The organism is Streptomyces sp. SAI-127 (assembly GCF_029894425.1).
In the GTDB taxonomy this organism is placed as follows: Bacteria; Actinomycetota; Actinomycetes; order Streptomycetales; family Streptomycetaceae; genus Streptomyces.
This window is the reverse complement of the sequence record NZ_JARXYJ010000001.1, coordinates 2,736,838-2,794,508: the sequence shown is the minus strand read 5'-3', so window position 1 is coordinate 2,794,508 and position 57,671 is coordinate 2,736,838. Positions and strand designations below refer to the sequence as shown.

Below are 57,671 nucleotides of genomic sequence, written 5' to 3'. Positions count from 1 at the left end.
GACAGGCCCTCGTGGGTGTCGGTGCTGGTGTAGCCGAGGAAGGGGGAGGTCGCCATGCCCTTGCGGCCCACGCCGGACGACGGGGGCACGACGGTCGCGTTCTTCAGGGCCGCGTCGTACGCCGACCTCGCGTCGAAGTCGACGCCCTTGACGTACGCGTCCGAGAAGGCCACGTCCGACGAGGTGCCGGTCATCAGGTCCGCGTACCCGGGGGAGGACCAGCGCGAGGTCCAGCCGCCGTCCTTGTACTGCTGGACGAACCCGTCGACCATCTCACCAGCCTGAGAGGGCGTCAGCAGCGAGTACGCCGGCCAGGTCGTCCGATAGGTGTCCCAGAAGCCGTTGTTGACGTACACCTTGCCGTCCACGATCTTCGCCCCGGTGTGCGTCGGGGTGTCGGGGCCCGGCATCGGGGAGAAGGGCGAGGCGTACTGGAACTTCGAACCGACCTTCTCGAAACCCGAGTTGGGGTACAGGTACAGCCGGTACAGGCTGGAGTACAGCGTGGTCAGCTGGTCCTGCGTGGCGCCCTCCACCTCGACCTTGCCGAGCAGCCGGTCCCACTGCCGCTGGGCCCGGTCCCGGACCGTTTCGAAGGACGTGCCGTCCGGGATCTCCTGGCGCAGGTTGTCCTTCGCCTGGTCCAGGCTGATGAGCGAGGTCGCGAGCCGCAGCGTGACGGTCCGGTCCGCACCGGCGTCGAAGCGCAGATAGCCCTTGACCCCGGCGGAGGAGCCGTCCTTCACCGGCTTGTCGAAGACGCCGTACACGAAAAGCCGGGTCGCCCCGGTGGACAGGCCGGACTTCACGTCCGAGTACCCCGTGATCACCCCGGCGTCCTTGTCGAGCGTCAGCCCCGCCTGGTCCGTCACGTTGTCGAAGAGCACACTCGCGTCGTCGCCCGGGTAGGTGAAGCGCAGGGCCGCCGCATGGTCGGTCGGCGTCATCTCCGCCTTCAGCCCGTTCTCGAACCGCACCCCGTAGTAGTACGGCCGCGCCGTCTCGTTCTCGTGCCGGAACGCCAGCTCCCGCGCCTCACGGCCGGTGTCCGGGGTGCCCGGGGCGGCCGACGGCATCACCTGGAAGGTCTGCCGGTCGCCCATCCACGGACTCGGCTCGTGGCTCGCGCTGAACGCCTGGACCGTCGGCAGATTGTCCGCGTTGTTGGCGCGGGCGTAGTCGTAGAGCCAGCTCAGCGAGGACGCGTTGGTCACCGGCGTCCAGAAGTTGAAGCCGTGCGGCACGGCCGTCGCGGGGAAGTCGTTGCCGCGCGAGAAGCCGCCGCTGGAGTTGGTGCCGCGGGTGGTGAGCGCGTAGTCCGACAGATGCGCCTTCGGCTTCTCCGGAGCGGCCCGCTCCAGCGTCACGTCGTCCAGCCAGCCCCGGAACTTCGCCGGCCCGCTCGGGGAGTCGTACGCGACGAGGACCCGGTCGACGGTCTTCCCGGCCGCGACCGACCCGATCCGCGAGACCACGTTGTTCCACTGGTTGACGTAGAGCACCTTGGCGGCGCCCTGCCCCTTCGGCGACAGCGCGAATCCGTGCTGGTCACGCGCCCCGAGCTCGCTCAGGAAGGTGCCGTCGGTGAAGGCCAGGTCCACGGAGACGTTCGTCGCGTCGTAGTCCCGGTCGCCGTCCGCCATCGACGGGAAGATCCGGTACGACAGCCGGGTCAGCGGATCCACCGCCACGTCCACGTCGAAGACCTTGTTGGTCGAGTACGCCCGCCCGTCCGCGGTGTGCCGTCCGGCGTAACGCAGGGCTCTCTTTCCGGTGAATCCGGCGCCCGCCTTCGCGGTGGGCGATCCGCTCGGACCGCGGTCGACCAGCGAGAGCATGTCCGGCGGCACCGGCCCCTCGCCGCCGCCGGTGGACAGCTGCACATCGGCCAGCTGGAGGATGCCGTCGGCGCCGTTGTTCTTCGTGATCTCGAGCCGGAAGTGCTGGTATTCGGCCGGATCCGCGATGTCGTACGACTTTGTCCGGAACCGTTCGTCGAACGATTCGCCGGAGCGGGTGTCGAGGGTCTTCCAGTCCTTGCCGTCGGTCGAGCCCTTCAGCGTCCAGTCCCTGGGATCCCGCTCGGCGAAGTCATTGGCCGAGGTCAGCGCGTAGGTGACCACCTTGAGCGGCTTGGCCAGGTCGAACTCGGCCCAGCCGGTGGACTCGAAGGCCAGCCACTTGGTGCCGGGCTCGCCGTCGACGAGGTTCTCCTTCACCTCGCCGCCGCCGGTGTTCTCGGCGCTCGCCCGGACGTCCGTGACCTGGTCGGTGACATTGCCCGGGATGCCGGTGCTGTAGCCGCCGTCGACGCCGGAGGCCCGGTCGCCGTCGACGCTGCTGGTCCAGTCGGGTGCCGGTTCGCCGGCCTCGAAAGAGGAGGTGAACCCCCGGTCCGCCGGGGCCGAGGCCTCGGGCAGGGCGACCGCCGCGCCCTGTGAGCCCACGGTCACGCAAAAGGCGGCCGTGATCACGACCGCCGTACTCCGTCTGAGCCGAGTTCTGTACCGAGCCATCGGCGAGTACCCTCCCTGCACCAGGATGGACAACGTTGTCACACAATCCGTGCAAGGATCAGTAGTGGCCCAAGTGGACAGTGGTGTCAAGGGGGTTGGCTGTGGCATTCGGGGCGTATGTCGCGGATTTTTCCGGCAAGCTTCGCACAGGGCGCTCATATTTCCGCGAGGTCTCAACTAGAGAACACCCGAGGCCAACATTGCGTTCGATCTTGCTCCGCCGACCGGAAGTGGACTATACCTGTCGGCGATTCACCCCTCTTGTACGAACCTGCTTGACCTGACCGCGGTGCCGGGGAGGATCCGGTTCACCGCCTGAGTCCTGGAGAAGGCGAGGACTTGAGCATGGGATCCACTTCCGCCGAGAACAGCAACAACGGCAGCGCGGGTGTAGGCCGCCGCGATCTGATCAAGCGGTCGGCCGCACTCGGTCTGATCTCCGTCCCGACGATGAGTTTTCTGTCCGCGTGCGCCAGCAGCGGCGGCGACGACAGCGGCGACAAGGCCAAGGCGGGCAAGAAGACCGCGAAGAACCCGCTGGCCGTCAACGACACCGCGCAGATGGAGTTCGTCCTGTTCGACGGCGGCTTCGGCAAGGAGTACGCCGAGGACGCCGTGAAGATCTACGAGACGAACTTCCCCAAGGCCAAGGTGAAGTTCTCCGCCACCCAGAAGATCCAGTCCACGCTCCAGCCCCGCTTCAACCAGGGCACCCCGCCGGACCTCATCGACAACTCCGGCGCCGAGCAGATGGACATGGGCGTCCTGGTCGGCAAGAAGCAGCTCGCCGACCTCACCCCGCTCCTGGACGCCCCGTCCTACGACGACCCGAGCAAGAAGGTCCGCGACACCCTGCGCCCCGGCATCGTCGAGATGGGCCAGTTCGACGGCGACCCCGTGTGGATCATGTACTACGCCTACACGGTCTACGGCGTCTGGTATTCCCAGAAGGCCCTCGACTCGCTCGACGAGCAGTACCCGGAGACCTGGGACCAGATGCTCGCGGTGTGCGAGAAGGCCAAGAAGAAGGGCATGGCGGGCTGGACGTACGCGGGCAAGTACCCGTATTACCTTCCCTTCTCGCTCTACCCGATGATCGGCAAGGTCGGCGGTGTCGAGGTCCTCGACGCCATCGACAACCTGGAGCCGAACGCCTGGAAGAACCCGGCGGTCAAGGCGTGTTTCGACGCCTACTACGAGCTCTACAAGAAGGGCTACGTCCTCAAGGGCACCCCCGGCCTCGACCACATCCAGTCGCAGACCGCCTGGGCCCAGGGCAAGGCGCTGTTCATCCCGAACGGCTCCTGGGTGGAGAACGAGTCGGCCAACGTCATCCCCAAGGACTTCGACCTCGTGGTCTCCGCGCCCACCGGCATCGACTCCTCCGACAAGATGCCCTTCGGCACCATCTGGGCCTCCGGCGGTGAGCCGTTCATCGTCCCGGCCAAGGCGAAGAACACCGCGGGCGGCATGGAGCAGCTGCGCATCATGCTCAGCGAGGCGGCCTCGAAGAACTTCACGTCCAAGGTCAAGTCGCTGACCGCCTACAACGGCGGCACCGACGGCATCACCCTCACCCCGGGCCTCAAGTCCGGTGTGGCCGCGCTGGAGAAGGCCGGCGACAACGTGGTGAACCCGCGTCTGCAGGACTGGTACGTCCAGCTCCAGAAGGAGCAGATCGGTGTGGCCGGCCTCGGCGAGATGATGGCCGGGCGGCTCACCCCGGCGGAGGCCATCAAGAAGATCCAGGGCTACGCCGACGCGGCCGCGAAGGACTCGTCGATCAAGCACTACAAGCACCAGTAACGGCAACGGAGCGGCGATGCAGCACGGCAAGTACCGGTTCATCGTGGGGTTTCTGGCGCTGCCCCTGGGACTGTACGCGCTATTCGTGGTCTGGCCGTTCATCCAGTCCATCTACTACTCGTTCACGGACTGGACCGGCCTGAGCCCCGAATTCAAGATGGTCGGCCTGGACAATTACCGGAGGATGCTGGACGACGAGATCTTCTGGAAGTCCTTGCAGCACAGCTTGATCTTCGCGCTCGTGCTGCCGGTGGTGACGATCAGCCTGGCGCTGTTCTTCTCCTTCATGATCAATGTCGGCGGACGGAAGAGAAGGGGAGGCCCGGTCGTCACCGGTGTCCGGGGCTCCTCCTTCTACAAGATCGTGTATTTCTTCCCGCAGGTCCTCTCGATCGCGATCGTCGCCCTGTTGTTCGCCTTCGCGTACAACCCGGACAGCGGTGCCATCAACTCGATCCTGCGCGGAATCGGGCTCGGCAGCATCCAGCCTCTGTGGCTGGGCGACCCGAGCCTCGCCCTGTGGGCCGTGATGGCGGTCCTCGTGTGGTCCACGGTCGGTTTCTTCGTGGTCCTCTTCAGCGCCGGTATGGCCTCCATCCCGGCGGACCTGTACGAGGCCGCGCTGCTCGACGGGGCGGGGCGGGCCAGCACGTTCTTCCGGATCACCCTGCCGCTGCTGTGGGACACCGTGCAGTCCGGCTGGGTCTACATGGGCATCCTGGCCCTCGGCGCCGAGTCGTTCGCGGTCGTACAGATCATGACGACCGGACCCGGCGGCCCCGACTACTCGACCACCGTCATGGTCCTGTACGTGTACCAGAAGGCGTTCCGTGACGGGCAGGCCGCCTATGCCACCACCATCGGCGTCGCCCTGCTCGTCGTCACGCTGGCGTTCGCCGCCCTGGTGATGCGGCTGGGCCGGCGCGAGCGGCTGGAGTACTGATCCGATGAAGACGACCGACACCCCTGCCCCCGTACCGGCCGAGTCCGGTACTCCCGTCGCCAAGAGCGACACCCGAGGCGACCCGGCTCGGAAGGAGAAGAAGAAGAAGGAGGGCGGCGCCCTCAACGTCTTCTCGCACGGAATGCTCATCCTGTGGGCGTTCATGGTCGTGATGCCGTTGCTGTGGGCGGTGATGACGTCCTTCAAGGACGACAGCTCCATCTTCAACTCGCCCTGGGCGCTGCCGGACAAGCTGCACTTCGACAACTGGTCGCGGGCCTGGACCGACGCCAACATGAGCGACTACTTCCTCAACACCATTCTGGTGGTGGCGGGTTCGCTCATCGGCACCCTGGTGCTCGGCTCGATGGCGGCGTACGTGCTGGCCCGGTTCGACTTCCCGGGCAACCGTTTCATCTACTTCCTGTTCATCGGCGGCATGAGCTTCCCGATCATGCTGGCGCTGGTCCCGCTGTTCTACGTCGTGAACAACATGGGCCTGCTGAACACGATCCACGGGCTGATCCTGGTCTACATCGCCTACTCATTGCCGTTCACGGTCTTCTTCCTGACCGCGTTCTTCCGCACCCTGCCGACCTCGGTGGCGGAAGCGGCCTTCGTGGACGGGGCCTCGCACTCCAGGACGTTCTTCCAGATCATGCTGCCGATGGCCAAGCCGGGCCTGATCAGTGTGGGGATCTTCAACTTCCTGGGCCAGTGGAACCAGTACATGCTGCCGACGGTGCTCAACACCGACCCGGACAAACGGGTGCTGACCCAGGGGCTGGTCCAACTCGCGGCCAGCCAGGGCTACAAGGGCGACTGGTCGGGCCTGTTCGCCGGTCTGGTGATGGCGATGATCCCGGTCCTCGTGGCCTACATCATCTTCCAGCGACAGGTGGTGGCCGGGCTGACGGCGGGCGCCCTGAAGTAGACCTCGGCCGCCCGCACGGGCGTCACCCCTTCAAGATCCGGATCTTGAAAGGGCGGCGCCCCCTCGGCATGGGCAAGAACGCGGATACTGTTCAACCTCTTGACGGGAGGCGACCCTAACGGCTCAGCTTAGAGTTCACTAGTTGGACATAGACGGGGCCTCATCGCTGCGGTCCCGCGCGCAGGAGGTCGTCGTGGAGACTCCGGGGTCGCAGTCGTCGCTGCACCGAGCCAACCTGGAGCGGGTCGTACGTGCCGTCCGGCTGGCCGGGTCGCTCACGCAGGCGGAGATCGCCCGAACCACGGGACTGTCCGCCGCGACCGTCTCCAACATCGTCCGCGAGCTCAAGGACGGCGGAACCGTCGAGGTCACGCCCACATCGGCGGGTGGCAGGCGGGCCCGCGCGGTCTCCCTGAGCGGGGACGCCGGCATCGTCATAGGGGTGGACTTCGGGCACACCCATCTGCGCGTCGCGATCGGCAACCTCGCCCATCAGGTGCTGGCCGAGGAGTCCGAGCCGCTGGACGTGGACGCCTCCTCCGCCCAGGGCTTCGACCGGGCGGAACAGCTGGTCAACCGGCTGATCGAGGCGACCGGCGTGGACCGCTCGAAGATCGCCGGGGTGGGCCTCGGCGTGCCCGGCCCCATCGACCTGGAGTCCGGCTCCCTGGGCTCCTCCGCCATCCTGCCGGGGTGGATCGGCACCAAGCCCGCCGAGGAGCTCCAGGGGCGCCTGGGCGTGCCCGTGCACGTGGACAACGACGCCAACCTGGGCGCCCTGGGTGAGCTGGTCTGGGGCAGCGGCCGGGGAGTGCGGGACCTGGCGTACATCAAGGTCGCGAGCGGTGTGGGTGCCGGACTGGTCATCAGCGGCAAGATCTACCGGGGCCCGGGTGGCACAGCGGGAGAAATCGGGCATATTACTCTTGATGAGTCCGGCCCCGTCTGCCGCTGCGGCAACCGTGGCTGTCTGGAGACCTTCGCGGCCGCGCGCTATGTGCTCCCGCTGCTCCAGTCCAGCCACGGCACCGATCTCACCATGGAAGGCGTTGTTCGACTCGCACGGGACGGAGATCCAGGCTGTCGTCGGGTGATCGCCGACGTCGGCCGACACATCGGCAGTGGAGTCGCCAATCTCTGCAACTTGCTGAACCCGAGCCGAGTCGTCCTGGGCGGTGATCTCGCCGAGGCCGGTGAGCTGGTGCTCGGGCCGATCAGGGAGTCTGTCGGCCGCTATGCGATCCCCAGTGCGGCACGCCAACTGAGCGTGCTTCCCGGGGCACTTGGAGGTCGTGCGGAGGTGCTCGGAGCACTCGCTCTCGCCCTCAGCGAGATGGGTGATTCGACCCTTTTGGACAGCACGCTGCATGCAGCGACACCTGCCTTCACTTAGAGAACGCAGGACGCCGTTGCCATCTCGTTAAGTATTTACTTCTTGACGTCGCACGTGTGGCCGAGTTGACTTCCAGCCACCTCGGCCGCAACGACGCGGCCTCGTCAGGGAGGTTTCAAAAGTGAACACGCTCATGCGTCGTGTGGCCGTATCCGTCGCGATCTCGGCGCTGGCCGTCTCGGCCGCCGCCTGTGGCAAGGCCGGCGACGACGACAACGCCGGCGACAGCAGCAGCTCGGGCTCGGGCGGCAAGTCGATCGGCCTGCTCCTGCCCGACAACGTCACGGCGCGGTACGAGAAGTTCGACAAGCCGTACTTCGAGGCCAAGGTCAAGGAGCTGTGCAGCGACTGCACCGTCTCCTACGCCAACGCCGCGGCCGACCCGGCCAAGCAGGCCCAGCAGATGAGCAGCATGGTGACCAAGGGCGTCAAGGTCATCGTGGTCTCGGCGCAGGACTCCGCCGCCATCAAGTCCTCCATCGCCTCCGCGGTGAGCAAGGGCGTCAAGGTCGTCGCGTACGACCGTCTGGCCCAGGGCCCGGTCTCCGCGTACGTCTCCTTCGACAACGTCAAGGTCGGCGAGCTCCAGGGTCAGGCCCTGCTCGACGCCCTCGGCTCCAAGGCGACCCCGAAGTCCAAGGTCGTCATGATCAACGGTGACGACGCCGACCCGAACGCCGCGCAGTTCAAGGAAGGCGCGCACAAGGTCCTCGACGGCAAGGTCGACATCGCCTACGAGCAGTCCGGCCTGTGGAAGGACACCGTCGCCGCGCAGAAGGTGTCCGCGGCCATCACCCAGCTGGGCGCCAAGAACATCGCGGGCGTCTACGCCGCCAACGACGGCATGGCCGGTGGTATCGCCAACACCCTCAAGGGCGCGGGCATCAGCACCATCCCGCTGACCGGTCAGGACGCCGAGCTCGCGGCCATCCAGCGGATCGTCGCCGGCACCCAGTCCGCCACGGTCTACAAGGCCTACAAGCCGGAGGCCGACAACGCCGCCGAGCTCGCGGTCAACCTGCTGCAGGGCAAGGACATCAAGTCCCTGGCCGACACCGAGGTCACCAGCGGCTCCGGTGACAAGGTCCAGGCGAAGCTGCTGACCCCGGTCTCGGTGACCGTCAAGAACATCAAGGACACGGTCGTCAAGGACGGTCTGTACACCGTCGCCCAGATCTGCACCTCGGACTACGCCGCCGCGTGCAAGAAGGCCGGCCTTCAGTAAGAGCCGCTGAGCCCCGGGGCGAGTCCTTCGACGGACCCGCCCCGACAGGCAGGCACAGAGCCTGTCCGGCGCCCGCACCGCCTTCATACCCCGCTGCGGGGCGGGCGCCGGACGGAAGCATGGCGGACGCAGCCGTTGCCAAGAGGCATCGGCCGCGCGCATGTTCGACTTGTAAATCCGTGCTGACGGCACAACTCGTAAGTAATTGCCAAAAGCACAACCCCTCCGCGCCTACCCCAAGCGCGGCATCCCCGCCGGTCAGGCGGCGAAGGAGATGGTTAACGTGTCCGCTACGCCCGTGCTGGCGTTGCGCGGAGTCTCCAAGCGATTCGGTGCGGTGCAGGCCCTCACCGATGTCGAACTGGAGGTCCACGCCGGTGAAGTGGTCGCCCTCGTCGGCGACAACGGCGCTGGAAAGTCCACGCTGGTCAAGACGATCGCCGGTGTGCATCCCATCGATGAGGGCATCATCGAGTGGGACGGCAGCCCGGTCAGCATCAACAGGCCGCACGACGCCCAGGGACTCGGCGTCGCGACGGTCTACCAGGACCTCGCCCTGTGCGACAACCTCGACGTGGTCGGCAACCTCTACCTCGGACGCGAGCTGCTGCGCCGCGGCATCATCGACGAGGTCTCGATGGAGCAGAAGGCGCGCGAGCTGCTGAACACGCTCTCCATCCGCATCCCGAGTGTGCGCATCCCGATCGCGAGCCTCTCCGGTGGTCAGCGCCAGGTCGTCGCCATCGCGCGCGCCCTGATCGGCGACCCCAAGGTCGTGATCCTGGACGAGCCCACCGCCGCCCTCGGTGTCGAGCAGACCGCACAGGTCCTCGACCTCGTCGAGCGGCTGCGCGAGCGCAACCTCGGCGTCATCCTCATCAGCCACAACATGGCCGACGTGAAGGCCGTCGCCGACACCGTCGCCGTGCTGCGGCTGGGCAGGAACAACGGTTCCTTCTCGGTGAAGGACACCAGTCAGGAAGAGATCATCTCCGCGATCACGGGTGCCACGGACAACGCCGTGACCCGTCGTGCGGGGCGTCGCAGCACGGAGGCCGCGAAGTGAGCGACACATCCAAGGTTTCCAAGGCGGATGCCGGGACGAAGGGGCAGGCGCATCAGTCGACGGTCGCCCCCTCCGACGATCCCACCGCCGCGCCGGTCTCGGTGGTCGACCCCCGGCTGCTGATCCGCGAAGAGGGCCTCAAGGGCTACTGGACCGAGTTCACGCGCAAGGTCAAGGGTGGTGAGCTGGGCTCGCTGCCGGTCGTGGTCGGCCTGATCGTCATCTGGACGATCTTCCAGCTGCAGAACGACCGCTTCCTCAGCGCCGACAACGTCTCGAACATCAGTTACTACATGTCGGCCACCGGCATGCTCGCCATCGGCTTGGTTTTCGTCCTGCTGCTCGGTGAGATCGACCTGTCGGTCGGTTCGGTCAGCGGTCTGGCCTCCACCCTGTTCGCCGTGTTCTCGGTGGAACACGGCGTGGGCGTCTGGCTGTCGCTGGTCCTGGCGGTCCTCGTCGGTATCGGCATCGGCGCGCTGCAGGGCTGGTTCTTCGCGAAGATCGGCGTACCGGCGTTCGTCGTGACCCTGGCCGGCTTCCTCGGCTGGAACGGCCTGATGCTGTGGCTGCTGGGCTCCAGCGGCACCATCAACATCCCGTCCGACTCCGGTCCGATCCACCTGCTGGGCCAGAGCTCGTTCTTCATGGACCAGGCCATCATCGGCGCGTACCTGCTGGCGGGCCTCGGTGTCGTACTGAGCCTCGTCGGCAACCTCAATGACCAGCGGCGCCGCAAGGCCGCAAACGTGCCGTTCCGGCCGACCAGCGAGATCCTGCTGCGCGTCGGGGTGCTCGCGCTGGCGTCCTTCCTCGCCGCGTACGTGCTGAACGACGCCGCCGGTGTCTCCAACGCGCTGGTGATCTTCCTGGCGGCGCTGGTGATCGTGGACTTCGTGCTGCGTCGTACCACGTACGGCCGCAAGGTGTTCGCGGTCGGCGGCGGCATCGAGGCGGCCCGCCGTGCGGGTATCAACGTGCCGTTGATCCGTATCACCGTGTTCGCCATCTCGGGCGGGTTCGCGGCCATCGGCGGTATGTTCTTCGCCGGTCAGACCGCAAGCGCGACGCTGAGCGCCGGCGGCGGCAACACGCTGATGCTCGCCATCGCGGCGGCCGTCATCGGTGGTACGTCGCTGTTCGGTGGGCGTGGCTCGGTGTGGTCGGCGCTGCTCGGCATGCTGGTGATCCAGTCGATCCAGACGGGTCTGGACCTGCTGAACATGAACCAGTCGATCCAGTACATGATCACCGGTGGTGTTCTGCTGGGAGCGGTCGTCATCGACTCGGTGTCCCGTAAGTCCCAGAAGGCGGCCGGTCGCGGATAGAGACTGATCGCGCCCCTTCGGGTCGATCCTCTTGCCCGGCACCCACAAGGTGCCGGGCAGGATTGTTCTCGTAGAACATTAGACTCGACACTCCCGGCAAAGCTCGATCAGCTCTACTGCAAGGAGGCACGGGTGCCGCTGCTGACCCGCATCAGGGGACCGCGTGATCTGGACCGGCTCAGCCTTGAGGAGCTGGACCAGCTGGCGGAGGAGATCCGCAGCTTCCTCGTCGGCGCAGTCTCCAAGACCGGCGGCCACCTCGGCCCCAACCTCGGTGTGGTCGAGCTGACCATCGCCCTGCACCGGGTGTTCGACTCGCCCAAGGACCGGGTGCTCTTCGACACCGGCCACCAGGCGTATGTGCACAAGCTGCTCACCGGGCGGCAGGACTTCTCCAGGCTGCGCTCCAAGGGCGGGCTGTCCGGCTACCCCTCGCGCGCCGAGTCCGAGCACGACGTCATCGAGAACAGCCACGCCTCGACCGTCCTCGGATGGGCCGACGGGCTCGCGAAAGCCAACCAGGTGCTCAAACGGGACGACCACGTCGTCGCCGTGATCGGTGACGGTGCCCTGACCGGCGGCATGGCCTGGGAGGCGCTGAACAACATCGCCGACGCCAAGGACCGGCCGCTGGTCATCGTCGTCAACGACAACGAGCGGTCCTACGCCCCGACCATCGGCGGCCTCGCCAACCACCTGGCCACCCTGCGCACCACCGACGGCTACGAGCGCTTCCTCGCCCGCGGCAAGGACCTGCTGGAGCGCACCCCCGTCGTCGGCAGGCCGCTCTACGAGACCCTGCACGGGGCCAAGAAGGGCCTCAAGGACTTCATCGCGCCCCAGGGCATGTTCGAGGACCTCGGCCTGAAGTACGTCGGTCCCATCGACGGCCACGACCTCGAGGCGCTGGAGTCGGCGCTGGCCCGCGCCAAGCGCTTCGGCGGGCCGGTCATCGTGCACTGCCTCACCGAGAAGGGCCGCGGCTACGAGCCCGCCGAGCAGGACGAGGCCGACCGCTTCCACGGCATCGGCCCCATCCACCCGGACACCGGCCTGCCGATCAAGGCCTCCGCCGCCAGCTGGACCTCCGTCTTCGGCGACGAGATGGTCAAGCTGGGCCGGGAGCGCGAGGACATCGTCGCCATCACCGCGGCCATGCTCCAGCCGGTCGGCCTGAAGAAGTTCGCCGACACCTTCCCGGAGCGCATCTACGACGTCGGCATCGCCGAGCAGCACGCGGCCGTGTCGGCCGCGGGCCTCGCGACCGGCGGCCTGCACCCCGTCTTCGCCGTCTACGCCACCTTCCTCAACCGTGCCTTCGACCAGGTCCTCATGGACGTCGCCCTGCACAAGTGCGGTGTGACCTTCGTGCTCGACCGGGCCGGCGTCACCGGCGACGACGGCGCCTCGCACAACGGCATGTGGGACATGTCGATGCTCCAGGTCATCCCCACGCTCCGGCTCGCCGCCCCGCGCGACGCCGAGCAGCTGCGCGCCCAGCTGCGCGAGGCCGTCCAGGTCGACGACGCGCCGACCGTGCTGCGCTACTCCAAGGGCGTCGTGGGCCCCGCCGTACCCGCTGTGGGCACCGTCGGAGGCATGGACGTCCTGCGCGAGCCGGGGACCGACACGCCGGACGTACTCCTCGTCTCCGTCGGCGCTCTCGCCCCCATGTGCCTGGAGATCGCCACGCTCCTCGACAAGCAGGGCATCTCCACCACCGTCGTCGACCCGCGCTGGGTCAAGCCCGTCGACGAGGCCATGGCCCCGCTCGCCGAGCGGCACCGCGTGGTCGTCACCGTCGAGGACAACAGCCGCGTCGGCGGCGTCGGCTCGGCGGTCGCTCAGGCCCTGCGTGACGCGGGCGTCGACGTCCCGCTGCGCGACTTCGGCATCCCGCCGCGCTTCCTCGACCACGCCTCCCGCGCCGAGGTCATGGCGGAGATCGGCCTCACCGCCCCCGACATCGCCCGCCAGGTCACCGGCCTGGTCTCCAAGCTGGACGGGCGGTACAGCGACAGGGCGGCCGAGGCGGAGCCCGCCCGCGACTGACACGGCCGAATGGGCCGGCCGCACCACTCGTGACAGTGGTACGGCCGGCCCATTCGCGTGAATCCCCCCGCGCCGGGGCATACGACCTACGCCCCCTCTCGATCATGTCGAGGACGACACAGCGTGGGAGGTACCCGTGAGCAGCACCCTCTTCCGGACGAAGAAGGTCGAGCAGTCCATCCTCGACACCGAGGAGCCAGAGCACGCGCTCAAGAAGTCCTTGTCCGCGCTGGATCTGACCGTCTTCGGTGTCGGCGTCATCATCGGCACCGGCATCTTCGTCCTGACCGGCACCGTCGCCAAGAACAACGCCGGACCGGCGGTGGCCCTCGCCTTCGTCGTGGCCGGCGTCGTCTGCGCGCTCGCCGCGCTCTGCTACGCCGAGTTCGCCTCCACCGTCCCGGTGGCCGGATCGGCCTACACCTTCTCCTACGCCTCCCTCGGTGAACTGCCCGCCTGGATCATCGGCTGGGACCTGGTCCTGGAGTTCGCGCTGGGCACGGCGGTGGTGTCCGTCGGCTGGTCCGGCTACATCGCCTCACTGCTGGACAACGCGGGCTGGCATCTGCCGGAGGCGCTCGGCACCCGCGACGGGGCCGACGGCTTCGGCTTCGACATCCTCGCCGCCGCGCTCGTCCTGGTGCTGACCTGCATCCTCGTGCTCGGCACCAAGCTCTCCGCGCGCGTGACCTCGATCGTCGTCGCCATCAAGGTGACGGTCGTGCTGACCGTGATCATCGCGGGCGCCTTCTTCATCGAGGGCGACCACTACGACCCGTTCATCCCGAAGGCGCAGGAGGTGCCGGCCGGTGACAGTCTCCAGTCGCCGCTGATCCAGCTGATGTTCGGCTGGGCGCCCTCCAACTTCGGCGTGATGGGCATCTTCACCGCCGCCTCCGTCGTCTTCTTCGCCTTCATCGGCTTCGACGTCGTGGCCACGGCCGCCGAGGAGACCAGGAACCCGCAGCGCGACATGCCCCGCGGCATCCTCGGTTCCCTCCTCATCTGCACGACCCTCTACGTCGCCGTCTCGATCGTCGTGACGGGCATGCAGAAGTACACCGACCTGTCCGTCACGGCCCCGCTCGCCGACGCCTTCAAGGCCACCGGCCATCCCTGGTTCGCGGGCTTCATCAGCTTCGGCGCCGCCGTCGGCCTGACGACGGTCTGCATGATCCTGCTCCTGGGCCAGACCCGGGTCTTCTTCGCGATGAGCCGCGACGGACTGCTCCCGACGTTCTTCTCCCACGTCCACCCGAAGTTCAGGACCCCGCACCGGCCGACCATCCTGCTCGGCGTGATCATCGCGATCGTCGCCGGCTTCACACCCCTGAGCGAACTCGCCGAACTGGTCAACATCGGCACCCTGTTCGCGTTCGTGGTGGTCGCCATCGGTGTGGTCATCCTTCGCAAGTCCCGCCCCGACCTGCCCCGGGCCTTCCGCACCCCCTGGGTGCCGGTCATCCCGATCCTGTCGGTCCTGGCCTCCCTCTGGCTGATGCTCAACCTGCCGGCCGAGACCTGGCTGCGGTTCGCGATCTGGATGGTCATCGGCTTCGCCGTCTACTTCCTCTACGGCCGTAGCCACAGCCTTCTCGGACGGCGCGCGGCGACGACGGCCAGCAACACGGAGTAACACATACGTTCCACCTCCCCGGCCCCGTATGTCCTGTTCAGCCAGGATGTGCGGGGCCGGATAGCGTGCGGCTCATGCCCGCAGAGCTCCTGCTCCCGTCACCTTCCGTGTCCGATTCCCGTACGGCGTACTGGAGCCGACTGCTGCCCCCGCTCGCGGCCCTGGCCTGCGTGACGCGGGTCCCGTCCTTCACGCGCCCCCTCTGGAGCCCGGACGAGGGCTATCTCGCCGTACAGGCACGGCTGTTGGCGCAGGGCGGTCAGCTCTACGAGACGGTCGTCGACCGCAAGCCGCCGTTCGTGCCGTGGCTCTACGAGGCCGCCTTCGCGGTGACGGGCTCCGGCACGCTGGCCGGAGTGCGGGTCCTGGCGGTCCTGGCCCAGCTCCTCACCGCCGCGCTGCTGGCCTCCCTGGCCCGCCGCCGCTGGGGCGACACGTCCGGCCGTACCGCCGGAGTGCTGTATCTGCTGATCTCCGTCGGCCTGAACCCGCAGGACGCACAGGCCGCGACCTTCGAGGTGTTCCTCCTGCCCTGCACGGCGGCCGCGATGTGGTGCGCGGACCGGCGGCGCTGGGGTGCGGCGGGAACGGCGGTCGCCTGCGCGTTCCTCACGAAGCAGACGGGCGGGGCGGTGCTGCTGCCCGTGCTCTGGCTGTACGTCGCCTCCGGCGCGGGGCGTCGGGAGGCACAGCGCCTCGTGGCGGGGGCGTTGACGCCGGTGCTGTGCGCGGCGCTGGTGACGGACCCGGCGGGTTTCCTGTTCTGGACGGTGACGGGTTCGGGGGCGTACGCGACCCTGACCGGCTCCGAACTCCACGTACTGGCAAGGGGTTTGGCCAACACCGGGATCGTGGCGGTGGCCTGCGCGGGCCTGTTCGCTCCTGTCGTACGGGCCCGGCGCGCACCGACCGCCGATCTGTGGCTGTGGCTGCTCGCGTCGGCGGCAGCGGTGCTGCTCGGCCTCCACTTCTTCGGCCACTACTACCTCCAACTCCTCCCGCCGGTCGCGCTCCTGGCCACGGGGGCGCTTCGCGCGCTGCCGTACGACCGCACGCGCACGGCGGTACTCACCTCGGCCTGCGTGTGCGCGCTGTTCCTGACGTGGGGTGTGCTGGCCCCTCGCACCGACCTCGACCACGCACGCCGTGTCGCGCAGACGGTGTCGACCCGGACGCCGCCGGGCGATCCGGTCCTGATCTGGGGGATGCACCCGGAGACGTACTGGCTGGCGGACCGTGCCCCGGCCACCCGCTATCTGACGGCGGGTCTCCTCACGAACTACAGCGGGGGCCGGGACGGCGGGCGGGTGGGGGAGAGGTATGCCGTGAGGGGTGCGTGGACGGTGTTCCGGCGGGAGGCGGTCTCGGCGGCCCTGGTGGTGGACGACTCCCGCGGAAAGCCGTACGCGCCGGAACGGGTGCGGGGCCTCCGGCGGTTGCTGGCGGCGGGGTACGAGGAGGTGGGGACGGTGGATGGGGCGGTGCTGTATGTGAGGAGGAGGTAGGGGGCGGTCTCAGTTCGGCCGCGGGCCGGTGGGGGCTGATCGCGCAGTTCCCCGCGCCCCTGGGTGGGTGCAGTCGCGCATACCTGGCTGTACCCACCTGTTTGGGGGCGCGGGGAACTGCGCGGCCCGCCCCCACCAGCCCGCAGCCGCCAGACGACACAGCGCGGCTCATCGGATGGCGCTCAGGGACGAACCGTGCGCGGTCCCGCCACCTCCGCCCCCAACTCCCCGACCCTGCGCCGAAGTTCACGATCCGCGGTGACCACCAGCACAGGCCGCTCGCCCGCCTCCGCCACCAGCTCCACCATCCGATCGTCGCCACTCCCCGCCGCCGACTCCACCCGAACCCCCGGTACGGACTCCACCCCGCGAGCCGCCCCCTCCACCACCAGCACGATCTCCACCGCGCCGTCCCGCCCCGGCACCCCGTCCACCGCCAGCCGGTCCCGCAACCGCTCCGCCGCCCCCCGCCGGTCCCGCCACCACCCGTCCGGCACCGACCCGACGACATTCGCGGCATCCACGACGACCAGCAGCACGTCACTCATCACCCCAGCGTCCCACGACCGGCCCACCCGAAGACGGCGCCGACCGCCCGATTAGAGTGGACCCGTGTCAATGGTCCGTACAGTGAACGGCGACTGGCTCATCCGCGCCCGCGACGGCCGACTCGGCGTCTACGCCACCCGCGACGAAGCCGTGTGGTGCAGGGCAGAGCGCCGCCCGGGCGGCGACACCTGGTTGCCCTGGCGCAAGGTCGGCGGCGACCAGCGCCTGCACCCCGGACTGGCCGTGGGACACGGCGTCGACGGCTACGCACACCTCGTCTCCTGGCGCCCCACCAAGGCCAAAGAAGCGGGCCTCGTGCACTCCACCCACTTCCGCGTCCACCTCGCCGCCCTCGACTGGAGCCCGGTCGGCCACCCCGACAGGGCGGGCGCCCGCACCGGCGCCCCCGCCGTGGCCGTCGACGCGGAGGGCCGGGCGCATGTCTTCGTCGGCAACCGCGGCAACGGCGTGCACGCCCTCATCCAGAAGGAACGCGGCGGCTGGAACGCCTGGTCCGACCTCAAGGGCTCCGACGTGCACGAGGAACTGGCCGCCGTGACAGGGGAGTCGGGCCGGGTCGAGCTGTACGGCACCAACCCGGCCGGCATCCTGCGCTGGCTCCAGGAGGAAGCGGGCGCGCCTCCCGTACTGGCCGACCCGCTGCCCGTCCGCGTCGAGCCGGGCACCCTCAGCGCGCTGCCCACCTCCAAGGAACACACCACGCTGTTCTTCGCGGACCCCGAGGGCATGCTCTACGCCTGGCGCCCGGACACCGAGCCGACCCCCCTGCTCGCGGCGGCCGGCCCCGGCCCGGCGGCCCTGCTCCGCTGCACCCTGGACGGCCACGACTGCACGCTGCTCGCCCAGCGTTCGGCCTCCGGCCGGGTCGCCTTCGCGGCCTGTCCGACCGAGCAGGAGTCGGCGGGCCTGTGGTGGACGGAGTCCGGGCCGCAGTTGCCGGTGGGCACGGCCGTGGCCCTCGCCGAGGACGCGGACGGCCGTATCGTCGCCGCGACGGTGACCCCCGACGGGGAGCTGCGGATCGCCCGGCAGAAGGACGAGCCCGGACTGGCACTGGCGGCCTGGCGGGAGGTCTGAGCCTCCCCTTCTCGAACAGTCAACCATCGCACATATGTGCGTAGTCCGTGATGGAATGGTGATCCAATCCGGTACGGACAAGGGGGATCCCCATGGCAGTGGGACGAAGACTGTTCCTCGGCGCGTTCACGGCGGGGGCGGTGACCGTCGCCGCCAACGGCACGGAGGCGGTCGCGGTGGGTGACTACACCGACTACACGGCGCCCGCCCAGTTCTGGACCCGGTCGACGACCGCGCACGCGGTCACCGCCGTCATGGCGGCCACCTCCGGGGCCGGTGCCGCACTCAACGTGGCCTCGAAGAACCCGCAGACCTCGGCCCTGAACGTCACCGGCGTGGAGAACGCCCGAGGCACGGTGAAGATCACCCACGACGGTTACGTCGACGGGTCGGACGCCGACGGCTCCGCCCTGTCCATCGACCTCCAGACGCACGGCGTCACGGACCGGAGCGGCGGCACCGCCGCCCAGGGCATCTTCCTGACCGCCACCACCGGCGCGACCAAGGGCGCCCTGCTCGTCCTGCGCAACAACCCCGGTCTGGACGACTTCGTGGTGAAGGGCAGCGGCCGCGTCGGTGTCGGTATCGGTGTCGGGGACACACCGCAGTCCCAGCTCCACGTCGTCCAGGTGGCGCCGCAGGCGGCTTCCGCGATCCTCGCCGAGGGCTCGGTGCGGCTCGCGAACACCGCTGCGGAGCCCAGCAACGCGCCCGCCGACCTCGGAGGCGGCTCCCTCTACGCCCAGAACGGCGCCCTGTTCTGGAAGGGCGGCAACGGCAAGGTCACAGAGCTGGCACCGGCGTAGGGAGGCACATGATGGAACTGACCCCCGAACAGCTCGTCGCCGAGTTCCAGGACGCCGTCATGGAGCTGTACTTCGCCCGCAAGCGCATCGCGCACCTGGAGACGGAGAACGCCGAGTTGAAGGCGCGACTGACAGCGGCCGACGCGTCCGGCGAATGAAAAGAGGGCCTCCGCCGCCGCGGAGGCCCTCTTCACCGTCGTACGACGGTCGTTACGCCGGAACCGACGCCACGCCCGGAGCCAGGAACTTCTTGCCGTTCACGCGCTCGGAGACACCCTCGCGGTCCAGGTACGGCGTGATGCCGCCCAGGTGGAAGGGCCAGCCGGCGCCCGTGATCAGGCAGAGGTCGATGTCCTGGGCCTCGGCGACGACACCCTCGTCGAGCATGAGCCCGATCTCCTGGGCGACGGCGTCGAGGACGCGGTCGCGGACCTGCTCCTCGGTCAGCACGGAGTCGCCCTGCTTCAGCAGCGCGGCGACCTCCGGGTCCAGCTCCGGCTTGCCGGAGTCGTACACGTAGAAGCCGCGCTTGCCCGCCTTGACGACGGCCGCGAGGTTCGGGGAGACCGTGAAGCGGTCCGGGAAGGCCCGGTTGAGGGTCTCCGAGACGTGCAGACCGATCGCGGGACCGACCAGCTCCAGCAGGACGAGAGGAGACATCGGCAGGCCCAGGGGCTCCACCGCCTTCTCCGCCACCTCGACCGGGGTGCCCTCGTCGATGACGTTCTGGATCTCGCCCATGAAGCGGGTGAGGATGCGGTTCACGACGAACGCCGGGGCGTCCTTGACCAGCACCGCGGTCTTCTTCAGCTTCTTGGCGACGGCGAAGGCGGTGGCCAGCGACGCGTCGTCGGTCTGCTCGCCGCGGACGATCTCCAGGAGGGGGAGGATCGCGACCGGGTTGAAGAAGTGGAAGCCGACGACCCGCTCGGGGTTCTTCAGCTTCGACGCCATCTCGGTGACCGACAGCGAGGAGGTGTTGGTGGCGAGGATCGCGTGCGCCGGGGCGACCGCCTCGACCTCCGCGAACACCGTCTGCTTGACGCCGATCTCCTCGAACACGGCCTCGATGATGAAGTCCGCGTCGGAGAAGCCCTCCGCCTTGTCCAGCACACCGGTGACCAGGGCCTTGAGGCGGTTGGCCTTGTCCTGGTTGATACGGCCCTTGCCGAGCAGCTTCTCGATCTCGGCGTGGACGTAGCCCACACCCTTGTCGACGCGCTCCTGGTCGATGTCGGTCAGCACGACCGGCACCTCGAGGCGGCGCAGGAACAGCAGCGCGAGCTGGGAGGCCATCAGACCGGCGCCGACGACACCGACCTTGGTGACCGGGCGGGCCAGGTTCTTGTCCGGGGCGCCCGCGGGACGCTTGCCGCGCTTCTGCACCAGGTTGAACGCGTAGATGCCGGAACGCAGTTCGCCACCCATGATCAGGTCGGCGAGGGCCTTGTCCTCGGCGTCGTAGCCCTGCTGGAGGTCGCCGTTCTTGGCGTTCGCGATGATGTCGAGGGCGCGGTAGGCGGCCGGAGCGGCCCCGTGCACCTTGGAGTCCGCGATGAAACGGCCCTTGGCGACGGCCTGGTCCCAGGCCTCACCGCGGTCGATCACCGGGCGGTCGATGACGATCTCGCCCTTGAGGACGGACGCCGTCCACAGCAGGGACTGCTCCAGGAAGTCCGCGCCCTCGAACAGCGCGTCGGCGATGCCCAGTTCGTAGACCTGAGCGCCCTTGAGCTGCTTGTTCTGGTTGAGGGAGTTCTCGATGATCACCGAGACGGCCTTGTCGGCGCCGATCAGGTTCGGCAGCAGGGTGCAGCCGCCCCAGCCGGGGACCAGACCGAGGAAGACCTCGGGGAGCGAGAAGGCGGGCAGGGCCGCGGACACCGTGCGGTAGGTGCAGTGCAGACCGACCTCGACGCCACCGCCCATCGCGGCACCGTTGTAGTACGCGAAGGTCGGCACCGCGATGCCCGCGAGGCGCTTGAAGACCTCGTGGCCGCCCTTGCCGATGGCGAGCGCGTCCTTGTGCTCCTTGAGCAGCTCGACGCCCTTGAGGTCGGCGCCGACGGCGAAGATGAACGGCTTGCCGGTGATGCCGACACCGACGATCTCACCGGCCGAGGCCTCCTTCTCGACCTGGTCGATGGCGGTGTCGAGGTTCGCCAGCGAGGCCGGGCCGAAGGTGGTCGGCTTGGTGTGGTCGAAGCCGTTGTCCAGCGTGATGAGCGCGAAGCGGCCCGCGTTGAACGGCAGGTCCAGGTGACGCACGTGCGCCTGGGTGACTACCTCGTCCGGGAACAGCTCGGCCGCACCCTTCAAGAGCTCAGTGGTGCTCACTTGCTGCCTCCGGCGTCCTTGTGGTTCGGGTTCTCCCAGATGACCGTCGCGCCCATGCCGAAGCCGACGCACATGGTGGTCAGGCCGTAGCGGACCTCGGGCTGCTCCTCGAACTGGCGGGCCAGCTGCGTCATCAGACGCACACCCGAGGAGGCCAGCGGGTGACCGAAGGCGATCGCGCCGCCGTACTGGTTGACGCGCTCGTCGTCGTCCGCGATGCCGTAGTGGTCGAGGAAGGCCAGGACCTGGACGGCGAAGGCCTCGTTGATCTCGAACAGGCCGATGTCGGAGATGGACAGGCCCGCCTGGGCGAGCGCCTTCTCGGTGGCCGGGATCGGGCCGTAGCCCATGACCTCCGGCTCGACACCCACGAAGGAGTACGAGACGAGGCGCATCTTCACCGGCAGGTCGTTCTCGCGGGCGAAGTCCTCGGACGCGATGAGGGAGGCGGTGGCGCCGTCGTTCAGACCGGCCGCGTTACCGGCGGTGACCCGGCCGTGCACACGGAACGGCGTCTTCAGGCCCGACAGGTTCTCCAGGGTGGTCCCCGGGCGCATCGGCTCGTCGGCGGTGACCAGGCCCCAGCCGGTCTCACCGGCCTCCGGGTTCGTACGACGTACGGAGATCGGGACCAGGTCGGCCTGGATCTTGCCGTTGGCGTACGCCTTGGCGGCCTTCTCCTGGGAGCGCACGGCGTACTCGTCGGCGCGCTGCTTGGTGATCTGCGGGTAGCGGTCGTGCAGGTTCTCGGCGGTCATGCCCATGAACAGAGCCGACTCGTCGACCAGCTTCTCGCTGACGAACCGCGGGTTCGGGTCCACGCCCTCGCCCATGGGGTGACGGCCCATGTGCTCGACACCACCGGCGATGGCGATGTCGTAGGCACCGAAGGCGACCGACCCGGCGACCGAGGTCACGGCGGTCAGAGCGCCGGCGCACATGCGGTCGATGGAGTAGCCCGGGACGGACTGCGGAAGACCGGCGAGAATCCCGGCGGTACGGCCGATGGTGAGCCCCTGGTCACCGATCTGCGTGGTCGCGGCGATGGCGACCTCGTCGATCTTCTTCGGGTCGAGACCCGGGTTGCGGCGCAGCAGCTCCCGGATCGCCTTCACGACGAGGTCGTCGGCGCGGGTCTCGTGGTAGATGCCCTTCGGGCCCGCCTTGCCGAACGGGGTGCGGACGCCGTCGACGAAGACGACGTCCCTGACGGTACGAGGCACGATGGCTCTCCTCCAGATGCGGGATCTGCACTGCTGCGATGCGCTGAGCGCGCGCTCAGAACCCATGCTACTTATGAGTAACGTGACTGCCCACCCCTGGAGGCCGGAGCGGCGAAGGTCACACCGCGGGAGGCGCGGTGGAGCCCCTCGGGGTCAGGACCGGAGTGGGCACGGGGTGCGATCCCGGCCCCTCCCCGGTGATCACCCCGAACAGCGTCCGAGCCGCCTCCGCACCGAATCCGTGCACGTCATGGCTCATCGCGGACAGTGTGGGGTGGGTGAGCCGGCAGAGCTGGGAGTCGTCCCAGGCGAGCAGTGAGACGTCACGCGGAACGTTCAGCCCCATCTCCGCCGCGACCGACAGTCCGGCCACCGCCATGATGTCGTTGTCGTAGACGATCGCCGTGGGCCGGTCCGCCGGCGGGGCGGTCAGCAGGGACCGGGTGGCCCGCCCTCCGGCCTCTCCCGAGTAGTCGGTGGTCACCTGCCAGGCCCCTGCCAGCTCCAGGCCGCGGGCCGCCTCGTCGAACGCGGCCGTCCTCATCGCCGTGTGCCCGAGCGCCGCGGCACCCCCCACCCGCGCGATCCGCCGGTGCCCCAGCGCCGCCAGATACCGCACGGCCTCCGTCACGGCGGTGGCGTCGTCGGTCCACACGGACGTGAGGCTGCCGGTGAACGCGGGATGCCCCACCGCCACCACCGGCAGGCCCAGCCGCTCGGTCGCCGCGACGCGGGGATCGTCCGCCCGGAAGTCGACCAGGATGGATCCCCCGACCTGCCGCCCCCGCCACCACGACTCCTGCAGCCCGACCTCCTCCTCCACGTTCCGCACGAGCCGCAGCAGCAGCGAGCAGTTCCGCTCGATCAGCACGCTCTCCACGCCGGACACGAACTCCATGTAGAAGGGTTCGAGCCCCAGCAGCCGCGCCGGCCGGCAGATCGCGAGACCCACCACGTCCACCCGCGACCCGGCCAGCGTCCGCGCGGTGAGGTTCGGCGCCCACCCCAGTTCCCGGGCCGCCTCGAAGATCCGGTCCCGGGTCGCCTCGGACAGCCCGGGCTTGTGGTTGAAGGCGAGCGACACGGCCCCCTTGGACACACCCGCGAGCGCGGCGACGTCCTTGATGGTGACGCGCGGGGCCGGCTGTGCTGTCATCGGCTGGGCTCCAGGCAGTACAGGGCGGATCGAGCGGCATCCGGATCGGGAGTCTCCCAGCCGCTGACCCCGATCGTCACCCGCTCCCCGGGCAACAACGTGACCAGCCCCCGGTCGGCCCGAGCCGCCGGATCCAGCCGGTCCGCCTGAAGCAGCAGATCCCGCACGAGCGTGCGAGCCGTCACCGTGACGGCCCCTGGCGCCACGTCCACATCGAACTCCGGCCGCGGATAGGGGATCTCCCGATCCGGAGCGGGAAAGTACAGGGCCCGCACACCGTCTGGCCGCGTCCTGGCGTCCTGGCCCACGCCTGCGCCGGCTTCCGTGCCCGAGCCGCGGCCCCTGCCCCCAGCCGTGCCCATGCCCATGTCCACGCTCGCGTCCCGGCCCGGGCCTGCGCCGGTTTCCGTGCCCGAGCCGCGGCCCCTGCCCCCAGCCGTGCCCATGCCCATGTCCACGCTCGCGTCCCGGCCCGGGCCTGCGCCGGTTTCCGTGCCCGAGCCGCGGCCCCTGCCCCCAGCCGTGCCCATGCCCATGTCCACGCTCGCGTCCCGGCCCGGGCCTGCGCCGGTTTCCGTGCCCGAGCTGCCGCCCCTGCCCCCAGCCGTGCCCATGCCCATGTCCACGCTCGCGTCCCGGCCCGGGCCTGCGTCCCGGCTCGCGCCTGCTTCCGAGCCCGAGCCCGCGCCCGCTTCCGTGCCCGAGCCCGCGCCCGTAGCCGAGCCCCGGCCCGTGCCCGCACCCGCCCCCCGGTCCACACCGCCGTCCCCGCCCGCATCCGCCACCAGGAACTCCTTCGCCCCCACCGGCACCAGCTCCGGCGGTACCGTCACATCCGTGACCGTGCGTCGGTCCGCGCGGAAGGCCAGCTCGGCCTCGTCGATCATCTCGCCGTCCACCGACATCCGCCGCAGCCGCAGCACCCCCGCCCACGGCTCGCCCGCTTGGTTGACGGCCGCCAGTACCAGCTTCCGGCCGCGCGTCCGGACCGTCAGCAACCGGTCCGCGTACAGGCGCCGCAGCTCGTGATACAGCGGTTTCTCCCGCCCGTCCCCGTCGATCGCGGCCCAACTCGTCACCGGCCAGCAGTCGTTGAGCTGCCACACCACCGTCCCCGCGCACACCGGCCAGTGCGACCGCCAGTGCTCGATCCCGGCGGCCACGGCCCGCGCCTGGTTGACCTGCATGAGGTAGTGCCAGCGGTCGAAGTCCCCCTCGGGAAAGGTGAAATGCCGTTCCAGCCCACGCCGAAGCTTGCCGTTCCCGTCGTCGGCCTTCTGGTGGTGCAGCATGCCGGGGGAGTCCGGCGCGAGCACCTCCCCGGGCAGCGCACGCGCCAGCGTGGCGTACGCGGGCGGTGCCTGCCACCCGAACTCGGCCACGAAACGCGGCACTTCACCGCGGTACTCGGCGTAGTCCTCCCGGTTCCACACCTCCCAGGAGTGGTGCGTCCCGTGCGCCGGATCGTTCGGGTGGTGCTCCCACGACCCGGACCAGGGACTCCCCGCCGTGTACGGCCGCGTCGGGTCCAACTCGGCCACCACCCGCGGCAGCACGCCCAGGTAGTACCCCTCGCCCCAGGAGTCCCCGGCGAGCCGCGCCTCCCATCCCCAGTCCCGGAACCCCCACAGGTTCTCGTTGTTGCCGTTCCACAGCACGAGCGAGGGATGCGGCATCAGCCGTACGACGTTCTCCCGGGCCTCCGCCTCCACCTCGCCCCGCAGCGGCTGCTCCTCCGGATAGGCCGCGCACGCGAACGGGAAGTCCTGCCAGACCAGCAGCCCGAGCTCGTCGCAGGCGTCGTAGAAGTCCTCGCTCTCGTAGATCCCGCCGCCCCAGATCCGCACCAGGTCCACCCCGGCCTCGGCCGCCTGTCCCAGCCGCTCCCGGTACCGCTCACGGGTGATCCGGGAGGGGAACACGTCGTCCGGGATCCAGTTCACGCCGCGCGCGAAGAGCCGCTCGCCGTTGACGACGAGGGTGAACCCGGTGCCGTGCGCGTCGGCCGAGCGGTCCAGTTCGACGGTACGGAAGCCGACCCGGCGCCGCCACACGTCCAGCGGGCGACCCTCGTGCTGAAGTGTCAACTCGACGTCATAGAGCGGCTGTTCACCGTATCCACGCGGCCACCACAGCCGCGCCCGAGGCACTTCGAGGCGTACGACCCCCTGCGTGCCGTCGACCGAGGCCCGCACCCGCTCGCCGCCGACCGTCGCCTCGACCGTCAGCGGTGCCTCGACCCTGGCGCGCTCCACGTCGACCGCCAACTCCACCACGCCCACGCCCTGTTCGACGGTCACGAGCGGCCGCACCCGGGCGATCCGGGCCGTCGACCACCGCTCGAGGCGCACCGGCCGCCAGATCCCGGCCGTCACCAGCGTGGGCCCCCAGTCCCAGCCGAACGAGCAGGCCATCTTGCGGAGGTACTGGTACGGCTCGGCATACGCGGCGGGCCGCTCACCCAGCTTCCCGCGCACCGCCTCGGCCTCGGCATAGGCGGAGACGAACCGCACGGCGAGCCGTCCGGACATGCCGGTCACGTCGAAGCGGTACGAGCGGTGCATGTTCCTCGTCCGGCCCAGGAGCCGGCCGTCCAGAAGGATCTCGGCCACGGTGTCCAGACCGTCGAAGACGAGGTCGGTCTGCTCATGCCCGTTCACGAGCCCGAGGTCGGTCTCATAGGTCCAGTCCCGCCGCCCCACCCACGCGACCTCGGTCTCGTTGCGCCCCAGAAAGGGATCCGGGATCACCCCCGCCGCCAGCAGATCGGTGTGCACGCATCCCGGCACGACAGCGGGGAGTTCGTCCACCGTGCCGTCGGAGTGTCGCAGGATCCATCCCTCGGTGAGCGGTGTGGCCTGAAGCATGTACACACTCCCTAAACCGATCAAGTCCTGTGCTGCGGAAGCTTTTTGACATGGCTGGCATCGTTGGCGAGATAGGGACTTTACCGGTTAAGAAAACGTTGTCAGAGTACCGAACCAGCCAACCCGCTCGTGCTCGTCCGTCCCCTGAACGGAGCTGATGCACATGAACCGCCGTACAGCCCTGGCCATGGTCGTGGGAGCCGCCTTGCTGATCCCCGGGTGCACCGGCACCGGTGGATCGTCGAAGGGCGCCGATGCCAAGGCGCCTGACGACCCGTCAAAGGTCACCGGCACCATCAAGGTCCTCACCGTCCGCACCGACCTCGTGCAGGACGGCACGCTGAAGAAGTACGCCGCCGAGTTCAGCAAGACCTATCCGAAGGTGAAGGTCGAGTTCGAGGGCATCACGGACTACGAGGCCGAGGTCAAGATCCGGATGAACACCGAGAACTACGGCGATGTCCTGCTGATCCCGGCCGTCATCAAGAAGAGCGACTACCCGAGGTTCTTCGCCTCGCTGGGTACCCAGGAAGAGCGCGCCAAGAAGTACCGCTTCACCGACTTCACCGCCGTCGACGGCAAGGTGTACGGGCAGAGCCCCGTCGCCGTCAGTCCCGGGTTCGTCTACAACAAGCGGATCTGGAAGGAAGCCGGGATCACCGAATGGCCCACCACCCCGGCCGAGTTCGTCGCCGACCTCAAGGCCATCAAGGCGAAGACCGACGCGATCCCGTACTACACCAACTTCTCGGCCGGCTGGCCGCTGTCCTCGTGGACGTCGGTCGACGGCGCGGTGACCTGTGACCCGAAGGCGACCGACAAGCTCGCCGAGGGCGACCCCTGGGCGAAGGGCGCGGACCTGCGCGTCGGCGACCGGCTCCTGTACGACATCGTCCACGAGGGGCTGATCGAGAAGGACCCGACCACCAGCAACTGGGAGGAGTCCAAGCCCCGCACCGCCAAGGGGGAGATCGCCACGCAGTGGCTCGGCACCTGGGCGATCGTGCAGTTCCAGGACGCGGCGAAGAAGGCCGGCGTGAACCCCGACGACATCGGCTTCATGCCCTTCCCGGCCCAGACGGACGGGAAGTTCTGCGCGACCATCGCCCCCGACTACAACCAGGCGGTCAACGTCCACTCCTCGCACAAGGAGGCGGCCCGGGCCTGGATCGACTGGTTCACCGACAAGTCCGGCTATGTCGAGGACAACCTCGCCCTCTCCCCGCTCAAGGACGCGCCGCTGCCGTCGGTCCTGAAGCCGTACGAGGACCAGGGCGTGAAGTTCATCGAACTGGACGACGCCCAGGGCGCGAAGGTCAAGCAGATCGACAACGAGTCCGAGGTCGGCCTCTACGCCCCCGAGTACCGCCAGAAGCTCGTCGACCTCGCCCGCGGCGCCCGCAAGGGCAGCCTCGACGACTTCCTCGCCGACCTCAGCAAGCGCTGGACGGACACCCAGAAGAACCTGGGGTCCTGATGACGGACACGACACAGAAGGCGGCCGTGGAGGTGATCCCGGCCGCCCCCGTCCCGGCACCGCCCCCGCGCCGGACCCGCGTCCGGCGGGGCGTGACCCCCTGGCTGTTCCTGATCGCCCCGCTCGCCCTGCTGATCACCTTCACCTACGCGCCGATCGCCAACATGGTCGCGTACAGCTTCACCGACTGGGACGGTGTCAGCCCCGAACTGCGCTCCACGGGCGTCGAGAACTACCGGGAGGTGTTCACCCGCCCGGATCTCTTCGAGGTCTTCTGGGTCAGTGGCTACTACCTCGCCGCCTCCGTGGTCCAGATCGTCCTCGCGCTCTACTTCGCGACGATCCTGAGCTTCGACGTCCGCTTCCGGAACTTCTTCAAGGGCGTGCTCTTCTTCCCGTACTTGATCAACGGCGTCGCGATCGGCTTCGTGTTCCTCTACTTCTTCCAGGACGGCGGGACGCTTGACTCGGTGCTGAGCCTGTTCGGAGTGAAGACCGACCACGCCTGGCTCGGCACCCCGGTCTCCGCGAACACCTCGCTGGCCGGCGTCTCGGTCTGGCGCTATCTCGGCCTGAACTTCGTGCTCTTCCTGGGCGCGATCCAGTCCATCCCGGGGGAGTTGTACGAGGCCGCCGAGCTGGACGGCGCGAACCGCTGGCACCAGTTCCGCCACATCATCGCGCCGGGCATCAAGCCGGTCCTGACCCTGACGGTGATCCTCTCGATCTCCGGCTCGCTGTCGGTCTTCGAGATCCCGTACATCATGACCGGCGGCGCCACCGGAACCGAGACCTTCGTGATCCAGACGGTCAACCTGGCCTTCCGCTTCAACAAGACGGGCCTGGCCTCGGCGGCCGCCGTCGTCCTCCTGCTGATCATTCTGCTGGTGACCTGGGTGCAGCGGCGCCTGGTCCCCGACGACAAGGTGGACCTCGTATGACACGCCGTACGATCGCCCGCGCCCTTGTCCATTTCTCGCTGATCGCCGCGACCCTGGTCGTCCTGCTGCCGCTCGTGGTCGTCCTCCTCACCTCCCTCAAGTCGGAGAAGGAGATGGCGAACACGAGCGGCGCCCTGGAACTCCCGCACGACCTGCTGAACTTCCACAACTACGTGACGGCGTTCCAGGACGGCGAGATGCTCTCCGCCTTCACCAACACGGCGATCATCCTGCTGATCTCGATCGGCGGCACAGTGCTCATCGGCTCGATGACGGCCTACGCCATCGACCGGTTCACCTTCCGCTTCAAGAAGCTGGTGGTGGCGCTCTTCCTGACGGCCGCGCTGGTCCCCGGCGTCACCACCCAGGTGGCCACGTTCCAGATCGTCAACAGCTTCGGCATGTTCGACAGCCTCTGGGCCCCGATCGCCCTCTACATGGGCACGGACATCGTCTCGATCTACATCTTCCTGCAGTTCGTCCGCTCGATCCCGGTCTCCCTGGACGAATCGGCCCGCCTGGACGGCGCCAACGCCTTCACGATCTACCGAAAGATCATCTTCCCGCTGCTGAAGCCGGCGACCGCGACCGTGGTGATCGTGAAGGGCATCACGGTCTACAACGACTTCTACATTCCCTTCCTCTACATGCCCTCGGAGGATCTTGGCGTGATCTCGACGTCGCTGTTCCGCTTCCGGGGCCCCTACGCGGCCCACTGGGAGGTCATTTCGGCAGGAGCGGTCCTGGTGATCCTGCCGACACTGATCGTTTTCCTGTCGTTGCAGCGCTTCATCTACAACGGCTTCACGCGAGGAGCGACCAGATGACCTACCAGGGGCGCGGAGAACTGCTGCGACTAGGCGGAAAGCGCAGCCACCAGCACCGGAGTCACTTGCTCGACCTGCCAGGCCCGGGCCCCGTGACCGGCCAACGCCGCCCCCACCGACTCCGCGCTGACCACGCTCGGCGGCTCCCAGCAGACCCGCCGCACCGTGTCCGGAGTGATCAGGTTCTCCTGCGGCATGTTCAGCGACTCGGCCAACGCGGACACCGCAGCCCGTGCCGCGGACAACCTCGCGGCCGCCGCAGGATCCTTGTCGGCCCAGGCCCGCGGCGGCGGAGGCCCGGTGAGCGGCTGCCCGGGCTGCGGCAGCTGTACCTCGGCAAGGGCCTTGGCCCGATCCACCGCGGCCTGCCACTGCTCCAGCTGCCGCCGTCCCATCCGATGCCCGAAGCCGTTCAACGCGGCCAGCGCGTGCACATTGACCGGCAGGGAGAGCGCCGCCTCGACGATCGCCGCATCGGACAGCACCTTGCCCGGCGACACGTCCCGCCGCTGGGCGATCCGGTCCCGCGCCTCCCACAGTTCCCGCACGACGGCCAGCTGCCGGCGCCGCCGCACCTTGTGCATGCCGGAGGTCCGGCGCCAGGGGTCCTTGCGCGGCTCGGCCGGTGGAGCCGAAGCGATCGCGTCGAACTCCTGAAGCGCCCACTCCAGCTTCCCCTGCCGGTCGAGCTCCTTCTCCAGCGCGTCGCGCAGGTCGACGAGAAGCTCCACGTCGAGGGCGGCGTACCGCAGCCACGGCTCGGGCAGCGGACGGGTCGACCAGTCGACGGCCGAGTGCCCCTTCTCCAGGACGAAGCCCAGCACCCCTTCGACCATCGCGCCGAGCCCGACCCGGGGGAACCCGGCGATCCGCCCGGCCAGCTCGGTGTCGAACAGGCGCGAGGGCACCATGCCTATCTCGCGGAGACACGGAAGATCCTGTGTGGCGGCGTGCAGCACCCACTCCACACCGGAGAGGGCCTCGCCGAGCCCCGAGAGATCGGGACAGGCCACCGGGTCGATCAGCGCGGTCCCCGCACCCGCGCGGCGCAGCTGCACGAGATAGGCGCGCTGTCCGTAGCGGTAGCCGGACGCCCGCTCGGCGTCGACGGCGACGGGGCCGGAGCCCGCGGCGAACGCGGCGATCACCTCGGCGAGCGAGTCCTCGTCGGCGATCACGGGCGGAATGCCCTCGCGCGGCTCCAGCAGAGGGATCGGCGCCTCCGCTGCAGAAGATCCGCCATCGTCCGGAGGGCCGCCTCCGGTGGTTCGCAGTGAAACGTCTGCTGCGGTCTCTTGGGCGTCGGTCACATGTCAAGGGTATCTGTGTATGGACAGCGCCTGCCGACGGAACGTTCCGTCGGCAGGCGCCTGAGGGTCGTAAACCAGTCAGCCCGGTGAAAGCTCTGGTTCACGTCCGTGAACAGCGAGGCTCGAAAGAGCCTCAGTGGATGATGCCGGTGCGGAGAGCCACCGCCACCATGCCGGCGCGGTCTCCCGTGCCGAGCTTGCGGGCGATCCGGGCGAGGTGGCTCTTGACGGTCAGTGCGGACAGGCCCATCGAGACTCCGATCGCCTTGTTCGACTGCCCTTCGGCGACCAGCCGCAGCACTTCGACCTCACGGCCGGAGAGCTCGCGGTAGCCACCCGGGTGGCTCGGGGTACCCGGGGGGCGGCGGTGCATACGGGCGGCGGCGGAGCCGATGGGTGCCGCGCCGGGCCGGGTGGGGAGCCCGACGTTGGTGCGGGTGCCGGTGACGACGTAGCCCTTGACTCCGCCCGCGAGGGCGTTGCGCACGGCGCCGATGTCGTCGGCCGCGGACAGGGCGAGGCCGTTGGGCCAGCCCGCGGCGCGGGTCTCCGACAGCAGGGTCAGGCCGGAGCCGTCGGGAAGGTGGACTTCGGCGACGCAGATGTCTCTGGGGCTGCCGATTCGGGGACGGGCCTCCGCCACGGACGAGGCTTCGATGACATCGCGCACACCGAGCGCCCAGAGGTGACGGGTGACGGTGGATCGGACGCGCGGGTCGGCCACGACCACCATGGCGGTGGGCTTGTTCGGGCGGTAGGCGACCAGGCTTGCGGGCTGCTCGAGGAGAACGGACACCGGGCCTCCTGGGGTGCGGGACGGCTTGGAAGGTCACAGACGTCTTCGGCACCGAACCCGGCGTCCTTTAGAGAATGATCACGATCTAGTGAGTAACAATTAGTGCAATTCGGACGTACGGTCGATCGTTCGGTGAACATATCGGTTCGTTCGACGGCTCACTCCTGACTGAAAGTGGCCGTATCGACAAATTGATGCTCCGTGTGGGTGGTCAGCGCGCCTGAGGGTCCCGCCGCTGTGGCAACGTCACGATCGACGCGTCACCCGGACCGGCCGGCGGCAGACCCGCGACCTGGGCCAGCAGGTCGCACCAGGAGGCGAGGTGCCCCGCCGCGTCCGGCACCCCGCCCAGGCCCTCGCGAGGCGTCCAGGAGGCCCGGATCTCGATCTGCGAGGCCGCGGGGCGCTCGGACAGACCGCCGAAGTAGTGCGAGCTGGCCCGCGTGACGGTGCCGCTCGGTTCGCCGTACGACAGCCCGCGCGCCGAGAGCGCGCCCGTCAGCCACGACCAGCACACCTCGGGCAGCAGCGGGTCGGCGGCCATCTCCGCCTCCAGCTCCGCGCGCACGAGCGTCACCAGCCGGAAGGTGCCCCGCCAGGCGTCGTGGCCGTCCGGGTCGTGCAGCAGCACGAGCCGCCCGTCGGCGAGGTCCTGGTCGCCGTCGACGACGGTGGCCTCCAGCGCGTACGCGTGCGGGGCGAGCCGCTGTGGGGCCCGTGTCGGCTCGATCTCGATCTGCGGCCGCAGCCGACTGCCACGCAGGGCCTGAACCGCGGCCTGGAAAGCCGGCGGAGCCGCACCGCCGCCATCCCGGTCCCCTTCCTTCGCGTCGTCCATCCCACCAGCGCCGTCCGACAGTCGTCCTTGAGCCGCAGCCATGCGGGAAGGTTAAAGGGAAGGGCGCCGTGGTGCCGCCCTAGACACCCGGACTTGGCTCCATGCCCACACAGACACCGCGCACTCGGCACTCATCGCACCGTGCGAGACTTTCCGACGTGAGTGCACCTGAGACGCCGCAGTCAGCCGCCCACGACTCCGCCTTCCTCAAGGCGTGTCGCCGGGAACCCGTCCCGCATACCCCCGTGTGGTTCATGCGGCAGGCCGGGCGCTCGCTGCCGGAGTACCGCAAGGTCCGCGAGGGCATCCCGATGCTCGAATCCTGCATGCGCCCCGAGCTGGTCACCGAGATCACCCTCCAGCCGGTCCGCCGCCACAACGTGGACGCGGCGATCTATTACAGCGACATCGTCGTCCCGCTGAAGGCCATCGGCATCGACCTCGACATCAGGCCCGGCGTCGGCCCGGTCGTCGAGAACCCGATCCGCACCCGCGCCGACCTGGCTCAACTGCGCGACCTCACCCCCGAGGACGTCTCCTACGTCACCGAGGCCATCGGCCTGCTGACCCGCGAGCTCGGCCCGACCCCCCTCATCGGTTTCGCGGGCGCACCTTTCACCCTCGCGAGTTACCTCGTCGAGGGCGGCCCGTCCCGCACGTACGAGAACGCCAAGGCGATGATGTACGGCGACCCCGAGCTGTGGGCCGACCTGCTGGACCGCCTCGCCGAGATCACCGCCGTCTTCCTGAAGGTCCAGATCGAGGCCGGCGCGTCCGCGGTCCAGCTCTTCGACTCGTGGGCCGGCGCCCTCGCCCCGGGCGACTACCGCCGCTCGGTCCTGCCCGCCTCCGCGAAGGTCTTCAAAGCGGTCGAGGGGTACGGCGTCCCCCGCATCCACTTCGGGGTCGGCTGCGGCGAACTGCTGAAGCTCATGGGTGAGGCCGGCGCGGACGTCGTCGGCGTCGACTGGCGCGTCCCGCTCGACGAGGCCGCCCGCCGCGTCGGCCCCGGCAAGGCGCTCCAGGGCAACCTCGACCCCACGGTCCTGTTCGCCTCCACGGAGGCTGTCGAGGCCAAGACCCGCGAAGTCCTGGACTCGGCCGAGGGCCTTGAGGGCCATGTCTTCAACCTCGGCCACGGCGTCATGCCGTCCACCGACCCGGACGCCCTGACCCGTCTCGTGGAGTACGTCCACACGCACACCACCCGCTGACTCACCAGGTGTGCCGGGGCCGCGCCTTCCTGCCGAACAGCAGACCGCGCGGTTCCGGCGGCGGGGGAGTGCCCGGCTTGAGCGGCCACGCCAGCAGCATCCCGGCGAGGAAGCCCACGACGTGCGCCGCGTACGCCACCGTGCCGGCGGCGGAGACGCCCTCGCCGGAGGAGTACACCGCCTGCAGCACGAACCAGAAGCCCAGCACCAGCCAGGCCGGCAGTCTGAGCGGCAGGAAGACCAGGAAGGGCACCAGGACCCACACCCTGGCCTTCGGGTACAGCACCAGATAGGCGCCGAGGACCCCTGCGATGGCCCCCGACGCACCGATCAGCGGATCGCCCGAGTCGTCGTTGAGGAGCGCGAAGCCGTACGACGCCGCGTAGCCGCAGACGACGTAGAACAGCGCGAAGCGCACATGCCCCATGCGGTCCTCGACGTTGTTGCCGAAGATCAGCAGGAACAGCATGTTGCCCAGCAGGTGCAGCCAGCCGCCGTGCAGGAACATCGCTGTAAGGACCGACAGCGCGGGGGACTTGTCGTAGTCCGGCGGGGCCACCACACAGCCCGCCGTGCCCTGCGCGCTCGTGCCGACGTCGCCCGTGGGGACCAGCCGCGGCATCTGATGGTGGATCAACTCCTGTGGGACCGCGGCGTACTGGTCCAGGAACGCCTGGAGATGGCACAGCTGGGACAGGCTGCTGTCGCCCGCCACGGAGCCGGCCAGGCCGGGCGTGAACAGGAACACGAGGACGTTCGCGGCGATGAGCGCGTACGTCACCACGGGGGTGCGGCGCACAGGGTTCACGTCATGGACGGGGATGACCACAAGGAAGTAGTGCCCGCGATGGGCCCCGCGAATCGGTGGCGCATCGGTGAACACCCGCGCGCACGCGTGCGTATGTCTCCTCAACCGCCCGCGGCACGGGGAAGGCGGGCCGCGGGGACTACGTGAGGAACCACCGATGAACGACCGAATTGCTCCTCCGATGCACGCTCTTCCCGACGGCGAGGCCGAGATCTCCCTGGTGCTGCGGCTGCCGTGGGAGGACGTGGCCAGGCTCGGTCAGGAGGCCGGGCGGCTGGCCTCGCAGATGCAGCGGCCGGTGACGCTCGACGAGGCGGTGAGCAACCGGCTCAGGACCACGCGGCCCGCCTCGCACGCCAAACCGGCGGGTGAGCAGCCGACCGCGATGCCCGCCAGCGCCTCCGTCTCCTCGCTGCCGCCCAGGCCGCCGGCCGACCAGGCCCGCCAGGCCATCGAGCGGATCAACGGAACGGCGTAGCCGTCAGGAGGTCCGCACCTTCGCGGCGGCCTTCCTGGCCGCCACCAGCACCGGGTCCCACACCGGACTGAACGGCGGCGCGTACCCCAGGTCCAGGGCCGTCATCTGCTCCACCGTCATCCCCGCCGTCAGGGCCACCGCGGCGATGTCGACCCGCTTGCCCGCTCCCTCCCTCCCGACGATCTGCACGCCGAGCAGCCGCCCCGTGCGGCGCTCGGCGAGCATCTTCACCGTCATGGGGGAGGCGCCCGGGTAGTAGCCGGCCCGGCTGGTGGACTCGATCGTGACCGACACGAACTGGAGGCCCACCCGACGCGCGTCCTTCTCGCGCAGGCCGGTACGGGCGATCTCCAGGTCGCAGACCTTGCTGACGGCCGTGCCGACGACTCCCGGGAAGGTGGCGTAGCCGCCGCCGACGCCCATGCCGATGACCTGGCCGTGCTTGTTGGCGTGGGTGCCCAGCGCGATGTGCCGCTCCTGCCCCGAGACCAGGTCGAGGACCTCGACGCAGTCGCCGCCCGCCCAGATGTTCTCGTGGCCGCGCACCCGCATCGCGAGGTCCGTCAGAAGACCGCCGTGGCTGCCCAGCGGCAGACCGGCCGCCTTCGCGAGCGTCGTCTCCGGGCGTACGCCGATGCCGAGCACCACGACGTCCGCCGGGTACTCGGCGTTCTCCGTGGCCACCGCCCGCACCCGGCCGTCCTCGCCGGTGAGCACCTTGGTCACCGCGGCATCGTCGACCATGGTGATGCCCAGACCCTCCATGGCCTCGTGCACCAGGCGGCCCATGTCCGGGTCGAGCGTGGACATGGGCTCGCTGCCCCGGTTGACCACCGTCACCTCGTAACCGCGGTTGATCAGTGCCTCGGCCATCTCCACACCGATGTACCCGGCACCCACCACCACCGCCCTGCGGCCACGCGTGTGTGCCAGCGTGTCGATGAGCGCCTGGCCGTCGTCGAGCGTCTGCACCCCGTGCACACCGGGGGCGTCGACTCCCGGCATGTCCGGGCGGATCGGGCGGGCGCCGGTCGCGATCACGAGTTTGTCGTACGACGTCCAGGTCTCGGCCCCCGACTCGAGGTCACGCGCGCGTACCCGCTGTCGGTCGACGTCGATCTCCATGACCTCGGTGCGCATGCGCAGATCGATGTCGCGGGCCCGGTGCTCCTCGGGCGTACGGGCGATCAACTGGTCCGGTTCGGTGACGTCCCCGCCCACCCAGTACGGGATGCCGCAGGCCGAGTAGGAGGTGAAGTGGCCCCGCTCGAACGCCACGATCTCCAGTTCGTCGGGGCCCTTCAACCGGCGTGCCTGCGACGCCGCGGACATCCCCGCGGCGTCGCCGCCGATCACGACCAGACGTTCCCTCGTGTCCCGCGTACGGCTCATGTTCATGCGAACACGCTACGAGGGCGGGGCATTTCAGTCCTGCTCGCCCCGCTCCTGCTCCCGCCCCGGTTCCGGGACGGGACGGGCCATGGGCAGCGGGCCCAGAGCGGTCGAGGCGGCCGCGGGCGCCGGCCGGCGCGGCAGCCGGGGCCGGATAAGCCGCAGCCACACCAGCACGATCAGCGCGATCCCCGCCAGGAACGGCAGCACCGCCGCCACCGCCACCACAACCCAGCGCAGCATGGTCACGAACGCGTCCCAGCCGCCCGCGAGCGCGTCGACGACACCGGGGTCGTCGTCCTTCTCGGCCTTGGCGACGGGCGACTCGGACAGGGACAGGGTGATGGTGGCCAGGCTCGTGCGGTCCTTCAGGGACGCCTGGCGGGCGAGCAGTGACTCCAAGTCGGCCTGACGGGTGCTCAGTTCGCCCTCCAGGGTCACCACGTCGCTCAGTCTGGTCGCCTTGTCCATCAACTCCCGGATCCGCGCCACACTCGCGCGCTGCGTCGCGATCCGGCTCTCCACGTCGACGACCTGGTCGGTGACGTCCTGTGCGTTCGCGGTGCGCTCCAGGAGCTTGCCCGCGCCCTCCAGATCGGCGAGGACCTCGTCGTACTTCTCGACGGGTATCCGCAGCACCACCTCCGTCTGTTCCCGGCCCTCCTCGTCGCGGGAGGTGGACTCCTTGCCGACGAATCCGCCCGCGGTCTCGGTGCTGGTGCGGGCCGCGGCGAGCGCCTTCGGCACGTTCTTGACCTGCACGGTCAGCGTGGCGGTGCGGATGATGTGATTCACCGCGGGCTGGGGTGCGGTCGTGGCCTGCTTGCCGCCGGTGCCGGCCTCGGTACCGGCCGCGCCCTCCGCCTGACTCTGTGCCGCCTTGTCGTCGGACAGGGCGCTGCCGCCGCCGTCGCTGCTGTCGGCGCCTGCGCTGCACCCGGTCAGGGCGAGGCCCGCGGCGAGCAGGAGGCCGGCCAGGGCCCGCGCGGGCCGTACCGGACGTCGTGATCGTGATGTGCGCATGCGGGCGTCCCCCCGAGGGTCGTGAACAACTGACGTTCCTTCGACGCCGGAGTGGGTGCGAACGTTGGACTCCGGTGGTTCCGATGCGGTCACGGTCGGGACTCGTGAAGGACACCGGGCCGCCGTCGGACTGTCAGTGAGGTCTGAGAGGCTGGGGCCATGAGCGGATCACGGGTCGTCGTCATCGGAGCCGGCATCGCGGGACTGGCCGCGGCGCACCGGCTGTCGCAGCGCGGTGCGCGCGTCACCGTGCTGGAGGCGTCCGACCGCGTGGGCGGCAAGCTGCTGCCCGGCGAGATCGCGGGCGCGCGCGTCGACCTCGGCGCCGAGTCGATGCTGGCCCGCAGGCCGGAGGCGGTGGCCCTCGCGCGCGAGGTGGGCCTCGACGACCGCCTCCAGCCGCCCGCGACCGCGACCGCCTCGATCTGGACCCGCGGCGCCCTGCGCCCCATGCCCAAGGGCCACGTCATGGGCGTCCCCGGCACCGCCGAGGCGCTGGCCGGAGTGCTCTCCGAGGAGGGCCTCGCCCGCATCGAGCAGGACGCGGAGCTGCCCCGCACGGAGGTCGGCGACGACGTGGCGGTCGGTGAGTACGTGGCGGCGCGCCTGGGCCGCGAGGTCGTCGACCGCCTCATCGAACCCCTCCTCGGCGGGGTCTACGCGGGCGACGCGTACCGCATCTCGATGCGCTCGGCCGTCCCGCAGCTCTTCCAGGTCGCCCAGACCCACACCTCGCTCACCGAGGGCGTCCGCGAGATCCAGGCGAGGATGGCCGCCCATCAGCAGACCGGACCGGTGTTCATGGGGATCCGCGGCGGCGTGGGCACCCTCCCGCTCGCCGTCGCCGACTCGGTCCGCGCGCGCGGCGGCGAGATCCTCACCGGCGCCCCGGTGACCGAGCTGCGCCGCGAGCCGTCCGGTGGCTGGAGGGTCGTCGCCGCGGACCGCGTCCTGCACGCCGACGCCGTGATCGTCGCCGCCCCCGCCCCGGCCGCCGCGGGCCTCCTGCGCGCCGAGGCCCCCGAGGCCGCCACCGAGCTCGACACCGTGGAGTACGCCTCCATGGCCCTGGTCACCCTCGCCTACCGCCGCTCCGCCACCGCCCTGCCCGCGGGCAGCGGCTTCCTCGTCCCGCCGGTCGACGGCCGCACCATCAAGGCGTCCACCTTCGCCTCCCAGAAGTGGGGCTGGATCGCCGACGAGAACCCGGACGTCGTCGTCCTGCGCACCTCCGTCGGCCGCCATGGCGAGACGAAGATCCTCGAGCGCGACGACACCGCCCTGGTGGACGTCTCCCGCCATGACCTGCGCGAGGCCACCGGGCTGGACGCCACCACCCTCGAAACCCGCGTCACCCGCTGGACCGACGGCCTGCCCCAGTACCCCGTCGGCCACCACGCGCGCGTGGCCCGCATCCGCGAGCACGTCGCCAAGCTTCCGGGCCTCGCGGTGTGCGGCGCGCAGTACGACGGCGTCGGCATCCCGGCCTGCATCGCGAGCGCCTACGCGGCGGTGGACCAGATCCAGGGGGACCTGACCGCCGTACGGGAGCTCACGGCCAACCCGGTGCAGAGTCTGCACGGCGGAGCGGGAGAATAGGGCCCATGAGCAACGACGCCCCCACCCCCGAGTCCGGCAGGGTCCCGAACAAGGGCAAGCTGGCCAAGGACCTCAACGAGGTCATCCGTTACACGCTCTGGTCCGTCTTCAAGCTGAAGGACGTGCTCCCCGAGGACCGCACGGGTTACGCCGACGAGGTCCAGGAGCTGTTCGACCAGCTCGCCGCCAAGGACGTCACGATCCGCGGCACCTACGACGTGTCCGGGCTGCGCGCCGACGCCGACGTCATGATCTGGTGGCACGCGGAGACCAGCGACCAGCTCCAGGAGGCGTACAACCTCTTCCGCCGCACCAAGCTGGGCCGCGCACTGGAGCCGGTCTGGTCGAACATGGCGCTGCACCGCCCCGCCGAGTTCAACCGCTCGCACGTCCCGGCGTTCCTGGCGGACGAGAACCCCCGCGACTACGTGAGCGTCTACCCGTTCGTGCGGTCGTACGACTGGTACCTCCTCCCCGACGAGGACCGCCGCCGCATGCTCGCCGACCACGGCAAGATGGCCCGCGGCTACCCGGACGTCCGCGCCAACACGGTCGCCTCCTTCTCCCTCGGCGACTACGAGTGGATCCTGGCCTTCGAGGCCGACGAGCTCTACCGCATCGTCGACCTCATGCGCCACCTGCGCGCCTCCGAGGCGCGGATGCACGTCCGCGAGGAGGTCCCGTTCTACACGGGCCGCCGCAAGGAGATCGGTGAGCTCGTGGCGGGCCTCGCCTGATCAGCGAGCGGGTCCGACGGTCGCCTTCCGAGAGCTGCCCTTCGGCTTCGGCCCCGGCTCGGGGCGCGGGGCGCATGCGGCGCGCCGCTCCGGAAGGCGCCCCTCCAGCAGGTAGGCGTCCAGGTATCCGTTGACGCAGGGGTTCGGGCCGCCCGCGATGCCGTGCGTGCCCGCGTCCCGCTCGGTCACCAGCACCGAGCCGGACAGCCGCCGGTGCAGCTCCAGGGCGCCGGCGTACGGAGCCGCCGCGTCCCGCTCGGCCGCCAGAATCAGCGTCGGCGGCAGCTCACCGGGCCCGGTGCGCACATCGAGGGCCCGCTGGCGCGGCGCGGGCCAGTACGCGCAGGGCAGGTTCATCCACACGTTGTCCCACGTCTCGAACGGCGCGACCCGCGCCAGCCGGGTGTTGTCCCGGTCCCACACCTTCCAGTCCGTCGGCCAGGACGCGTCGTTGCACTCGACGGCCGTGTAGACGGCGTTGGAGTTCTCCGCCTCCTTCGCCGCCTCCTGATGCGGCCCGGCCTGCTGGATCAGCGGCTTGGGATCACCCTTGAGATACGCCGACAGGGCCTGTGCCCGATGCGGCCAATAGTCGTCGTAGTACCCGGCGGACAGGAACGCCCCCTGCAGCTCCCCCGGCCCGACCTTCCCCCCGGCCGGCCGGGCGGCCAGCCGCGCCGCCGCCTTCTGGTAGCTGCGCAGCACCTCCGCGGCCGTGTCCCCGAGCCCGTACACGTCGTCGTGCCTGGCGACCCACTCCCGGAAGTCCGCCCACCGTTCCTCGAACGCGGCCGACTGGTCCAGGTTGTTGCGGTACCAGATCTGCTCCGGGTCAGGGTTCACCGCCGCGTCGAAGACCATCCGCCGTACATGCGAGGGGAACAGCGTCGCGTACAGCGCGCCGAAGTAGGTCCCGTACGAGGCCCCCACGAACGTCAGCTTCCGCTCGCCCAGCGCGGCACGCAGCACGTCCAGGTCCCGGGCGTTGTTCAGGGAGGTGTAGTGCCGGAGAGCCGTACCCGACCGTTTCGCACACCCGCGCGCGTACGCCTTCGCCTGCGCGATGTGTTCCTTCTTGTACGACAGTGAGGGGTGCGCCGGTGCCTGCGTGGGCGCCTTCACGTACTGCTTCGGGTCCGTGCAGGACAGCGGCGCCGAACGACCCACCCCGCGCGGTGCGTAGCCCACGAGGTCGTACGCCGCGGCGAGCCTCTTCCACTCGGGGAGCGCGCCGACCAGCGGGAAGTACATGCCGGAGCCGCCGGGACCGCCGGGGTTGTAGACCAGGGCGCCCTGCCGGGGCACCCTGCGCTTGCTGTTGTGCGGGTCCTTGTGGGTGGCCCGCACCCGGCTGACGGTCAGTTTGATCTGCCGGCCGTCGGGGCGCGCGTAGTCGAGCGGGACGGACACCGTGCCGCACCGGACACCGTCGGGCAGGTCCTCCACCGCGGGGCAGGCGCCGAAGCGGACTCCGGCCGTCCCGGCGCGCGCGGCGGCGATCGCGGTGCCGTGGAGTTCCGCCGCGCCCGGGGCGGCCGGAGCGCCCCCGGCCGGTGCGGCGGCGAGCGTGGTCAGAAGCAATGACCCGGCGGCCGTGAGGAGGGCGGGGGCTCTCATCGGTATCCCTTCGGTGCGCGGCAGCGACAAAAGGGATGTTTCGTTCGACTGTGGGGGAAGGCAAGCACCGCCCCGCCGGTGTCGGCCCCAATGCCTCCGTGCGCCCCCCGATTGAGCTCAGTCGCACCCGTGCGGCCGACGGTGCTCCTCGCCGTGTCCGCCGGGCCGCTCTTCTCGCCACTCCTCACGAGGACGGCCGCGATGCTGCTCACGATGGGCGAAGGCCGCGCGCAGATCGGGTTCGCCGACCGCGCTGATGCCGCGTACGGCGACGGAGGTGAGATACGTCCGCTCGTCTGTACTGCCGGTGCGCCGGGACAGGGCGCCGAGCAGACGCTGGCCGGCCGGGGACGCCCAGCGTGAGTACGGGTGGACCTCCATCCGCGCGATGGCCAGACAGCTGAGGGACAGCGCGAGCGGCAGCGCGAACCAGAGTGCGACCAGATGCCGCGGCATCTCCGAGGGGGCGGGCACGAGCAGCGCGATCGCGCCCAGCGCGACGACGGCCACCGAGGCCAGCCGCACCTGGCGGACCGCCGCCGCGATGCCGGACCGGGCGCCGTCGGGCACGGCGAGGCCCGCGTCCACGAGCCGGTCGGCGATGCTGCGCACCGCGTCCGCCGAGGCCGCGTCCGCGCGCACCGGCGCGATCCGGGACTGTCCCTCGGGGCCGATGGCCCCGATGACCGTGCGCTCCATCTCGTCCCGCCCCCGCGGATCGACGACGGTCGCCCAGCCGGTGTGGGCCAGCAGCAGCCGTCGCTGCCGGGCCATGGAGACGAGCGTCAGATCGGCGACCCGCCGCGGGCCGCCCGACAGGAACGCGGCCTCGTACAGCGTCAGATCATGTCTCCGGGCATCCGCGTCGGCGGCCGCCGCGTGTACGGCGGCCAGGCACAGCCGCGTGCACGCGGTGCCGGCGGCGGCCCACGCCAGCAGCAGAAGAAGAACCCAGAACATGCCGCGTTTCTATGCCAAGGCTCCCGGCGGCGCCATGGGCTGTTCACAATCCGGACGGAGTGTTGTCGGCGTGTGACGTTCCGTTTGTCCGGAAGCGGACTACGACGGGACGGGGACCGGGGGCGGGCTGGAGGCGGCCGGGGGCAGAGTGAAGGTCGTCGCGTACGGCGACGGGGTGACCGGGACGACCGCGCCCGGGTCGGTCGTCGGGCCGGGCGGGGCCGGGGAGTTGGTGATCGGGGGCGTGCTGCCGGTGGCCATGTCCCGGGCCAGGGCGCCGAAGTCGACGTACCCGGTGGCCTCCAGGATCTTGATGTGGTCCAGCACGGTGGTGTTGGCGTCGTCGGCCAGGGCGCGGACCAGGGAGTTCTGGGTGCTCGCGCGAACCTCCGCGACGACCGAGAACACCCTGCCGTGCGCGAGACGCAGGATGTTGGCGAACTGGCGGTCGTAGTCGACACCCTGGGCCTGGTTCAGGGTGTCGAGCCACTGCTTCTGCTGATCGCTGGGCTCGTTGGGCAGGGTGAGTCCGAGCTTCGACGCCACGTCACGCACGCGTGCGTCGAGGAACGTGTGCCCCTCGACCAGGTGCTGCCCCGCCGTCCGTACGGCCTGCGTCGTGCCCTTCTGCTCCGCCTGCTGTCCCGCGGGCAGTTCCCACAGGCCCGCCAGCCGCACCTTCGTGACGAATTCCCGGTCCAGTGCCGAGAGCGGCCCGTACGGCGTCGTCACGGTCCCGGCGTTGAGCACGCTCAGTCCCGTGCCGGAGCGGTCGGCATAGGACCAGATCGGGACGAGCAACGCCACGAGGGTCGCCGTGAGTCCGGCGATGATGACCCCGGTGCCGGAGAAGATGCCTCGCCCCTTGACGGGCGGTCGCGGTCGCATGGTGCCTCCTGTTGCGGCACCGCACGCTAGTGGGATTCAGGTGCGGGATTGACATATTACTGCCGGGTCCGTGGAGGTCGTGTGTCGGCTGCGGGGGCCCGCCGCGGGGCGGGTTGCATCCGCTGTCGGCCGTCAGCCTGCGCGGGTGGGCGACACCCACCCCCGGGCACCCGCACCCTCAGTGCCGCAGCAACACCCTCCGCGTGGCCCGAGCCAGCCGCACCGCCGGCCTTCGGGACCTCGGCGTGGGCCCCGATCGCTCCAGCCACCACTCCCGCAGCTCCCGTCGCACCCGCGTGTCCGCCAACTCCCCGCCCAGCAGCAGCTGTTCGGCGAAGCTCAGTGCGTCCCGCCGGTATCCGTCCGTCATCGGCGCCCCCTGCGCATACGCCAGGAACGCCGGCCGATAACCCGCCCCGAGGATCACCGGCAGTTCGGGCGCGACCTTCGCCACCACATCCGCCCGCTTCCCCGCGAGCGCCCGGGCCTGCACCCCCAGCCGCACCCGGTCGAACCCCTCCGGCACCGGAGTCCCCGCCACGAGCGCGGAGAGCAGTGCGGTCTGGGCGAGAGCGAGCCGCTGGCGGGCGGGGTCGGTCGGGACGCCCGACGGCTCCACGTCGGCGGCAGCGCGCCACGCACCGTCGGCCCGTGCACCGCCGCCCTTCTCCACCGCCTCCCGGATGGCCCCCAACTCCCGCTCCAGTTCACCCGGTTCGGGAAAGTTCTCGTCCCGCTCCAGCAGCACCCCAGGCGGCGAGACGCGGGACGCGAGGTCGGTGAGGATGTCGAGGACGGGCCGCGGCACCGGGTGGGCATGGCTGTCGTGCCACACCCCGTCCCGCTCGAACCCGCCCGCGACATGGACGTACGCGATGGCCTCCAGCGGAAGCCCGGCGAGGGCCTCGGCCGGGTCCTCGCCGCGGTTGACGTGGTTGGTGTGCAGGTTGGCCACGTCGATCAGCAGCCGTACCCCTGTCCGGTCCGCGAGGTCGTACAGGAACTGCCCCTCGGTCATCTCCTCGCCCGGCCACGAGATCAGCGCGGCGATGTTCTCCACGGCGAGCGGCACCGGCAGCGCGTCCTGCGCGATACGGATGTTCTCGCAGAGGACGTCCAGGGCGTCCCGGGTGCGCGGGACGGGCAGCAGGTGCCCGGCCTCCAGGCGGGGGGAGGCGGTCAGCGGGCCGCCCGCGCGGACGAACGCGATGTGCTCGGTGACCAGCGGCGAGCCCAGCGCCTCGGCCCGCTCGGCGAGGGCGAGAAGCCGCCCCGCGTCGGGCCGGTCGGCGCCGCCGAGGCCGAGCGAGACGCCGTGCGGCACCACGGTCACCCCGCGCTCGCGCAGCCGCCGCAGCGACTCGGGGAGGTGCCCGGGGCACAGGTTCTCGGCCACGACCTCGACCCAGTCGATGCCCGGCATGCGCTCCACCGCGTCCGCGATCTCCGGCCGCCATCCGATACCCGTCCCCAGTCGCTCCATGGTCCGCCCCCTCCTCGGCCTCTCCCGCATCCGCTCCGGTCGCCGTCCGCTCGGCGTGACGGAGGTATGGCCCCGGGCCCCGCGCCCGAACCGTGCCCGGGCGACCTTCAGAGCAACATTTGAGCTTCGGCCCCGACACGGCCACCGACATCACCTGCCGCTTCCGGTCCACGCCCGCGGTTCCCGGCCCAGCAGCCGCGGCATCCCTTCCAGTGGCGCGGCCTCGGTTCGTGGCCTTCAGCTGTGGGGGTGAGCCCCGGCCTGCGGCCGGCGGCGTCACTTGCCGGTTCCGGTCCATACCTGCGGTTCACGGCCGAGCAGTGGCGGCGTCTCTTCCAGTGGCGCGGCCCCGGCCTGCGGCCGGCGGCGTCACTTGCCGGTTCCGGGCCATGCCTGCGGTTCCCGGCCCAGCAGTCGCAGTGTCTCCTCCAGCGGACCCGTCCCGTCCGTGACCTTCAGTGCGGGTGCGAACGCGAAGCCCGGTCCGCGGGCGGTGGGGTCCGTCGGGACGCGTCGGGCCACGGCGAGGGCCGCGGTGAGCACTTCGTTCGTCAGGTGGAGTCGCACGCCGAGCGTGGCCGCAACGTCCCAGGCGTGCACCACGTAGTCGACGAAGTGAAAGGCGATCGCCGTGCGGCCGGGAAACCCTCCGCCCAGCTCCGGCAGCACGAACTCCCGCTCGAGAACACCCGGTTCGGCGAACGCCCCGAGCACCGCGTCCGCGGCCGCCCGATGCGCACGGGCAGGCTCGCCCGTCCCCTCCCGCTCCCGCCAGTACCCCGGATCGCCGCCCACGCCTCGAGCGGCGGCCGCGAACCCGTGGTGCTGGGCGGTCATGTGCGCCACCAGCCGCCGCAGGTTCCACCCCGCGCAGGGGGTCTCCCGCTCCCAGACCCCGTCGTGGCCGTCCCCGGCCGACTCCACGACCCGGCAAGCCTCCTGTACGGCGATCCGGTCCAACTCGACGACATCCATCAGCGCTCCTCGGTGATCAGGTCCAGGGCGTACGCCCACACGGCATCGGGGTCGAACTCCTCGAACTCCCGCCGGAACGACCGCAGTTCACCGCGTCCGCGATGCGCACGCACGATCCGCACATGGTCGGGGCGCCCGGTGAACTCCTTCAGTCCCCGCTCGTCGGCCCACACGGACACGGACCCGGAGCGCCGTCGGAGAGGATCCGCGAACAGCCACATCCCGACCGCGCCGGGTGTCGACGGCCAGGTGCGGCGCAACCGCATCCCGGCCAGCGCGACGGCGACGGACTGCCCGTAGCCGCGGGCGGTGAAGTCGGTGACACCGACGAGCACGAAGTCGTCGAGCGGGATGGCGGGGCCGGACTTCCAGCGGGAGCGAAGGACGCGTCGTCGAGGAGTACCCATGCCCCGACCATAAAACTAAACGAACGATCGTGCTACTAGTTTCCGGGCTCGAAACGACTCGGGCAACCGGCCGAACCCCCGCAGCGCTTCAGGCGTCAGGTTCGCAGCCGGGACGCGATACCCCGCCGGGCCCTGACGTAGGGCGTGGTCTCGCCGTGCAGCACCGACATCGCGTTCGCCGTCTCCATCAACGCGACGACCTCGAAGGCGAGTTGCGCCGGATCGGTGTCCGCGCTCAGCTCACCCGCGGCCCGCGCCCGCTCGGCGCACCTCTCCAACTCGCCGAGCCAGGCACGCTGGGCCTCGACGAGCGCGTCGTGGACCGGCCCCTCCCGGGCGTCGAACTCGGCCATCACGCCGAAGAAGAAACAACCCCCCGGGAAGACCCGCTGCTCCGAATACCGGAGCCAGCCCTCGCACAGCCCCCGCAGCCGGTCGACGCCCTCGGCCGCCTGGGAGACCGGCTCCAGCACCTCGACGACGAAGATCCGCGAGGCTTCCCGCACGGTCGCCAGCTGCAGCTCCTGCTTGGATCCGAACAGAGCGAACACCCCGCTCTTGCTCAGCTCCAGTTCCCCGGCCAGCCGACCCACGGACAAGGCCTCCAGCCCCTCGACCGAGGCGATGTCGACGGCCCGCCGCAGCACTGCCCGACGGGTGCGGTTGCCCCGCTCGACACGTCCGTCGACCCGGGTCATCGCAGCGCCGGATGGTCCGCTACGACCGTGCAGGAGCCCGGCGCGATCTCGGTGAAACCGGCGTCACGGACCAACGGCAGCCCGCCGGTGGTGAGTTCACCCCACCGCGCGGGATCCGCGGCCCGTACGGCGAGCGGGAACCCGGCGTCCCGCCAGGCGGCCCGCTCCTCGTCCGACAGTTCCCACCAGGCCAGTTGGGCGCCGTGACCGGCCTGAGCCATCGCCTTGCCCGCCGACATGCCGAGGTCCGGATTGAGCCACAGGACGGGAGCCGCCGCGTCCGCCTCCACGGGCGGCTCGGGATCGTCGAGATCGGTCCCGGAGACCTGGAGCCTGGCCAGATCCTTCGGCCAGCCGTCGAGCGGCACCGGAGGGAACACCCGCACCTGCGCCGACTTCCCCGCCACGGTGATCCCGGGCAACCCCTCGGCCCGCCGCCACTCGGCGCCCCGGGCCCGCCGTACGACCTTCCGGATCCGGGCGTCCTGCCAGTCCCGCACCACCTCGGCCCACTCCCCGTCGCCGACGGAACGCTCGTCGCCGAGCAGGACGAGAACCGCGCGGGCGGCGGTCTCGAGAGCGTCGGTGCGAGCAGGCGGAGCCGTCTTCTCGATACGGACGACCAGGGGCAGCACGAACTGGGGTGCCTGGTCGCGCGCGGTCGGCTCGGAGCGGAAGGGGCTGTCGGTCGAGGGCGTCACATCGTGGCTCACCCGGACAACCCTAAGGTCACCCGGAGCAGGCCGTCCGCTGAGCCTCCTGCCACTCGCAGACCGGGCACAGGGTGATCCCCTTGTACGACTCCGGATACTCCGTCGGCTCCCGGCACAGCACGCACTCCGCATACGGCGGCCCATCGGCGACCGGAGGCTTCGGCACGTTGCCGATCGTGCAGTAGTCCTCGCTCATACCTCCAGCCTAGGACCCGATCAGCTCGGACACCTTCACGAACCGGAACCCCCGCTCGCGCAGCTGAGGCACCACCGCCCGCACCACCCGCTCCGTCGTCGGCGCGGCACTGCGCGTGCAGTGCATGACCACGACCGATCCCGGCCGCACCCCCTCCAGCACCTGCCGGGTCACCGCCTCCGCGTCCGTCGCGAACGCGTCCCCGCTCACCACGTCCCACTGGACGGCGGTCACACCGACCGGGGTCAGCGCCTTCAGCGCCCGGCGGTCGTAGCACCCGCCGGGAAAACGGAAGTACGGCCTCGCGTCCGGCACCCCCGCCCGCCGGAACGCCGCGTACGCCCGCTCCACGTCCGCCCGCATCCGGTCACCGGAGACCGTCGGCAGCCCGTAACAGTCGCCGGTGAAGGCGTAGTGGCTGTAGGAGTGGTTGGCGACCTCGAAGAGCGGGTCCCGCCCGAGGGAACGGGCCTGCTCCGGATACTGCTCGGCCCACCGCCCGGTCATGAACACGGTGGCCGGCACCCTCAGTGCCCGCAGGGCCGCGATCAGCCCTGGATTGTCGAAGTGCTCGCCTGCCGCCGCCCGCGCCCCCTGGTCCGCCGTCATGTCGGCGTCGAAGGTGAGCGCGACGGTCCTGCCGTGGGTACGGGAGCCGTTCTTGAAGACGGGGGTCAGACCGCCCGGGCCGGGGGCGAGAGTCGGGGGCGCGGAAGGAGCCGTAGGGGTCGCGGAGGGTGCCGGGCGGACGGGCTGCGGCGTGGCGGCGCAGGCGGTGAGGGCGGCGCCGAGAACACAGGCGGCGGTGACTCGTCGTACAAGAGGGATCACCGTATGAAAATAGGGCGAACTGTGCTATTTACCTCTCACCCCGGCCGCAACGTCACCCGCTCAGATGTCCCGCCTCTCCAGCGGCTTGGTCGCCGGCCCCTGGATCACCTTGCCGTTCGTGTCGAAGCGGGAGCCGTGGCAGGGGCATTCCCAGGCGTCCTCGGCCCCGTTGAAGGAGACCAGGCAGCCGAGGTGGGTGCAGCGCGGGGAGACGGCGTGCAGGGCGCCTTCGTCGTCCCGGTACACCGCGAGCCGGTCGCCGTTGACCCGGACGACCGCGCCCTCACCGGGCGGGAGGGACTCCAGCGGGGGCGAGGGGCGCAGGCGGTCGCCGACGAAGTGGCGGGCCACCTGTGCCTGGGTCTTGAGGAAGGTCGGGGCCTCGCGGACCGTCGAGCGCAGGCGGCGCGGGTCGTACAGGTCGCTCCACGCGCACTTCTCGCCGGTGATCTGGGCCGCGAGCAGGCGGCCCGCCATGATTCCGCCGCTGATGCCCCAGCCGCCGAAGCCGGTGGCGACGTAGGTGTGCTTGGCACCCGGGTGCAGGGGGCCGACGAGCGGCACGGTGTCCGTGGGGTCGTTGTCCTGGGTGGCCCAGGCGTGGGTGAGGTCCACGTCGGGGAAGTGCCGGGAAGCCCAGGCGCCCAGGCTGTCGAAACGGCTCCGGGTGTCGCCCGTGCCGGGCGTGAAGTGCTCGCCGGTGACGATGAGCAGGCGCCGGTCGGCGTCCCAGGGAGCCGTACGGACCGAGCGGGTGCCCTCCTCCGGCGTGATGTACATACCGTCCGGATCCCGTTCCCGGTCGATCGTCCCGGCGACGACCAGCTCGCGTCGCGGGGAGAGCCGGGTGAACAGGAGGGCACGGTCGAAGATCGGATAATGGGTGGCGACCACGACGTCCCGGGCCGTCACCGTCGCCCGCGTGTCGGTCGTCAGACGGCACGGCTCGCCCTCTTCGAGGCCCAGGACGGCCGTGTGCTCGTGGACGGCCGCGCCCGAGGAGACGAGGTCCTCGGCCAGGGCGAGCAGGTACTTGCGCGGATGGAACTGCGCCTGCCCGGTCACCCGCACCGCGCCCGCCACGGGGAACGGCAGCCCGGTCTCCGTCACGAACGAAGCCGGCAGCCCCGCCTCCCGGGCGGCCGCCGCCTCGGCCCGCAGCTCGTCGACGCGGCTCGCGTCACTGACGTAGGTGTAGGCACTGCGCTGCTCCCAGTCGCAGTCGACGCCCAGCTCCGCCGCGATCCCGGCGGCCCGCTCGATCGCCTCGCTCTGCGAGCGGGCGTACAGCCGGGCGCCCTCGGGGCCGCGGGTGCGGCGCAGCTTGTCGTAGATCAGGGTGTGCAGGGCGGTCAGCTTGGCGGTGGTGTGCCCGGTGACCCCCGCGGCCACCTGCCCGGCCTCGAGGACCGCCACCCGGCGCCCGGCCCGCGTCAGTTCCCACGCCGTGCTCAGCCCGGCGATACCGGCGCCGATCACGGCCACGTCGACGTCGAGGTCCTCGGTCAGTGGCGGCCGGGGTCCGCCGGGTGCCGTCTCCAGCCAGTACGAGCCCTTGACGTGCCGGTTCTCGGTCATGCGCCCCGAGTACCCACGGATTCACTGTTCGAGCAGCCGCCTCCGGGCTTCCTCCACGTCGAAATCAGCCTTCGGATACCGCGGGTCCAGCTCCGACAGGTGTTCGAGGAGGAGTCGGCTGACCGCCCAGTTGCGGTACCACTTGCGGTCGGCGGGGACCACGTACCACGGGGCGTGCGGTGTGGAGCAGCGCTCCAGTGCCAACTCGTACGCCTGCTGGTAGGCGGGCCAGGGCGCGCTCGTCGATGTCCGAGACGTTGAACTTCCAGTGCTTGTCCGGGCGGTCGAGGCGCTTGAGCAGGCGGTCGCGCTGTTCGTCGTACGAGATGTGCAGGAAGCACTTGATCACGGTGACGCCGTCGCCGGTGAGGGCCTTCTCGAAGCGGTTGATCTCGTCGTAGCGGCGCTCGATCTCGGCGGCCGGGGCGAGGGCGCGGACCCGGGCGATGAGGACGTCCTCGATGGGGGTCCCCCCGCGCGAGCGAAGTCGAGCGTGGGGGAGTGAGCGGTCGAGGATGCCCAGCTCACCGGCTTGCGGGAGGGCCGTTTTGATGCGCCGGAGGAAGTGGTGCCGCAGTTCCCTGGGCGTGGGCGCCTTGAAGGCGTGGACGCGGCAGCCGGACGGGTTGAACAGGCCGATGACGTGCTTGACCGTGCCGCCCTTGCCGCTGGTGTCCATGCCCTGCAGCACCAGCAGGACCCGGCGCCGGTCGCCCGCCGTGCTCGCCGCCCACAGGCGTTCCTGCAGGTCGGCGAGCGGGGTGGCCAGATCGGTCATCGCCGCCAGACCGGCCTGCCTGTCACGGGGGCCGGCCGGCATCTCCCGGGAGTCGTGGGCGGCGAGGTCCATCGGCTTGCCGCCCGGTACCCGCAGCAGCTCACGCAGGGCGAGACCGTCGCCGGCCGTGGAGCCCTCCTTCTTCCCAAGGCCCTTCGAGCCCTCCTTCGGCATGGGGCACCCCTTCCGGTCCGGGTCCGGCCCCTCGATCCCGCGCCGAGGGGCCGGGGCGCGCCGGCCGTCGTGCGGGGCGGCTACCGGCGCCAGGGGCCCGTCACCGCGAAGGTCGTCCCGGGCGTGTAGCAGTTGACGTACATCGTCTGCCCGTCGGGGGAGAAGGTGACGCCCGCGAACTCGCCCCACTCCGGCGCCTCCGGCGTGCCGATGTTCTGCCGGCCGCGGGCCATGGCGTACACCTCGCCGTGCCGCGTCACGCCGAAGACGTGCTGGGCGCCGTTGCCGTCCTCGCACACCATCAGACCGCCGCTGGGCGCGAGGCAGATGTTGTCCGGGGACTCGCCGGGCAGTTGGACGTCGGTGTCCGGACCGAAGACGATCACCAGGGTCAGCCGGCGCGCCGAGGGGTCGTAGCGCCAGATCTGCCCGAAGTGGTCGGCGGCCGAACCCTCGGCGCTGTGCGCGAACGACGAGACGAAGTAGACGCTCTTCCCGCCCCAGTAGCAGCCCTCCAGCTTCTGGGCATGGGTGATGCCCTTCGGGCCGAAGTCCTGGAGCCGGACGGGGGTTTCGGTGGCCAGCGGGTCCGGTACGTCGACCCACTCGACGCCCTCGAAGCAGGCACCCGTCTCCTGGATCGCGGACAGATCCGGTACGCCCGGTACCCGCATCGCCTGGAGCCGGCCGCCCGCGCGCAGTGAACCGAGGCCGCCCTCGGGCCGGTTGGGCAGGAAGCGGTAGAAGAGGCCGAAGGGCTTGAGGAAGGCGTCCTCGGTCTCGTAGACGATGCCGCGTTTCGGGTCGATCGCGATGGCCTCGTGCTGGAAGCGGCCCATCGCGGTCAGCGGTACGGCCCCGGAGCGGTGCGGGTCGACCGGGTCGACCTCGAAGATGAAGCCGTGGTCCTTGGTGTAGCCGTTGGTGCCGGCCTTGTCCTCGGTCTCCTCGCAGGTCAGCCAGGTGCCCCAAGGAGTGGGCCCGCCCGCGCAGTTGACGGCGGTGCCGGCGATGGCGACCCGCTCCGACAGCACGTTGTCGCGGGAGTCCAGCGTGAGGGCCGTACAGCCGCCCTTGCCCGCCGGGTCGTAGGTGAGGCCCTCGACCGTGGGGACGGCGATGGCCGCGGTGGGGCGGTTCTCGTGGTTGCGGACCAGGTGGACGCGACCGTGTCTGCCGGGCAGAGCGGTCATGCCGTCGTGGTTGGAGGGGACCTTGCCCTCACCGGAGCGGAGCTGGTCGCCCTCACGGGACAGGACCTTGTAGCGGAAGCCCTTGGGCAGGTCCAGCAGGCCTTTCGGGTCGGGGACGAGCGGGCCGTAGCCGGTGTGGCCGAGTGACTGGGCGGCGGCGGTGCCGGCGAAGAGTTCGGAGAGGGCGCCGGTGAAGGCGATGCCCACGCCCAAGGCGCCGGAGCGGGCCAGGACCTGACGTCGTGTTGCGGACATGGCGGAGCAACCTTCCTGCTGGCGGACAGGACTGTGACGTCGCTGTGTCTATCACCTGGGTCGGCCCGCGGGAACCACGCGCGTAGCGTGTCCCTGTCCGTCACTTGCCGGTCGGGTGCTCCTGCGCCCTCTCCAGGAAGCGCAGCAACTCCACCGGGAAGGGCAGGACGAGCGTCGAGTTCTTCTCGGCGGCCACCGCCACGACCGTCTGCAGCAGCCTGAGTTGGAGTGCGGCGGGCTGCTCGGACATCTCCTGGGCTGCCTCCGCGAGCTTCTTCGAGGCCTGGAGTTCGGCGTCGGCGTTGATGATCCGGGCCCGCCGCTCACGGTCGGCCTCGGCCTGCCGGGCCATCGACCGCTTCATCGCGTCCGGCAGCGACACGTCCTTGATCTCGACGCGGTCCACCTGCACGCCCCAGCCGACGGCCGGGCTGTCGATCATCAGCTCCAGGCCCTCGTTGAGTTTCTCGCGGTTGGACAGCAGGTCGTCCAGCTCGCTCTTGCCGATGATCGAACGGAGCGAGGTCTGGGCCATCTGGGAGACGGCGAACTTGTAGTCCTCGACCTTGACGAGGGCGTTCGCGGCGTCGACGACCCGGAAGTAGACGACCGCGTCCACACGCACCGTCACGTTGTCCCGGGTGATGCCCTCCTGGGCCGGCACCGGCATCGTGACGATCTGCATGTTCACCTTGTGCAGCCGGTCCACGATCGGCACGACCACCGTGAACCCGGGCTCGCGCACCGCACCCGCGAGCCGCCCGAGGCGGAAGACCACCCCGCGCTCGTACTGCTTGACGACCCGGGCCGCCGCCGCGAGGTAGACGCACCCCGCGGCACCGGCCGCCACGGCCGCCGTCAACAGTTCCTGGAGCATTCCGACCTCCTCGTCCAGAGGTCCGTATGTCTGCTCCTGCAACGATATGCCCGGTGCCTGGTCCGGGGCCACGACGGGCCCCGGACCAGGCGGGGAGTGCTACGGAGCGGTGGCTTTCACCGGCTCGGGCTCGGTGACCCGGACCGGTTCGGTGCCGACCGCGCTGTGCCGCTCGGCCCAGTTCTCCAGCGCCGTACGGCAGGCGTGGTCCAGGTGGTGCAGACCGGAGAGGTCCAGCTCCACGGGCCGGTCCTGGGGCAGCGACTCCAGGCTGTCGAGGATCTTCGGCAGCCGCAGGAAGGTCGCGTTGCCCGACAGGTGCGCCTGGATGGGGCCCGCGCCCTTGTCGATGATCTCCAGCTTGAGGTGCGAGGCCTCCCAGGCGGTCTTGGCGACCGACAGGGCCAGACCGATCAGCACGCCCTCGAACATGTTCACCGCGACGATCGAGACGGCCGTGACCACCAGGATCAGCGCCTCACCGCGGTGGCCCCGCCACAGCGACACGATCTCCCGGAAGGGGATCAGCTTGAAGCCCGCGTGGACCAGGATGCCGGCGAGCGCGGGCAGCGGGATCAGCGCCAGCGTCGAGGGCAGCAGGGCCGCGAACAGCAGCAGCCACACGCCGTGCATGACCCGGGAGGCCTTGGTCTTCGCGCCCGCCTGGACGTTGGCGGAGCTGCGCACGATGACCGCGGTCATGGGCAGGGCACCGAGCGCGCCGCAGACCGCGTTGCCCGCGCCCTGGGCCATGAGTTCCTTGTCGTACTCGGTGCGCGGTCCGTCGTGCAGCCGGTCCACCGCGGCGGCGCTGAACAGGCTCTCGGCGGAGGCGATCAGGGTGAAGGCGAGGATGGTGCCGAAGATCGCCGGGTTGGCCAGCTCGCCGAACGCCTCGGTGCCGGGCGGCTGGATGGACGCCAGCAGGCCGTTCACCTCGACGGTGGCGATCGACAGGCCGAAGACCTGGGTGACCAGGGTGGCCAGCAGGACCGCGGCGAGCGCGCCCGGCACGGTCTGCGCCTTCTTGGGCAGCTTCTTCCACAGCACCATGACCGCCACGGTGCCCGCGCCGACGGCGAGCGAGGCGAGGGCCGTGGTGCTGCCGAGCGCGTCGACGGCGGCACCGGGCAGCCCCAGGATCTTGTCGATGCCGGACGTGGGCGCCTTCAGGCCGGCCGCCGAGTAGAGCTGGCCGGCGATGAGCACGAGGCCGATTCCGGCCAGCATGCCCTCGACGACCGAGACGGATATCGCCCGGAACCAGCGCCCCAGCTTCAGGGCGCCCATGGCGAGCTGGAGCACTCCGGCGGACAGCACGATCACACCGAGGGCGGGCAGCCCGAACTCGTCGACCGCCTCGAAGACGAGGACGGTCAGACCGGCGGCCGGGCCGGAGACCTGGAGGCTGCTGCCTCGCATGAATCCGGTGACCAGACCGCCGACGATGCCGGTGACCAGGCCGAGTTCGGCCGGCACACCGGAGGCGACGGCCACGCCCACGCAGAGCGGGAGCGCGACCAGGAAGACGACCAGGGAGGCGGCGAAGTCCTGCCGCAGGTGAGGGTATTTGGTCATCATGGCGATCACAGGCCCTCGAACGCGTCGGACTCGGCGCGGTGGACGCGGACCGCGCCCGTGTGCACCTCGTAGTACCAGGCGTGCAGGGTCAGTTGTTCTTCCGCCAGCTTCTTGTCGATGAAGGGGTACGACCGCAGGCGCAGTACCTGGGCCAGGACGTGGCTCTGCACGCCGTCGGCGACGGCCGGGTCCTCGGCCGCGCCCGCGGGACGCGGGGTGGCGTGGTTGAGCCAGTCGCGCACGGCCGGTACGGCGTCCAGGTCGTCGCCGCGCACCAGGGCGCCGACGGCGCCGCAGTGCGAGTGTCCGCAGACCACGATGTCGCGGACGCCCAGCACCTCCACGGCGTACTCGATGGTGGCCGCCTCGCTGGTGGGGGGCTCGGAGGCGTACGGGGGAACGATGTTGCCCGCGGTGCGCAGCTCGAAGAGCTCGCCCGGGCGGGCGCCCGTGATCAGGGCCGGGACGACCCTGGAATCCGAGCAGGTGATGAACAGAACCTGGGGGGACTGGCCTTCGGCCAGCTTGGCGAACTCCTCAGGGCGCTGTCCGAACGTGCGGGCGTTGTCGATGAGGGGCTGCATGTGGTGACTCCTCCTGGCGCGCAATGGGGGCGCGTCGGGCTTACCTGGCGCGCCGCAGGGCGCGTCGGTTTACATGACAGGTGGGGGAACAGATGTGGGGAACTGCTCTGCCGTCAGCAGCGGAACACTTGAAGTGACGCCGGTGCGTGGGCTGTCGAGGGTCTCGACAGGGGGAAATCGCCAGGTGCGACCCGCTGGGGCGGGGTCGCCGGCTCCTGAGCCGACAGTGGGCGCTCGGGCCCCTGGGGGGCGAAGTCGACGGCGCGGTGCCGGTCGCGGGTGCGCAGGGGACCGGTCGGGTCCCCGACGTGGTTGCAGTGGCGTTTGCCGGAGGTTTCGGCGCGCGCCGCCTTGCCGGAGAGCTTGATTCCGGGCTGAGCTTTGGCCTTGGCCTGACGGACGGTGTGCGCGGTTGCGAATCCTTCGGTGGATGCGAAGAAGGGGAGCGCGAGAAGGACGGCGGTGAGGACCGCCAGCGCGGTCCGTACCGTCGCACCTCGGAACATGCGCCCCCCTCTCGGCAGTTCACACTTCTAGTCCAGACCAAGCATTGGTCAATGATCGGTCAAGAAACACCTTAGCCCGGCGAAGTTGTTTGCAGGGTTAACTTAACGTTTCCAGCTGAAGAGAGGCTGAAGCGTGGCGGGTCGTGGCGCGAACCGGCTCTTGATCTTGTGAAATCGATGCGTTAGAAGGGGCCCTCAGGCGCCCTCGACCAGACCCTTCGCGTCGCGCGCCAGCGCGGTGAGCCGGGATATCGCGCGGAAGTACTTCTTGCGGTAGCCGCCGTTCAGCATCTCCTCGCTGAACAGCCGGTCGAAGGGCAGCCCGGAGGCCAGCACCGGCACCTCGCGGTCGTAGAGGCGGTCCGCGAGCACCACGAGCCGAAGCGCCGTCGACTGGTCCGGCACCGGCTGGACATCCGTGAGGCACACCGCCTTCAGACCGTCCGTCAGGGCGCCGTACCGGCTCGGGTGGACCTTGGCGAGATGTGCCAACAGGCTCGGGAAGTCGTCGAGCGAGGCCCCCTCGGTGGCGTACGCCGCCTTGCTGACCTCCTCGTCGGCGAACGGCGCCGGAGCCTCGGGCAGCCCTCGGTGGCGGTAGTCCTCGCCGTCGATGCGCAGGGGGTGGAAGCGTGCGGCGAGACCCTGGATCTCGCGCAGGAAGTCGGCGGCCGCGAACCGGCCCTCGCCGAGCTTGCCCGGCAGGGTGTTGGAGGTGGCGGCGAGCGCCACGCCCGCGTCGACCAGCTTGCCGAGCAGGGTCGAGACCAGGACGGTGTCGCCCGGGTCGTCCAGCTCGAACTCGTCGATGCACAGGAGGCGGTGGCCGGAGAGCGTCTGGACCGTCTTCTGGAAGCCGAGGGCGCCGACCAGGTTGGTCAGCTCGACGAAGGTGCCGAAGGCCTTGAGGGAGGGTTCGGCGGGGGTGGCGTGCCAGAGCGAGGCCAGCAGGTGGGTCTTGCCGACCCCGTAGCCGCCGTCGAGGTAGACGCCGCGCGGGCCCGCCGGGGTCCTGGCCGCCCTGGCCTTCCCGAGCCCCTTTCCGAAACCGAGGAAGCCGCGCTTGCCGCCGCCGACCGCGTGTGCGCCGGAGAGGCCCGCAGCGAAGCCCGCGAGGACCCGGACGGCCTCGGTCTGGCTGGGCTGGTTCGGGTCCGGGATGTACGTGTCGAAACGCACCGAGTCGAACCGCGGCGGCGGCACCATCTCGGCGACCAGCCGGTCCGCGGGGACGTGCGGCTCACGGTCGCACAGGGAGAGCGGGGCGGTGTCGGCCATGGAGCCGAACCCGGACGCGGCGGGGGAAGTAGACACGGTTCACCATGCTAAGGGCCGTGCCACACTGCACGACATGCGACGCCTGTTCCCTGTGACCGACGAGACAGCGATCCGGAGCCCGGAAGGGGCCGACCACGAGTGGGGCCTCGCCGAGCTGGCCGCCGCCTACGCGTATCCCGAGCTCGGGCCGGGCCCCGGGACCCCCGAGGTGTGGCTGCG

Annotated in this window: 50 protein-coding genes and 1 pseudogene (2 of these 51 only partly in view); 21 read left to right on the top strand and 30 right to left on the bottom strand. The window is 70.2% G+C overall.

The window, feature by feature from the left end; translation table 11 throughout:
• Positions 1–2,453, bottom strand: partial view of a GH92 family glycosyl hydrolase gene (locus M2157_RS12835; protein WP_280868195.1) — the 5' portion only. The gene continues 1,276 nt to the left of window position 1, outside the view; only the first 2,453 of its 3,729 coding nucleotides appear in the window; its start codon is at positions 2,451–2,453; its stop codon lies beyond the left edge, outside the window.
• 408 nt (positions 2,454–2,861) lie between these two features.
• Between M2157_RS12835 and ngcE the strand changes: the two genes are divergently transcribed.
• The 10 genes from ngcE (at position 2,862) to M2157_RS12785 (ending at position 16,404) form a co-directional block, all read left to right on the top strand.
• Entirely contained in the window at positions 2,862–4,322 is a 1,461-nt protein-coding gene (ngcE, locus tag M2157_RS12830) for an N-acetylglucosamine/diacetylchitobiose ABC transporter substrate-binding protein (protein ID WP_280865308.1), read from the top strand.
• 16 nt (positions 4,323–4,338) lie between these two features.
• Positions 4,339–5,265 carry a sugar ABC transporter permease gene (locus M2157_RS12825; RefSeq protein WP_280861948.1) on the top strand — a complete coding sequence of 309 codons (927 nt, stop codon included), beginning with the start codon at positions 4,339–4,341 and terminating at the stop codon, positions 5,263–5,265.
• Positions 5,266–5,269: 4 nt separating this feature from the next.
• A complete protein-coding gene (locus M2157_RS12820; protein WP_280865306.1) occupies positions 5,270–6,199 on the top strand; it encodes a carbohydrate ABC transporter permease in 930 nt (309 codons plus the stop codon).
• 193 nt (positions 6,200–6,392) lie between these two features.
• On the top strand, positions 6,393–7,592 hold the full coding sequence (locus M2157_RS12815; protein WP_280863753.1) for an ROK family transcriptional regulator: 1,200 nt from the start codon (positions 6,393–6,395) through the stop codon (positions 7,590–7,592).
• A 133-nt stretch (positions 7,593–7,725) separates the two neighbouring features.
• Positions 7,726–8,817, top strand: coding sequence for a substrate-binding domain-containing protein (locus tag M2157_RS12810; protein WP_280863752.1), 1,092 nt, complete (start codon positions 7,726–7,728; stop codon positions 8,815–8,817).
• A 274-nt stretch (positions 8,818–9,091) separates the two neighbouring features.
• Positions 9,092–9,883: an ATP-binding cassette domain-containing protein gene (locus M2157_RS12805; RefSeq protein WP_280863751.1), complete on the top strand. Its 792-nt coding sequence runs from the start codon at positions 9,092–9,094 to the stop codon at positions 9,881–9,883.
• Positions 9,880–11,211: a sugar ABC transporter permease gene (locus M2157_RS12800; protein ID WP_280861946.1), complete on the top strand. Its 1,332-nt coding sequence runs from the start codon at positions 9,880–9,882 to the stop codon at positions 11,209–11,211. The genes M2157_RS12805 and M2157_RS12800 overlap by 4 nt, the downstream gene beginning before the upstream one ends.
• Positions 11,212–11,343: 132 nt before the next feature.
• Positions 11,344–13,263, top strand: coding sequence for a 1-deoxy-D-xylulose-5-phosphate synthase (gene dxs, locus M2157_RS12795; RefSeq protein ID WP_280865305.1), 1,920 nt, complete (start codon positions 11,344–11,346; stop codon positions 13,261–13,263).
• A gap of 136 nt (positions 13,264–13,399) precedes the next feature.
• Complete coding sequence (locus M2157_RS12790) at positions 13,400–14,899, top strand: amino acid permease (protein ID WP_280861944.1); 1,500 nt, start codon at positions 13,400–13,402, stop codon at positions 14,897–14,899.
• 74 nt (positions 14,900–14,973) lie between these two features.
• Positions 14,974–16,404 carry a glycosyltransferase family 39 protein gene (locus tag M2157_RS12785; RefSeq protein WP_280865303.1) on the top strand — a complete coding sequence of 477 codons (1,431 nt, stop codon included), beginning with the start codon at positions 14,974–14,976 and terminating at the stop codon, positions 16,402–16,404.
• A gap of 182 nt (positions 16,405–16,586) precedes the next feature.
• Here M2157_RS12785 and M2157_RS12780 read toward each other — a convergent pair whose 3' ends face one another.
• Positions 16,587–16,952: an NTP pyrophosphohydrolase gene (locus tag M2157_RS12780; RefSeq protein ID WP_280861942.1), complete on the bottom strand. Its 366-nt coding sequence runs from the start codon at positions 16,950–16,952 to the stop codon at positions 16,587–16,589.
• Positions 16,953–17,022: 70 nt separating this feature from the next.
• Between M2157_RS12780 and M2157_RS12775 the strand changes: the two genes are divergently transcribed.
• The 3 genes from M2157_RS12775 (at position 17,023) to M2157_RS12765 (ending at position 19,015) form a co-directional block, all read left to right on the top strand.
• Positions 17,023–18,051 carry a hypothetical protein gene (locus M2157_RS12775; protein WP_280865302.1) on the top strand — a complete coding sequence of 343 codons (1,029 nt, stop codon included), beginning with the start codon at positions 17,023–17,025 and terminating at the stop codon, positions 18,049–18,051.
• A 92-nt stretch (positions 18,052–18,143) separates the two neighbouring features.
• A complete protein-coding gene (locus M2157_RS12770; protein WP_280865301.1) occupies positions 18,144–18,857 on the top strand; it encodes a hyaluronoglucosaminidase in 714 nt (237 codons plus the stop codon).
• Positions 18,858–18,865: 8 nt separating this feature from the next.
• Complete coding sequence (locus M2157_RS12765; RefSeq protein ID WP_280861939.1) at positions 18,866–19,015, top strand: hypothetical protein; 150 nt, start codon at positions 18,866–18,868, stop codon at positions 19,013–19,015.
• 52 nt (positions 19,016–19,067) lie between these two features.
• Here the strand turns inward: M2157_RS12765 and M2157_RS12760 are convergent, their stop codons facing one another.
• The 4 genes from M2157_RS12760 to M2157_RS12745 all read right to left on the bottom strand — a co-directional run bounded on the left by M2157_RS12760 (position 19,068) and on the right by M2157_RS12745 (position 26,440).
• Complete coding sequence (locus tag M2157_RS12760) at positions 19,068–21,194, bottom strand: 3-hydroxyacyl-CoA dehydrogenase NAD-binding domain-containing protein (protein WP_280861938.1); 2,127 nt, start codon at positions 21,192–21,194, stop codon at positions 19,068–19,070.
• Complete coding sequence (locus M2157_RS12755) at positions 21,191–22,417, bottom strand: acetyl-CoA C-acyltransferase (protein ID WP_057611185.1); 1,227 nt, start codon at positions 22,415–22,417, stop codon at positions 21,191–21,193. Before M2157_RS12755 ends, M2157_RS12760 begins: the two co-directional genes overlap by 4 nt.
• Positions 22,418–22,535: 118 nt before the next feature.
• Positions 22,536–23,573: a LacI family DNA-binding transcriptional regulator gene (locus M2157_RS12750; protein ID WP_280861937.1), complete on the bottom strand. Its 1,038-nt coding sequence runs from the start codon at positions 23,571–23,573 to the stop codon at positions 22,536–22,538.
• A complete protein-coding gene (locus M2157_RS12745) occupies positions 23,570–26,440 on the bottom strand; it encodes a glycoside hydrolase family 2 protein (RefSeq protein WP_280865300.1) in 2,871 nt (956 codons plus the stop codon). Before M2157_RS12745 ends, M2157_RS12750 begins: the two co-directional genes overlap by 4 nt.
• Before the next feature lie 163 nt (positions 26,441–26,603).
• Here M2157_RS12745 and M2157_RS12740 point away from each other — a divergent pair, with 163 nt between their 5' ends.
• The 3 genes from M2157_RS12740 to M2157_RS12730 are packed head-to-tail and all read left to right on the top strand — an operon-like array spanning position 26,604 to position 29,685.
• On the top strand, positions 26,604–27,917 hold the full coding sequence (locus M2157_RS12740; RefSeq protein WP_280861936.1) for an ABC transporter substrate-binding protein: 1,314 nt from the start codon (positions 26,604–26,606) through the stop codon (positions 27,915–27,917).
• Positions 27,917–28,858, top strand: a complete 942-nt coding sequence (locus M2157_RS12735) for a sugar ABC transporter permease (RefSeq protein ID WP_280865298.1) — start codon at positions 27,917–27,919, stop codon at positions 28,856–28,858. The genes M2157_RS12740 and M2157_RS12735 overlap by 1 nt, the downstream gene beginning before the upstream one ends.
• Complete coding sequence (locus tag M2157_RS12730) at positions 28,855–29,685, top strand: carbohydrate ABC transporter permease (protein ID WP_057611180.1); 831 nt, start codon at positions 28,855–28,857, stop codon at positions 29,683–29,685. The genes M2157_RS12735 and M2157_RS12730 overlap by 4 nt, the downstream gene beginning before the upstream one ends.
• Before the next feature lie 29 nt (positions 29,686–29,714).
• Here the strand turns inward: M2157_RS12730 and M2157_RS12725 are convergent, their stop codons facing one another.
• The 3 genes from M2157_RS12725 to M2157_RS12715 all read right to left on the bottom strand — a co-directional run bounded on the left by M2157_RS12725 (position 29,715) and on the right by M2157_RS12715 (position 32,629).
• On the bottom strand, positions 29,715–30,995 hold the full coding sequence (locus tag M2157_RS12725) for a ribonuclease D (protein ID WP_280861933.1): 1,281 nt from the start codon (positions 30,993–30,995) through the stop codon (positions 29,715–29,717).
• A gap of 133 nt (positions 30,996–31,128) precedes the next feature.
• Positions 31,129–31,791 carry a response regulator transcription factor gene (locus M2157_RS12720; RefSeq protein WP_280861932.1) on the bottom strand — a complete coding sequence of 221 codons (663 nt, stop codon included), beginning with the start codon at positions 31,789–31,791 and terminating at the stop codon, positions 31,129–31,131.
• Between the two features lie 211 nt (positions 31,792–32,002).
• Entirely contained in the window at positions 32,003–32,629 is a 627-nt protein-coding gene (locus M2157_RS12715; protein ID WP_280863750.1) for a DUF3000 domain-containing protein, read from the bottom strand.
• 158 nt (positions 32,630–32,787) lie between these two features.
• Between M2157_RS12715 and hemE the strand changes: the two genes are divergently transcribed.
• On the top strand, positions 32,788–33,843 hold the full coding sequence (gene hemE / locus M2157_RS12710) for a uroporphyrinogen decarboxylase (RefSeq protein ID WP_280865296.1): 1,056 nt from the start codon (positions 32,788–32,790) through the stop codon (positions 33,841–33,843).
• Between the two features lies 1 nt (position 33,844).
• Here hemE and M2157_RS12705 read toward each other — a convergent pair whose 3' ends face one another.
• The gene (locus M2157_RS12705) at positions 33,845–34,672 is read right to left on the bottom strand and encodes a rhomboid family intramembrane serine protease (protein ID WP_280861930.1); all 828 of its coding nucleotides are present in this window, start codon (positions 34,670–34,672) and stop codon (positions 33,845–33,847) included.
• 136 nt (positions 34,673–34,808) lie between these two features.
• Here M2157_RS12705 and M2157_RS12700 point away from each other — a divergent pair, with 136 nt between their 5' ends.
• Complete coding sequence (locus M2157_RS12700; RefSeq protein ID WP_266509322.1) at positions 34,809–35,129, top strand: hypothetical protein; 321 nt, start codon at positions 34,809–34,811, stop codon at positions 35,127–35,129.
• 3 nt (positions 35,130–35,132) lie between these two features.
• Here M2157_RS12700 and M2157_RS12695 read toward each other — a convergent pair whose 3' ends face one another.
• Both M2157_RS12695 and M2157_RS12690 read right to left on the bottom strand, forming a co-directional pair.
• Complete coding sequence (locus M2157_RS12695; RefSeq protein WP_280861929.1) at positions 35,133–36,527, bottom strand: FAD-dependent oxidoreductase; 1,395 nt, start codon at positions 36,525–36,527, stop codon at positions 35,133–35,135.
• A 27-nt stretch (positions 36,528–36,554) separates the two neighbouring features.
• Complete coding sequence (locus M2157_RS12690) at positions 36,555–37,544, bottom strand: DUF4349 domain-containing protein (RefSeq protein WP_280865294.1); 990 nt, start codon at positions 37,542–37,544, stop codon at positions 36,555–36,557.
• A gap of 159 nt (positions 37,545–37,703) precedes the next feature.
• On the opposite strand from M2157_RS12690, the gene hemG reads away from it, so the two are divergent.
• Both hemG and hemQ read left to right on the top strand, forming a co-directional pair.
• On the top strand, positions 37,704–39,143 hold the full coding sequence (hemG, locus tag M2157_RS12685; RefSeq protein WP_280865293.1) for a protoporphyrinogen oxidase: 1,440 nt from the start codon (positions 37,704–37,706) through the stop codon (positions 39,141–39,143).
• 5 nt (positions 39,144–39,148) lie between these two features.
• Entirely contained in the window at positions 39,149–39,880 is a 732-nt protein-coding gene (gene hemQ, locus M2157_RS12680; RefSeq protein ID WP_266509330.1) for a hydrogen peroxide-dependent heme synthase, read from the top strand.
• Here hemQ and M2157_RS12675 read toward each other — a convergent pair whose 3' ends face one another.
• From M2157_RS12675 to zapE, 18 genes and pseudogenes are all read right to left on the bottom strand, one after another.
• Positions 39,881–41,497, bottom strand: a complete 1,617-nt coding sequence (locus tag M2157_RS12675) for an alpha/beta hydrolase (RefSeq protein WP_280865291.1) — start codon at positions 41,495–41,497, stop codon at positions 39,881–39,883.
• A 117-nt stretch (positions 41,498–41,614) separates the two neighbouring features.
• The gene (locus tag M2157_RS12670) at positions 41,615–42,457 is read right to left on the bottom strand and encodes a TIGR04222 domain-containing membrane protein (protein ID WP_280861927.1); all 843 of its coding nucleotides are present in this window, start codon (positions 42,455–42,457) and stop codon (positions 41,615–41,617) included.
• Positions 42,458–42,556: 99 nt separating this feature from the next.
• On the bottom strand, positions 42,557–43,345 hold the full coding sequence (locus M2157_RS12665) for a DUF4142 domain-containing protein (protein ID WP_280865290.1): 789 nt from the start codon (positions 43,343–43,345) through the stop codon (positions 42,557–42,559).
• A gap of 178 nt (positions 43,346–43,523) precedes the next feature.
• Entirely contained in the window at positions 43,524–44,828 is a 1,305-nt protein-coding gene (locus M2157_RS12660; protein WP_280861925.1) for a DUF692 domain-containing protein, read from the bottom strand.
• 369 nt (positions 44,829–45,197) lie between these two features.
• Positions 45,198–45,803, bottom strand: coding sequence for a TIGR03086 family metal-binding protein (locus tag M2157_RS12655; RefSeq protein ID WP_280865289.1), 606 nt, complete (start codon positions 45,801–45,803; stop codon positions 45,198–45,200).
• Positions 45,803–46,210 carry a hypothetical protein gene (locus M2157_RS12650; RefSeq protein WP_280861923.1) on the bottom strand — a complete coding sequence of 136 codons (408 nt, stop codon included), beginning with the start codon at positions 46,208–46,210 and terminating at the stop codon, positions 45,803–45,805. Before M2157_RS12650 ends, M2157_RS12655 begins: the two co-directional genes overlap by 1 nt.
• A gap of 95 nt (positions 46,211–46,305) precedes the next feature.
• Positions 46,306–46,908, bottom strand: coding sequence for a TetR family transcriptional regulator (locus M2157_RS12645; protein ID WP_280861922.1), 603 nt, complete (start codon positions 46,906–46,908; stop codon positions 46,306–46,308).
• Entirely contained in the window at positions 46,905–47,621 is a 717-nt protein-coding gene (locus M2157_RS12640) for an aminoacyl-tRNA hydrolase (RefSeq protein ID WP_280861921.1), read from the bottom strand. Before M2157_RS12640 ends, M2157_RS12645 begins: the two co-directional genes overlap by 4 nt.
• Before the next feature lie 16 nt (positions 47,622–47,637).
• The gene (locus M2157_RS12635) at positions 47,638–47,817 is read right to left on the bottom strand and encodes a hypothetical protein (protein ID WP_280861920.1); all 180 of its coding nucleotides are present in this window, start codon (positions 47,815–47,817) and stop codon (positions 47,638–47,640) included.
• Between the two features lie 9 nt (positions 47,818–47,826).
• Positions 47,827–48,648: a polysaccharide deacetylase family protein gene (locus tag M2157_RS12630; RefSeq protein WP_280865288.1), complete on the bottom strand. Its 822-nt coding sequence runs from the start codon at positions 48,646–48,648 to the stop codon at positions 47,827–47,829.
• Between the two features lie 60 nt (positions 48,649–48,708).
• A complete protein-coding gene (locus M2157_RS12625; protein WP_280861918.1) occupies positions 48,709–50,226 on the bottom strand; it encodes an FAD-dependent oxidoreductase in 1,518 nt (505 codons plus the stop codon).
• Between the two features lie 21 nt (positions 50,227–50,247).
• Positions 50,248–51,178, bottom strand: a pseudogene (locus M2157_RS12620) (PPK2 family polyphosphate kinase).
• An 80-nt stretch (positions 51,179–51,258) separates the two neighbouring features.
• A complete protein-coding gene (locus M2157_RS12615) occupies positions 51,259–52,626 on the bottom strand; it encodes a PhoX family protein (RefSeq protein WP_280865286.1) in 1,368 nt (455 codons plus the stop codon).
• 100 nt (positions 52,627–52,726) lie between these two features.
• Positions 52,727–53,503: a slipin family protein gene (locus M2157_RS12610; RefSeq protein WP_280861916.1), complete on the bottom strand. Its 777-nt coding sequence runs from the start codon at positions 53,501–53,503 to the stop codon at positions 52,727–52,729.
• Positions 53,504–53,602: 99 nt separating this feature from the next.
• Positions 53,603–55,084, bottom strand: a complete 1,482-nt coding sequence (locus tag M2157_RS12605; RefSeq protein WP_280861915.1) for a SulP family inorganic anion transporter — start codon at positions 55,082–55,084, stop codon at positions 53,603–53,605.
• A 5-nt stretch (positions 55,085–55,089) separates the two neighbouring features.
• A complete protein-coding gene (locus M2157_RS12600; protein WP_280865285.1) occupies positions 55,090–55,668 on the bottom strand; it encodes a carbonic anhydrase in 579 nt (192 codons plus the stop codon).
• Between the two features lie 113 nt (positions 55,669–55,781).
• Positions 55,782–56,174 (bottom strand): hypothetical protein, encoded by a 393-nt coding sequence (locus M2157_RS12595; protein WP_280861914.1) that lies wholly within the window; start codon positions 56,172–56,174, stop codon positions 55,782–55,784.
• Between the two features lie 195 nt (positions 56,175–56,369).
• On the bottom strand, positions 56,370–57,488 hold the full coding sequence (gene zapE / locus M2157_RS12590) for a cell division protein ZapE (RefSeq protein ID WP_280861913.1): 1,119 nt from the start codon (positions 57,486–57,488) through the stop codon (positions 56,370–56,372).
• Between the two features lie 37 nt (positions 57,489–57,525).
• Here zapE and M2157_RS12585 point away from each other — a divergent pair, with 37 nt between their 5' ends.
• A protein-coding gene (locus M2157_RS12585; protein WP_280861912.1) for a pyrimidine reductase family protein crosses the window boundary here: on the top strand, positions 57,526–57,671 show its 5' portion. Its footprint extends 649 nt past the window's final position; only the first 146 of its 795 coding nucleotides appear in the window; it begins with the start codon at positions 57,526–57,528; the stop codon falls past the right edge of the window.

Coding starts and splice junctions, on each gene's coding strand:
- ngcE (WP_280865308.1), top strand. CDS start 2,862: ATGGGATCCACTTCCGCCGAGAACAGCAACAACGGCAGCGCGGGTGTA.
- M2157_RS12825 (WP_280861948.1), top strand. CDS start 4,339: ATGCAGCACGGCAAGTACCGGTTCATCGTGGGGTTTCTGGCGCTGCCC.
- M2157_RS12820 (WP_280865306.1), top strand. CDS start 5,270: ATGAAGACGACCGACACCCCTGCCCCCGTACCGGCCGAGTCCGGTACT.
- M2157_RS12810 (WP_280863752.1), top strand. CDS start 7,726: ATGCGTCGTGTGGCCGTATCCGTCGCGATCTCGGCGCTGGCCGTCTCG.
- M2157_RS12805 (WP_280863751.1), top strand. CDS start 9,092: ATGGTTAACGTGTCCGCTACGCCCGTGCTGGCGTTGCGCGGAGTCTCC.
- M2157_RS12785 (WP_280865303.1), top strand. CDS start 14,974: ATGCCCGCAGAGCTCCTGCTCCCGTCACCTTCCGTGTCCGATTCCCGT.
- M2157_RS12780 (WP_280861942.1), bottom strand. CDS start 16,952: ATGAGTGACGTGCTGCTGGTCGTCGTGGATGCCGCGAATGTCGTCGGG.
- M2157_RS12775 (WP_280865302.1), top strand. CDS start 17,023: ATGGTCCGTACAGTGAACGGCGACTGGCTCATCCGCGCCCGCGACGGC.
- M2157_RS12770 (WP_280865301.1), top strand. CDS start 18,144: ATGGCAGTGGGACGAAGACTGTTCCTCGGCGCGTTCACGGCGGGGGCG.
- M2157_RS12765 (WP_280861939.1), top strand. CDS start 18,866: ATGATGGAACTGACCCCCGAACAGCTCGTCGCCGAGTTCCAGGACGCC.
- M2157_RS12750 (WP_280861937.1), bottom strand. CDS start 23,573: ATGACAGCACAGCCGGCCCCGCGCGTCACCATCAAGGACGTCGCCGCG.
- M2157_RS12745 (WP_280865300.1), bottom strand. CDS start 26,440: ATGCTTCAGGCCACACCGCTCACCGAGGGATGGATCCTGCGACACTCC.
- M2157_RS12740 (WP_280861936.1), top strand. CDS start 26,604: ATGAACCGCCGTACAGCCCTGGCCATGGTCGTGGGAGCCGCCTTGCTG.
- M2157_RS12735 (WP_280865298.1), top strand. CDS start 27,917: ATGACGGACACGACACAGAAGGCGGCCGTGGAGGTGATCCCGGCCGCC.
- M2157_RS12730 (WP_057611180.1), top strand. CDS start 28,855: ATGACACGCCGTACGATCGCCCGCGCCCTTGTCCATTTCTCGCTGATC.
- M2157_RS12715 (WP_280863750.1), bottom strand. CDS start 32,629: ATGGACGACGCGAAGGAAGGGGACCGGGATGGCGGCGGTGCGGCTCCG.
- M2157_RS12700 (WP_266509322.1), top strand. CDS start 34,809: ATGAACGACCGAATTGCTCCTCCGATGCACGCTCTTCCCGACGGCGAG.
- M2157_RS12695 (WP_280861929.1), bottom strand. CDS start 36,527: ATGAACATGAGCCGTACGCGGGACACGAGGGAACGTCTGGTCGTGATC.
- M2157_RS12690 (WP_280865294.1), bottom strand. CDS start 37,544: ATGCGCACATCACGATCACGACGTCCGGTACGGCCCGCGCGGGCCCTG.
- hemG (WP_280865293.1), top strand. CDS start 37,704: ATGAGCGGATCACGGGTCGTCGTCATCGGAGCCGGCATCGCGGGACTG.
- hemQ (WP_266509330.1), top strand. CDS start 39,149: ATGAGCAACGACGCCCCCACCCCCGAGTCCGGCAGGGTCCCGAACAAG.
- M2157_RS12675 (WP_280865291.1), bottom strand. CDS start 41,497: ATGAGAGCCCCCGCCCTCCTCACGGCCGCCGGGTCATTGCTTCTGACC.
- M2157_RS12670 (WP_280861927.1), bottom strand. CDS start 42,457: ATGTTCTGGGTTCTTCTTCTGCTGCTGGCGTGGGCCGCCGCCGGCACC.
- M2157_RS12665 (WP_280865290.1), bottom strand. CDS start 43,345: ATGCGACCGCGACCGCCCGTCAAGGGGCGAGGCATCTTCTCCGGCACC.
- M2157_RS12660 (WP_280861925.1), bottom strand. CDS start 44,828: ATGGAGCGACTGGGGACGGGTATCGGATGGCGGCCGGAGATCGCGGAC.
- M2157_RS12655 (WP_280865289.1), bottom strand. CDS start 45,803: ATGGATGTCGTCGAGTTGGACCGGATCGCCGTACAGGAGGCTTGCCGG.
- M2157_RS12650 (WP_280861923.1), bottom strand. CDS start 46,210: ATGGGTACTCCTCGACGACGCGTCCTTCGCTCCCGCTGGAAGTCCGGC.
- M2157_RS12645 (WP_280861922.1), bottom strand. CDS start 46,908: ATGACCCGGGTCGACGGACGTGTCGAGCGGGGCAACCGCACCCGTCGG.
- M2157_RS12635 (WP_280861920.1), bottom strand. CDS start 47,817: ATGAGCGAGGACTACTGCACGATCGGCAACGTGCCGAAGCCTCCGGTC.
- M2157_RS12625 (WP_280861918.1), bottom strand. CDS start 50,226: ATGACCGAGAACCGGCACGTCAAGGGCTCGTACTGGCTGGAGACGGCA.
- M2157_RS12615 (WP_280865286.1), bottom strand. CDS start 52,626: ATGTCCGCAACACGACGTCAGGTCCTGGCCCGCTCCGGCGCCTTGGGC.
- M2157_RS12610 (WP_280861916.1), bottom strand. CDS start 53,503: ATGCTCCAGGAACTGTTGACGGCGGCCGTGGCGGCCGGTGCCGCGGGG.
- M2157_RS12605 (WP_280861915.1), bottom strand. CDS start 55,084: ATGATGACCAAATACCCTCACCTGCGGCAGGACTTCGCCGCCTCCCTG.
- M2157_RS12600 (WP_280865285.1), bottom strand. CDS start 55,668: ATGCAGCCCCTCATCGACAACGCCCGCACGTTCGGACAGCGCCCTGAG.
- M2157_RS12595 (WP_280861914.1), bottom strand. CDS start 56,174: ATGTTCCGAGGTGCGACGGTACGGACCGCGCTGGCGGTCCTCACCGCC.